The organism is Peptoniphilus harei (assembly GCF_900454685.1).
Lineage (GTDB): Bacteria > Bacillota > Clostridia > Tissierellales > Peptoniphilaceae > Peptoniphilus_A > Peptoniphilus_A harei.
Genome location: NZ_UATM01000032.1, coordinates 1,787,816 through 1,845,486, shown reverse-complemented (window position 1 = coordinate 1,845,486; position 57,671 = coordinate 1,787,816). Strand labels below are relative to the sequence as shown.

48 protein-coding genes and 5 pseudogenes (2 of these 53 running past the window's edge) are annotated in these 57,671 nt (G+C 30.9%); 50 read left to right on the top strand and 3 right to left on the bottom strand.

The features are described from left to right. From DRZ96_RS10100 to ftsH, 9 genes are all read left to right on the top strand, one after another. Positions 1-33: the 3' end of a hypothetical protein gene (locus DRZ96_RS10100; RefSeq protein WP_112889214.1), read on the top strand. 924 nt of this gene lie to the left of the window's left edge; 33 of the gene's 957 nt are visible here — the last part of the coding sequence; its start codon lies beyond the left edge, outside the window; the stop codon is at positions 31-33. A gap of 165 nt (positions 34-198) precedes the next feature. Then, positions 199-1,116, top strand: a complete 918-nt coding sequence (locus DRZ96_RS10095; RefSeq protein WP_112889215.1) for an SAM-dependent methyltransferase — start codon at positions 199-201, stop codon at positions 1,114-1,116. 139 nt (positions 1,117-1,255) lie between these two features. After that, positions 1,256-1,534 (top strand): HU family DNA-binding protein, encoded by a 279-nt coding sequence (locus DRZ96_RS10090; RefSeq protein WP_005957971.1) that lies wholly within the window; start codon positions 1,256-1,258, stop codon positions 1,532-1,534. Positions 1,535-2,290: 756 nt separating this feature from the next. Beyond that, a complete protein-coding gene (locus DRZ96_RS10085) occupies positions 2,291-2,533 on the top strand; it encodes an RNA-binding S4 domain-containing protein (RefSeq protein WP_112890548.1) in 243 nt (80 codons plus the stop codon). Between the two features lie 39 nt (positions 2,534-2,572). After that, positions 2,573-2,893, top strand: a complete 321-nt coding sequence (locus DRZ96_RS10080; protein ID WP_112890547.1) for an FtsB family cell division protein — start codon at positions 2,573-2,575, stop codon at positions 2,891-2,893. 21 nt (positions 2,894-2,914) lie between these two features. Next, positions 2,915-3,292, top strand: a complete 378-nt coding sequence (locus DRZ96_RS10075) for a S1 RNA-binding domain-containing protein (protein ID WP_070702160.1) — start codon at positions 2,915-2,917, stop codon at positions 3,290-3,292. Positions 3,293-3,339: 47 nt separating this feature from the next. After that, on the top strand, positions 3,340-4,674 hold the full coding sequence (gene tilS / locus DRZ96_RS10070; protein ID WP_112890546.1) for a tRNA lysidine(34) synthetase TilS: 1,335 nt from the start codon (positions 3,340-3,342) through the stop codon (positions 4,672-4,674). After that, positions 4,661-5,203: a hypoxanthine phosphoribosyltransferase gene (hpt, locus tag DRZ96_RS10065; RefSeq protein ID WP_112890545.1), complete on the top strand. Its 543-nt coding sequence runs from the start codon at positions 4,661-4,663 to the stop codon at positions 5,201-5,203. Before tilS ends, hpt begins: the two co-directional genes overlap by 14 nt. A 5-nt stretch (positions 5,204-5,208) precedes the next feature. Further along, on the top strand, positions 5,209-7,170 hold the full coding sequence (gene ftsH, locus DRZ96_RS10060) for an ATP-dependent zinc metalloprotease FtsH (RefSeq protein WP_112890544.1): 1,962 nt from the start codon (positions 5,209-5,211) through the stop codon (positions 7,168-7,170). Positions 7,171-7,723: 553 nt separating this feature from the next. Here the strand turns inward: ftsH and DRZ96_RS10055 are convergent. Next, complete coding sequence (locus DRZ96_RS10055) at positions 7,724-10,144, bottom strand: transglycosylase domain-containing protein (RefSeq protein WP_112890543.1); 2,421 nt, start codon at positions 10,142-10,144, stop codon at positions 7,724-7,726. A 121-nt stretch (positions 10,145-10,265) separates the two neighbouring features. Further along, a complete protein-coding gene (locus DRZ96_RS10050; protein ID WP_070702150.1) occupies positions 10,266-10,802 on the bottom strand; it encodes a biotin transporter BioY in 537 nt (178 codons plus the stop codon). A gap of 163 nt (positions 10,803-10,965) precedes the next feature. Here DRZ96_RS10050 and DRZ96_RS10045 point away from each other — a divergent pair, with 163 nt between their 5' ends. The 41 genes and pseudogenes from DRZ96_RS10045 (at position 10,966) to DRZ96_RS11775 (ending at position 56,827) form a co-directional block, all read left to right on the top strand. Then, on the top strand, positions 10,966-11,757 hold the full coding sequence (locus tag DRZ96_RS10045) for a type III pantothenate kinase (protein ID WP_112890542.1): 792 nt from the start codon (positions 10,966-10,968) through the stop codon (positions 11,755-11,757). Positions 11,758-11,767: 10 nt separating this feature from the next. Next, the gene (dusB, locus tag DRZ96_RS10040; protein ID WP_112890541.1) at positions 11,768-12,694 is read left to right on the top strand and encodes a tRNA dihydrouridine synthase DusB; all 927 of its coding nucleotides are present in this window, start codon (positions 11,768-11,770) and stop codon (positions 12,692-12,694) included. 175 nt (positions 12,695-12,869) lie between these two features. Continuing rightward, complete coding sequence (gene greA / locus DRZ96_RS10035) at positions 12,870-13,343, top strand: transcription elongation factor GreA (RefSeq protein WP_070702145.1); 474 nt, start codon at positions 12,870-12,872, stop codon at positions 13,341-13,343. Between the two features lie 43 nt (positions 13,344-13,386). Further along, positions 13,387-15,276 carry a lysine--tRNA ligase gene (lysS, locus tag DRZ96_RS10030; RefSeq protein ID WP_172605492.1) on the top strand — a complete coding sequence of 630 codons (1,890 nt, stop codon included), beginning with the start codon at positions 13,387-13,389 and terminating at the stop codon, positions 15,274-15,276. A gap of 63 nt (positions 15,277-15,339) precedes the next feature. After that, a complete protein-coding gene (locus tag DRZ96_RS10025; RefSeq protein WP_001267200.1) occupies positions 15,340-15,621 on the top strand; it encodes a CD1845 family protein in 282 nt (93 codons plus the stop codon). Positions 15,622-15,704: 83 nt separating this feature from the next. After that, positions 15,705-16,478, top strand: coding sequence for a replication initiator protein A (locus DRZ96_RS10020; protein WP_006700833.1), 774 nt, complete (start codon positions 15,705-15,707; stop codon positions 16,476-16,478). Further along, positions 16,475-17,302, top strand: a complete 828-nt coding sequence (locus DRZ96_RS10015; protein ID WP_112890539.1) for an ATP-binding protein — start codon at positions 16,475-16,477, stop codon at positions 17,300-17,302. Before DRZ96_RS10020 ends, DRZ96_RS10015 begins: the two co-directional genes overlap by 4 nt. After that, positions 17,295-17,780, top strand: coding sequence for a PcfB family protein (locus tag DRZ96_RS10010; RefSeq protein ID WP_112890538.1), 486 nt, complete (start codon positions 17,295-17,297; stop codon positions 17,778-17,780). The genes DRZ96_RS10015 and DRZ96_RS10010 overlap by 8 nt, the downstream gene beginning before the upstream one ends. Further along, positions 17,777-18,511: a BRO family protein gene (locus tag DRZ96_RS10005; protein WP_112890537.1), complete on the top strand. Its 735-nt coding sequence runs from the start codon at positions 17,777-17,779 to the stop codon at positions 18,509-18,511. Before DRZ96_RS10010 ends, DRZ96_RS10005 begins: the two co-directional genes overlap by 4 nt. Further along, entirely contained in the window at positions 18,504-20,294 is a 1,791-nt protein-coding gene (locus tag DRZ96_RS10000; RefSeq protein WP_112890536.1) for a VirD4-like conjugal transfer protein, CD1115 family, read from the top strand. The genes DRZ96_RS10005 and DRZ96_RS10000 overlap by 8 nt, the downstream gene beginning before the upstream one ends. Positions 20,295-20,355: 61 nt before the next feature. Next, positions 20,356-20,892: a ClbS/DfsB family four-helix bundle protein gene (locus DRZ96_RS09995; protein ID WP_001258251.1), complete on the top strand. Its 537-nt coding sequence runs from the start codon at positions 20,356-20,358 to the stop codon at positions 20,890-20,892. A 17-nt stretch (positions 20,893-20,909) separates the two neighbouring features. Continuing rightward, positions 20,910-22,379, top strand: coding sequence for a PIN-like domain-containing protein (locus DRZ96_RS09990; RefSeq protein ID WP_112890535.1), 1,470 nt, complete (start codon positions 20,910-20,912; stop codon positions 22,377-22,379). A gap of 195 nt (positions 22,380-22,574) precedes the next feature. Next, on the top strand, positions 22,575-22,886 hold the full coding sequence (locus DRZ96_RS09985; RefSeq protein WP_112890534.1) for a single-stranded DNA-binding protein: 312 nt from the start codon (positions 22,575-22,577) through the stop codon (positions 22,884-22,886). A 1-nt stretch (position 22,887) separates the two neighbouring features. Continuing rightward, positions 22,888-23,103 (top strand): Maff2 family mobile element protein, encoded by a 216-nt coding sequence (locus DRZ96_RS09980; protein WP_000394204.1) that lies wholly within the window; start codon positions 22,888-22,890, stop codon positions 23,101-23,103. Between the two features lie 10 nt (positions 23,104-23,113). Next, a complete protein-coding gene (locus tag DRZ96_RS09975; RefSeq protein ID WP_072469068.1) occupies positions 23,114-23,977 on the top strand; it encodes a VirB6/TrbL-like conjugal transfer protein, CD1112 family in 864 nt (287 codons plus the stop codon). Between the two features lie 9 nt (positions 23,978-23,986). Beyond that, positions 23,987-24,277 (top strand): hypothetical protein, encoded by a 291-nt coding sequence (locus DRZ96_RS09970; RefSeq protein ID WP_112890533.1) that lies wholly within the window; start codon positions 23,987-23,989, stop codon positions 24,275-24,277. Between the two features lies 1 nt (position 24,278). Beyond that, positions 24,279-24,689, top strand: coding sequence for a PrgI family protein (locus DRZ96_RS09965; protein ID WP_112890532.1), 411 nt, complete (start codon positions 24,279-24,281; stop codon positions 24,687-24,689). Further along, a complete protein-coding gene (locus DRZ96_RS09960; protein WP_112890531.1) occupies positions 24,580-27,003 on the top strand; it encodes a VirB4-like conjugal transfer ATPase, CD1110 family in 2,424 nt (807 codons plus the stop codon). Before DRZ96_RS09965 ends, DRZ96_RS09960 begins: the two co-directional genes overlap by 110 nt. Positions 27,004-27,010: 7 nt before the next feature. After that, positions 27,011-29,589: pseudogene (locus DRZ96_RS09955) on the top strand (CD1108 family mobile element protein). 14 nt (positions 29,590-29,603) lie between these two features. Further along, a complete protein-coding gene (locus DRZ96_RS09950) occupies positions 29,604-29,843 on the top strand; it encodes a hypothetical protein (protein ID WP_002839226.1) in 240 nt (79 codons plus the stop codon). Next, the gene (locus DRZ96_RS09945; protein ID WP_112890530.1) at positions 29,830-31,413 is read left to right on the top strand and encodes a stalk domain-containing protein; all 1,584 of its coding nucleotides are present in this window, start codon (positions 29,830-29,832) and stop codon (positions 31,411-31,413) included. Before DRZ96_RS09950 ends, DRZ96_RS09945 begins: the two co-directional genes overlap by 14 nt. A gap of 14 nt (positions 31,414-31,427) precedes the next feature. After that, positions 31,428-32,256: pseudogene (locus DRZ96_RS09940) on the top strand (CD1107 family mobile element protein). A gap of 118 nt (positions 32,257-32,374) precedes the next feature. Further along, a complete protein-coding gene (locus DRZ96_RS09935) occupies positions 32,375-32,986 on the top strand; it encodes a DUF6088 family protein (RefSeq protein ID WP_050152885.1) in 612 nt (203 codons plus the stop codon). After that, positions 32,979-33,962, top strand: coding sequence for a nucleotidyl transferase AbiEii/AbiGii toxin family protein (locus tag DRZ96_RS09930; protein ID WP_112890529.1), 984 nt, complete (start codon positions 32,979-32,981; stop codon positions 33,960-33,962). Before DRZ96_RS09935 ends, DRZ96_RS09930 begins: the two co-directional genes overlap by 8 nt. Before the next feature lie 89 nt (positions 33,963-34,051). Continuing rightward, complete coding sequence (locus DRZ96_RS09925) at positions 34,052-35,773, top strand: DNA topoisomerase 3 (RefSeq protein WP_112890528.1); 1,722 nt, start codon at positions 34,052-34,054, stop codon at positions 35,771-35,773. Further along, positions 35,766-36,704 (top strand): DNA cytosine methyltransferase, encoded by a 939-nt coding sequence (locus DRZ96_RS09920; RefSeq protein ID WP_112890527.1) that lies wholly within the window; start codon positions 35,766-35,768, stop codon positions 36,702-36,704. The genes DRZ96_RS09925 and DRZ96_RS09920 overlap by 8 nt, the downstream gene beginning before the upstream one ends. Before the next feature lie 56 nt (positions 36,705-36,760). After that, positions 36,761-38,263: an SIR2 family protein gene (locus DRZ96_RS09915; protein WP_019132807.1), complete on the top strand. Its 1,503-nt coding sequence runs from the start codon at positions 36,761-36,763 to the stop codon at positions 38,261-38,263. Between the two features lie 2,354 nt (positions 38,264-40,617). Continuing rightward, a pseudogene (locus DRZ96_RS12340) lies at positions 40,618-44,622 on the top strand (helicase-related protein); the annotation flags it as partial. Positions 44,623-45,198: 576 nt separating this feature from the next. After that, a complete protein-coding gene (gene ltrA, locus DRZ96_RS09905; RefSeq protein ID WP_112890525.1) occupies positions 45,199-46,869 on the top strand; it encodes a group II intron reverse transcriptase/maturase in 1,671 nt (556 codons plus the stop codon). 88 nt (positions 46,870-46,957) lie between these two features. Then, positions 46,958-48,331, top strand: a pseudogene (locus DRZ96_RS09900) (DNA helicase); the annotation flags it as partial. Positions 48,332-48,374: 43 nt separating this feature from the next. Further along, positions 48,375-49,031 carry a DNA-binding protein gene (locus DRZ96_RS09895; RefSeq protein WP_112890523.1) on the top strand — a complete coding sequence of 219 codons (657 nt, stop codon included), beginning with the start codon at positions 48,375-48,377 and terminating at the stop codon, positions 49,029-49,031. A gap of 320 nt (positions 49,032-49,351) precedes the next feature. Continuing rightward, the gene (locus DRZ96_RS09890) at positions 49,352-50,035 is read left to right on the top strand and encodes a response regulator transcription factor (RefSeq protein WP_004816327.1); all 684 of its coding nucleotides are present in this window, start codon (positions 49,352-49,354) and stop codon (positions 50,033-50,035) included. Next, positions 50,028-51,074: a sensor histidine kinase gene (locus DRZ96_RS09885; RefSeq protein ID WP_112890522.1), complete on the top strand. Its 1,047-nt coding sequence runs from the start codon at positions 50,028-50,030 to the stop codon at positions 51,072-51,074. The genes DRZ96_RS09890 and DRZ96_RS09885 overlap by 8 nt, the downstream gene beginning before the upstream one ends. Positions 51,075-51,295: 221 nt before the next feature. Next, positions 51,296-52,183 (top strand): ABC transporter ATP-binding protein, encoded by an 888-nt coding sequence (locus DRZ96_RS09880; protein WP_012797171.1) that lies wholly within the window; start codon positions 51,296-51,298, stop codon positions 52,181-52,183. Position 52,184: 1 nt separating this feature from the next. Then, positions 52,185-53,459 carry an ABC transporter permease gene (locus DRZ96_RS09875; RefSeq protein ID WP_112890521.1) on the top strand — a complete coding sequence of 425 codons (1,275 nt, stop codon included), beginning with the start codon at positions 52,185-52,187 and terminating at the stop codon, positions 53,457-53,459. Next, positions 53,425-53,685, top strand: a complete 261-nt coding sequence (locus DRZ96_RS09870; RefSeq protein ID WP_112890520.1) for a hypothetical protein — start codon at positions 53,425-53,427, stop codon at positions 53,683-53,685. Before DRZ96_RS09875 ends, DRZ96_RS09870 begins: the two co-directional genes overlap by 35 nt. Before the next feature lie 200 nt (positions 53,686-53,885). Further along, positions 53,886-55,115, top strand: coding sequence for an ABC transporter permease (locus DRZ96_RS09865; protein ID WP_035112649.1), 1,230 nt, complete (start codon positions 53,886-53,888; stop codon positions 55,113-55,115). 30 nt (positions 55,116-55,145) lie between these two features. Continuing rightward, the gene (locus DRZ96_RS11785) at positions 55,146-55,556 is read left to right on the top strand and encodes an ABC transporter transmembrane domain-containing protein (RefSeq protein ID WP_236587200.1); all 411 of its coding nucleotides are present in this window, start codon (positions 55,146-55,148) and stop codon (positions 55,554-55,556) included. After that, complete coding sequence (locus DRZ96_RS11780; RefSeq protein ID WP_306344728.1) at positions 55,547-55,951, top strand: ATP-binding cassette domain-containing protein; 405 nt, start codon at positions 55,547-55,549, stop codon at positions 55,949-55,951. Before DRZ96_RS11785 ends, DRZ96_RS11780 begins: the two co-directional genes overlap by 10 nt. Then, a pseudogene (locus DRZ96_RS12335) lies at positions 55,939-56,019 on the top strand (hypothetical protein); the annotation flags it as partial. The gene DRZ96_RS11780 and the pseudogene DRZ96_RS12335, both read left to right, overlap by 13 nt. 445 nt (positions 56,020-56,464) lie before the next feature. Beyond that, the gene (locus DRZ96_RS11775; protein WP_306344724.1) at positions 56,465-56,827 is read left to right on the top strand and encodes a VanZ family protein; all 363 of its coding nucleotides are present in this window, start codon (positions 56,465-56,467) and stop codon (positions 56,825-56,827) included. A 156-nt stretch (positions 56,828-56,983) separates the two neighbouring features. Here DRZ96_RS11775 and DRZ96_RS09850 read toward each other — a convergent pair whose 3' ends face one another. Next, positions 56,984-57,671: the 3' portion of a relaxase/mobilization nuclease domain-containing protein gene (locus DRZ96_RS09850; RefSeq protein WP_112890519.1), read on the bottom strand. Its footprint extends 644 nt past the window's final position; only the last 688 of its 1,332 coding nucleotides appear in the window; the start codon falls outside the window, past its right edge — the gene reads right to left on this strand; the stop codon is at positions 56,984-56,986.

Sequence of the window (57,671 nt, the reverse complement as noted above, 5' to 3'; positions counted from 1 at the left end):
AAAATAATGAGAGAAAAATTTGGATTTGATTAATCCACAAGAGGAGGGGAAGACCCCTCTTTTTTTATGTAAACTTTTAACAAAAAACCAAAATTATTTTGAATTTGAAAATAAAAAGAAGTTTGAAATTAAGATGAAGTTAATAAAAATTTGAAAACAATTAAAAGTTTATGTGTATAATGTAAGAAGGTGATTAGAATGATAAATGTTGTTGGACTTGGGTCCACTTCTTCAAGAGACCTTACCCTTAAAGCAGTAAAAATTATGAAAAATGGAAATAAAAATTTTTTGAGGACTGACAGGCATGAAGCCCTTTCTTTTTTTGAAGAAAATAAAATAGAATATGAGTCATTTGACTACTTGTACAATGAGATGGAAAGCTTTGATGAAGTTTACAATAAAATTGTAGAAGTTTTATTAGAAGAAGCTAAGGATAAGGAGATAAATTATTTTGTTCCAGGAACTCCCTTAGTTGCAGAAAAAACTGTTAGGCTCCTAATAGATAAAAAGGCTGATATAAATATTGTAAATGGAATTTCTTTTATTGAACCAGTTCTTGCTGGAGTGGGAAGAGACGCCGTTGATGGACTCTTATTTTTAGACTCAGATGCAAAGAAGTTTGACTTCGACACAAGACGTGATACCCTAATAACACAAGTCTATAACAAGAGAATTGCATCAGACCTTTCCCTCCTTCTTCAAGAAGTTTACAAGGAAGATGACATGGCTTATGTAATAACAAACGCTGGACTTGACGATGAGATTGTAAGGAAGGTTGAAATTTATAAACTTCCAAGGATTGATGACTACAACCACCAATCTTGCATTTACATTCCAAGGACAAGTGGCAAAAATCTTCCCCTAATTATGGATAGGCTTGAAGATATTCTGGAAAGAGAAGATATTTATCTAGATGACGATAGTTTTGAAAAGATAAAAAAACTTTTAATTGAAAAGTCTGAGGACTTATCCATGGACTATGAAAATGAGACAGACATCCTAATTTTATCTATATTATTACTTTTATTAAAAGACAAGGAAGGTCTAGTGGATTTCCGTGAAATTTATGATGAAATATACAAAAAATTGGATAAAATAGCGATTTTTTTAAAATAAATGTAGAAAATAAACTTAACTTAGGTTATAATTGTAACAGTCTTAGGAAAAGAGCCCTTTTAGATCTTGGAATATTAAAGGTTGAGAGGGTCTTAAACTAGGAAAAAGATTAAAGAAAATTCTTCAAGGAGGATATAAAATGAACAAATCAGAATTAGTAGCAAGCATTGCTGAAAAATCAGGTCTTACTAAAAAAGACGCTGAACAAGCTTTAAACGGATTTATCTCTTCAGTTCAAGAAGCTCTTGCTGACGGAGAAAAAGTTCAATTAGTTGGATTTGGAACTTTCGAAGTTAGACAAAGAAAAGCTAGAGAAGGAAGAAACCCTAGAAATCCAGAAGAAGTTATTAAGATTCCTGCATCTAAAGCACCAGTTTTCAGATCAGGTAAAGCTCTTAAAGAAGCTGTTAATAAGTAAGAAAAAGAAGGACTTATGTTTCTTTAAACTAGTTGATAAAGTAGCATAAGAACAATTTTTAGTACAGAATAGTGTAAGAAGGTTTTAATTCCTATCTTGCACTATTTTTGTATAATGAAAAATTATAAAGATGATAGCTTTTTAGGACTTAAGTATATGTAATTAAAAGTTAATTTATTTTTTATTATATATTAGGTTACCAGGCTTGAGAAAAATATTTGCTCAATGATTTAAAATTAAGGATGATCAAATCAACTCTATAATAAAGGGATATTATAAGTCTAAAATATTTGATCTTCAAGTAAAGTTTATAACTACAGTAGACTGGAGTGGAAGAGGGTAAATTTTATGTTTAGATATTTTTTAACAGATAAGTATACAATTTTATACTTTACACTACAAATCTTGTACCTTATAACTATGTATAAAAGTTTCAAAGAAGGCTATAAAAAGACAGCGATAGCATTTATGGTTATCTTAATAATATTTAATTATATTTACTTATCAATACATTACGCAGTTAAGTGGTAAAATTAAAAGGATTTAGTAAAGATTAAACACTTGTATAAAACTAGATTTTCAAAAGTAAGGTAAAAGAAAGTTTTTTTTGAGCTTTACAATAGCCAATGCTGGAAAAGAGAAATTATTAATATATGGTTTAGAGAGATATCTTAGACCATATTTTTTTATGCCCAAATTTTGCCTTAGTATTGATATTTTCTTCTGTATTTGATATATTCTTACTTGGAGAGGATTATGAGATTAGATAAATTTTTAAAAAATTCAAGACTTATAAAAAGAAGAACTGTAGCTAAAGAAGCCTGCGAAAAGGGCCTTGTTGAAATCAACGACAAGGTTGCTAAGCCATCAGACTCTGTTAACATTGACGACATTATTTCATTACAACTTGGTGAAAGAAAGATTAGGGTCAAGGTTAAGGACATTTCTGATGTAAATTCTAAGAAGGATGCAGAAACTCTTTACGACAGGATAGATTAGATCGAGATTAATCCAATTGGAAATTAAGAGGGGTTACTTATGAAGTTAAAAAGAAGAAGATTTCCCTTGGCTCTTGCCCTTATTATCCTAGGGTCTGTGATTCTTGGATCAATAAAAATTGGCAAGTCGATTTCTCTTAGGAATCAAAAACTTGAGATTATCTCTGCCAACAATCAGGAAATTTCTAATTTAAAACTTGAAATAGATAATTTAAATTCTGAACTGGAAAATTCTTCCTCAACTGATTTTATTGAAAAAGTTGCGAGAGAAGATTTAGGTATGGTTAAACCAAGAGAAGTTATCTATGTTGATAAGAACAAGGATAAAGATAAGATTAATAATTCTGAAAAGGATATTTAAAATAAAATTTAGGAGGAAGTTATGGATTTATCGCCAGGCGATATTGTTGAAGGTGTAGTAACTAAGGTTGCCAAGTTTGGAGCCTTTGTTGATTTAGAAGATGGCAAAAGTGGTCTAGTACATATTTCTGAAATTGCAGATACTTTTGTAAAGGACATCAATAATCACATTGCTGAAGGTGACGAAGTTAAGGTTAAGGTCTTAAGCATTGATGAGAAGGGAAAGATTGCCCTATCTATAAAGGATGCAGTTGAAAAAAAGGAAGAACCTAAGGATGAAAAAGTCGATCAAAAGTTTGAAGACCTTTTGAGCAAATTCCTTAAGGAAAGCAATACTAAGCTTGACGAAGCCAGAGCAAGATACAATCAAAAGACGAAGAAGAAAAATTCTAGAAATTAGTAGTGGTGACTATCTTTTGATAGTTTGCCACTTTTTTTATTTTAATTATGGATAAGATATTTTATGAAAATTTAAAAAAATTAAATATTATAAAAAAGTCTGACAAGCTAAGTCTTGGCGTATCTGGAGGGGCAGACTCCATGTATCTTCTTTATAATCTAATGGATTTAAAGGATGACTGGGACCTTGATATTATTGTCTGCCACCTAAACCATGGGATAAGGGAGACTGCCAAAAGAGATGAGGACTTTGTAAAAAAAACTTGCCAAGATTTTGGACTTAAGTGTATTACTAAGACTGTGAACATGGATGAATTTGCAAGGAAAGAAAAAATTTCATCAGAAGAGGCTGGCAGGATTTTAAGGTATGAATTCTTTAGAGAAAACTCCAGAGGAAGAAAAATTTTAACAGCCCACAATGCCAATGATAGGGCAGAGACGGTCCTTTTTAATATTATGAGGGGGACAGGTCTAAAGGGTCTTGCTGGAATTTCTGAGGTCAATGAAGATGTCTTTAGGCCTCTTATAAATATTAGGAGGGAAGAAATAGAAGATTACCTCCACAAGAATAAGCTAGCTTATTTTGATGATGAGACAAACTTTGAAGAAATTTATACGAGAAATAAAATTAGGCTGGGACTTATTCCTGAACTTAAAAAATTTAATCCAGACATAATAAATTCTTTACTTAGACTTTCTGAGAATGCAGAAGAAGCTAGTGAATTTGTAGATGAGATCGTAAAGGAAAACTACGACAAGTGCCTGGGGCATAAGTTTTTAATTTCTTCTGAAATTATAAAGCTTAAAAAATTTATAGGTCAAGAGATAATAAAAAGATACCTAGAAGAGAATTTTTATAAAGAAAATATTTTAAACAGATCTAACATTCTTGCCATTTATGACTTGTGTCTTGGCCAGTCTGGAAGGCAGGTTGATCTTGGGAAGAATATTTATGCAAGAAGGTCCTACGACAAAGTCTATATTGAAAGACTTGAAGAGAAAAAAGAAAAAGCAAGTAAGGACTTAAAGCTTGGAATAAATTCAACAGATTTTGGAGAAATTTTTATAAGAAAAGATGGAGAAGAAAGTCATGCCAATTCCTTTATAAAAGTAATGGACTATGATAAAATAAGGGGTAGTCTTCACATAAGGAAGAGGGCCCCAGGAGATAGGTTTAAAGCTCTGGGGATGAAGAATAATAAAAAGCTAAAAGACTATTTTATTGATAGAAAAGTTGACAGACTTTTAAGAGATGAGATAGGCCTTGTGTGTGATGATGAAAAAATTATCTATGTGGTTGGGATGGATATCTCAGAAGATGTTAAAATTGATAAAAATACAAAGAACAAGCTCGTTTTGGAGGTTAAAAATGTCAGAAATTAAAGAGGTTCTTTATTCTGAAGAAGAAATCAAGGAAAAAGTTAAAGAACTTGGCGAGAGAATAAGAGAGGACTACAAGGACAAAAATTTATTACTTCTTGGAATCCTAAAGGGTTGCGTTCCCTTTATGGCAGATATTATGAGAAGTATTGATCTAGACCTTGAGTACGACTTTATGGATGTTTCCAGCTATCAAGGAACAAGGTCCATGGGTGAGGTTAGGATTCTAAAGGATATTTCAACTAATATTGTTGATAAGGATATTCTAATTGTTGAAGATATAATCGACACAGGTGTAACACTTTCTTATTTGACTAAACTTTTAAGATCAAGAGGAGCAAAGTCCGTTGAAATCGTGACTATGCTTTCTAAACCATCTAGGAGAAAGGTTGAGCTACCTGTTAAATATAATGGATATGAAATTGATGACCACTTTGTAATTGGTTATGGAATGGACTATAACGAGAGATTCAGAGGTCTTCCTTACATTGGAATATTAGATGAATCTGTCTATTCTAATAGTGAGGAGTGATATTATTGAATAAGAAATTTGGAGGAGCAGGATTTTATATTGTCCTAATCCTTGTCTTAATATTATCAATTAGATTTTTTGGACCACCAGCAAATGTTGTGGAAGAAAAATCTTTTACTGAATTTGTAACAGAACTTGATAAGGACAATGTAAAGTCCGTTAGCTTGCAAAATGGAATTGACTCCATTGCCAGCGTAAAATTAAAAAATGACGACACTTTTAGGACTGTGATTCCACAAGAAGCTTCAGATACTTTTTATAAGGACTACCTAAAGGAAAAGGCTGATGCAGGAACTATTGATGTAGTTTCAAGTCCAACTAAGCAAACTTCTTTCTTAGTTGAGTGGATTCCAACCCTACTTATGTTTGCCTTTATAGTTTTCTTCTGGTACAGAATGATGCAACAAGCTGGTGGCGGAGGAAAGATGAATTCCTTTGGCAAGAGCAAGGCCAAACTAATTAACAAGGAAGATGGAAAGAATCTTGTTAACTTTAAGGATGTTGCAGGTCTTGAGGAAGAAAAAGAGGAATTGGCAGAAATTGTTGATTTCTTAAAAAATCCTAAGAAGTTTATCAATATGGGGGCCAGAATCCCTAAGGGAGTCCTACTAGTAGGGCCTCCAGGAACTGGTAAGACTTATCTTTCAAAGGCTGTTGCTGGCGAAGCAGGAGTTCCTTTCTTTATAATGAGTGGATCAGACTTTGTTGAAATGTTTGTCGGTGTTGGTGCATCAAGGGTAAGAGATCTTTTTGAATCTGCAAAGAAAAATGCACCTTGTATTATTTTCATTGACGAGATTGACGCAGTGGGAAGAAAAAGAGGAGCAGGTCTTGGCGGTGGTCACGACGAGAGAGAACAAACTCTTAACCAACTTCTAGTTGAGATGGATGGTTTTGGAACTAACGAAGGTGTAATCGTTATGGCTGCAACAAACAGGGCAGACATACTTGACCCAGCTATCCTAAGACCAGGAAGATTTGACAGGACAGTTTATGTTGGCAAGCCAGACGTTCGTGCAAGAAAGGCAATCCTTGGAATTCACTCCAGGGGCAAGAAGCTTGCTGATGATGTAAACCTTGAAGTAATTGCAAAGAGAACTCCAGGTTTTACTCCAGCAGACCTTGAAAACTTAATGAACGAGTCAGCCCTACTTGCTGCAAGACGTGGCGAAACTGCAATATCTATGGAAGATATTGACGAAGCATCAATAAAGGTTCAAGCAGGTCCGGCAAAGAAGTCTCGTGTTGTTTCAGAAAAGGAAAGAAAGCTAACAGCAGTTCACGAATCTGGACATGCAATTGTATCAAGACTTCTTCCTGAAGAAGATCCTGTTCACATGATTACAATTATTCCTAGAGGAATGGCTGGTGGATTTACTGCCTACCTTCCTGAAGATGAAATATCTTTTATGACTAAGAAGAAGATGGAAGCTTCCATTGTGTCCCTTCTTGGTGGAAGAGTTGCCGAGTCCCTAGTCCTTGATGACATATCAACTGGTGCATCAAATGATATTGAAAGAGCTACAAAGATTGCTCGTGCCATGGTAACCCACTATGGAATGAGTGAAAAGCTCGGTACAATAAATTACGACTCATCAGAAAATGAAGTCTTCATAGGAAGAGACCTAGGTCGTTCAAGAGACTATTCTGAAAGAACTGCAGCGGAGATTGATGATGAAGTAACAAGAATTATCAACGAAGCTTACGCTAAGTGTAAAAAACTTTTAAGTGAAAACTTAGACAAGTTACTTGCCCTTTCCGATGCTCTTTTAGAAAAGGAAACAATCTATTCTAAGGACTTCGAAAAAATTTTCAACGGCGAAAAGCTTGATGAAGAATCCATTGATCTTGAAGACACAATAAATGAAGATGACTTGTCTGAAGAGGCAAAAGAGCTTATTCATAAAAAGGATAAGAAGGAAGCAGAAGACAATGAAGATTCAGAAGAAGATAAAAATAATTTATAAATTCAAAAATAAAAAAGCTCCGAGAGGGGCTTTTTATTTTGTAATTTTTTAGAGCTATTAGAAGATTGAAAATAAATTTTGTTTATTTTTTATGAGGCTGTAAGCCATTTAAAACTTATAGATGATATCAAATTTGAATGACCTTATCAGAGAACTGACTGGAAAAAGTAAGTGAATTCTTAACTTATTTAAGTTGTCGAGGATTTAGATTGAAATTTTAAAAGCTTAAATTTCAGTGAGAGTGTAAGGATTGATTGAAGGAGCAAAATTTTATTTTTGAATTTAGTTTTAAAGCTGTAATTACTTATCAAGGATTAAACTTATTAAGTTAATTGCTATTAATGTGGATCGAATTATAGAAGAAATAAGAATTAAAAAATAGACTACTAGCGAACAAATAAAAAGAAAGAGATAATTACAATAACCTATAAAATTAAAATCAAATTTTAGCATTAAACACATAAGGACTTATAAAAAAATATAGAGACCTTTAAATTTGAAAAAAATAAAAAAAATAAGACAATAAAAAAACTGGAGCTTAACTCCAGTTTTTTTAATCCTCATTATTAGCAATTGATTTAGAAGATTTTTTCTTCTTGCTACTTGAATTGTTGTTATTGTCTGATGACTTCTTGCTCTTTTTGTTGTCATTGTTGTTGTCGTTATTCTTAGTTACTTTTTTCTTCTTTGTATAGGACTTGTAGAAGCCATACTTGTTAGTGTAGTGTGGTTTAGTTCCCTCAGCAAAGATTTCTCTTCTACCACCAGAATACTTAGTGTAAATTCCTTCGGGTTCTTCAAATTCTTTTCTGTCAAGATCTTGATGAACTGACTTCATAATTTGCTTCCATAGGTAGGCTGATTGAGTTGATCCAAAGGCAAGTTTTTGGTTCTTGTCATTACCAATCCAAACTGAGCAAGTGTAGTAAGGAGTGTAACCAACAAACCAAACGTCCTTCTTGTCATTAGTTGTACCAGTCTTGCCGGCAACTTCTTGACCAGGGAAGGATGCATTTCTACCAGTACCACGTCTTACAACGTCCTTTAACATGTCTGTCAAGATATAGGCATTTTGTGGACTAGTAACTTCCTTTTCCTTAGGGTCAACTTGGTAGATAACTTCACCAGTGTTTGATTCGATTTTTGTTATTACATAAGGGTTGGCATACTTTCCTCCATTGGAAATTGCAGTGAAGGCGCCAGCCATTTCAAAGGGACTAATACCATAGCTCATGCCGCCAAGAGTAAGTGGGGCATAGTCCATGTCATTCCATGTTGGGTTGTCGTCCTTTTCAACTATTGTGGATATTCCAATTGATTTTAAAGTTTCCACCATTTTTTTTATTGATTCTTCGTCGTTGTAGGCCTTTGAGTAAGTTGAGTTTCTGTTGATTTTTGCATCCTTGTCAGCAGAAATATCTCTTGCAACTTGGTAGGCACCAACGTTTGATGATTGACGAAGTAGGTTTCTTATAGTTGTCCAACCTTGGTAGTAGTTACCAGCATTTCTAGGTGAGTGGCCAAATAATCTTTCTGGCATCTTTTGGTCTAGATAAACATCGCCTGCAGTGGCGCCGTTATTTAGGGCTGTAAGATAAACTGAAATAGGCTTAATTGATGAACCAGGTTGTCTTGGTACAAGTGCCCTATTTAAAAGTCTACCACCACTAACATTTCTACCACCAACAAGGGCCTTAACTTCGTGAGTTTTTTGGTCGATAATGACAGAGGCCACTTGTGGTTGAATAATTCCATTCTTATCAGTAAAGCCACCATAGTAGTATCTTGGGTTAGAAACAACTTCTTCAAGAGTCCTTTGCATATTTATATCCATTGGAGTATAAATCTTAAGACCTCCGTTAAAGAGTTTGTTTGTGGCTTCTTCTTGTGAGTAGCCTGATTTTGTCAAGATTTTTATGGCATTCTTTTGAACTACGTCTGTGTAGAAGGAAGAGATGCCGCTTTCCTTACGAGAGCCAATGTTGATTTCAATTTTTTCATTTAGGGCCCTGTCGTAGTCTTCTTGATTAATTAGTCCTTGGTTAAGCATTCTCTTTAGAACAAGTCTTTGTCTTTCTTGAGAAGTTTCATTAAAGACAGCCTTAACAGGAACTATCATGTCATTTTGAATTTGAATTAAATCAAAGTTATCGATTTGACCAAGTTCATTTAAGTTCTTGGCAATTCTTATTATTTCATCAGAGTTTGGCTCTGAGTTTTCGTTCTTTGGTAGAAGAACAATTTCAATGTTGCCCAAGTCGTCTGATTCATTTATCTCTTGAGTGTTGTAGGGAGTGTACTTTTCTGGAAGGTTTGTTACACCTGCTATAAGAGCACACTCAGCAAGGTCAAGTTCTGATACGTCTTTGTTAAAGAAAGTCTTGGCTGCAGCTTGGACACCAACAGTACCCTTAGAGAAGCCTGCAGAGTTTAAGTAAGCTTCGAGAATTTGTTCCTTGGAAAGATTTTGCTCTATCTGATAAGAATAGTAGACGTCGGTTATCTTTCTAACTACACTCTTTGAGAAAGAAGTGTATAAGTTTTTGGCAAGTTGCATTGTTATAGTTGACGCACCTTGTTCAAAAGACCTAGTCTTTATATCGTGAACTATGGCACCAACTACTCTCTTGTAGTCGACTCCATTGTGTTCGAAAAACCTTTCATCTTCTATTGCCACAATGGCATTTACCAAATCCTTTGGTATGTCCTCGTAGGGAACGAACTCACTAAATTGATCAGATATAAGTGATTCAATTAGCTTTCCGTCGCTTGAATAGATCCTAGAAGTTTCAGAGAGTTGTGATCTGTATTCTGATGGTTCTATTACAGGAGCTTTTTTAAAAATACCCAAGATAATTGAAGTGACAAGTGAGCCTAAAATTATAATTGCAGCCACAACAATTAAGAGTAGTATTTTTATTATGCTTGAAAGTTTTATCATTCCGCGAGGTTTATTGTTTCTATTATCTTTCATAATAACCTCCTATTTTGTTATTATATCAGAATCTTTGGCATATAACTATAAGTATAAATGAAAAAAACCTCGCCCTTAAGCGAGATTCTTTCTTAAATTATTCTATTAATTATGAACTAAATTATTTTATTGCCTTTAAAATTCTTGGAGCAATAATTGCAGCTACTACTGCCTTGGCTAAGTCAGGAATAATAAAAGGTATCATTCCAATAGCAAAGACCTTTGAGATGTCCATAGGATTACCCATAACCACATTTAAAATGTAGTACATATAAGGAAGTCCAATTGCATAGAAAATAACTTCTGCAATAACTAGGACCACCATAGTCTTTCCAAAGTTCTTTTCACCGTGAGCAAACTTAGATATAAATGCAGCTCCTATTATAAAGGCAATTAAAAATCCAAAGCTTGGTTTTAATACAGTTTGAAAACCACCTGTGAAGCCAGCAAAAATTGGGACACCAATTAGGCCAAGTAGGACGTAGATAAAAACTGTGAGTCCTGCATAAAAAGGTGTAAGTAAAAGACCTGTCATAAATACAAAAAAGTTTTGTAGTGTAAAAGGAACTGGTCCAATGGGAATAGAAATAAAAGCTCCCACTGCTATAAGTGCTACTAAAAGTGCTATTTTTGTTATGTCTTTTGTTTGTATTTTCATTTTTAACCTCCATGGATATATTACACAATGTTTACCTAAGTGTCAATAAGGTTAACCTAATTACTTTTTATAATGGAATTTATCAATTCAAAAATAATAATTAGTTGAAAGTCAAGTTTATAAAATATATAATAAATACAATTTGTTAAACAGAGGTGTAAAAATGTTATTAGTAATAGATGTAGGGAATACTTCCATAACTTGGGGAGTTTTTAAGGGTGGAGAGCTTGTAAATGACTTTAGGACTTCAACTGTAAAGACAAGGACATCTGACGAGTATGGGCTTATCTTTATAAACACTCTTCTCCATGCCAATATAGATCCACAGGATATTGAAGATGTAATTATTTCTTCAGTTGTGCCAAACCTTATGCACACGCTTCCTTCTATGATTATAAAGTACTTTAATAAGAGTCCAATGGTTGTTAGCACAGACCTTGACCTTGGTATTAATATTAAGTACGAAAACCCAAAACAAGTTGGTGCAGATAGGATTGTCAATGCTGTTGGAGCCCTAGAACTTTATGGTGAACAATCAATTATAGTTGATATTGGAACTGCCATGACTTTTTGTGTTGTAGATAAAGAAAAGAATTATCTTGGTGGACTTATTATGCCTGGAATAGGGATTTCGGCTGAAGCTCTCTTTATGATGACTTCAAAACTACCAAAGATAGAGATAATTGCGCCAGAAAAAGTTATACAAGCTGACACTGTTGGAGCAATGCAAGCAGGACTTTATTATGGATACACAGAAATGATTGATGGTATAGTTACAAAACTTCTCAAGGAATTAAACTGGAAGGAAGAAGAAACAAATATTATTTCAACTGGTGGGTTCTCCACAATGTTAACTAAAGATTCAAAATACAATTTTATTATTAACAAGTTCTTAACTCTTGAAGGACTAAAAATTATTTATGAAAAAAACAACAAAATTGAAGGAATAGATTGAGAGTGATTTTTTGCTAAAGATTTTAGCCCCCATGGCAGGCTACACAGACATAGCCTTTAGGGAAGTGGCAAGTGAAAAGGGTGCAGACATTACTGTAACTGAAATGGTGTCGGCCATGGCACTTGTATATGAAAATAAAAAAACTATAGACCTCTTGGACATATCTCCCAAGGAGAAAAAAGTTGCAGTCCAAATTTTTGGCAGCGACCCAGATGTTATGGGCCAGGCTGCAAAAATTTTAAATGACTACGATTTTTCTTATGTGGATATAAACATGGGTTGTCCTGCACCGAAGATTGTAAAAAATAATTCGGGCTCTCATCTCTTAAGTGATCCGTCACTTGTTTACGATATTGTTAAGTCTGTTGTAAAAAATTCCAACAAGCCTGTTACTGCAAAGGTCCGTAAGGGAATAGGCGGAGTTTCATCTATGAAAGCCATAAAAAATATTGAAGCTGCAGGTGCGACCTTTGTAACAGTTCATGGCAGAACGAGAGAAGAATACTACACAGGCAAGGCTGACTGGGACTTCATAAAAGAAGTTAAGGAAAATGTAAAAATTCCTGTAATAGGAAATGGTGATGTTGCTAGTCCAGAAGATGCCATAGAAAAAATAAATTATTCAAAGGTCGATGGTCTTGCAATAGGACGAGGGGCCATAGGAAACTCTTACATCTTTGATCAAATTGAAGAATTAATAAAAACTGGTGACTACTACAAGCCAAGTGACAAGGAAAAGCTACTATTAATGATTGATGAACTTGAAAGAAAAATTGCCTACAAGGGAGAGAAACTTGGCATACTTGAGATGAGAAAGGTCTATGCAGAATACTTCAAGGGCATGAAGGGGTCCAAGGAAGTTAGGAATAAATTAAATAGCCTAAAGGATAAGGACGAAATCCTAAATACAATTAATGAATATATAGAAAAAATTTAAATTTAAAACTCTGCGACCTTGCAGGGTTTATTTTTTTGTAAAAGTTGGCGAAAGTCTTCTTAATACTTAATCTTCTTGACATTTAGCCACCTTTAAATTATAATAGCCTAGATTAAAAGGTTTTGTGAAAGGCGGCTCACGCCTTATTTTTTATATAATTGAGGGAGAGAGAATTTTGGAAAAAGATATATTTTTTACACCGGAAGGTCTAGAAAAAATCGAAAATGAAATTGAGTATTTAAAAACAGTTAGAAGAAAAGAAGTTTCTGAAAGAATTAAGGTAGCTCTTGGCTATGGAGACCTTTCTGAAAACTCTGAATATGACGAAGCAAAAAACGAACAAGCACAAGTTGAAGAGAGAATCGCTAAACTTGAAATGATGGTTCGTAATGCTAAAATTATAGATGAAAAAGATTTAAATACAGACGTTGTTAACATTGGATCAAGTGTAAAAGTTAGAGAACTTGACACAATGGAAGAAGACGAGTACACAATTGTTGGTTCAGCAGAAGCAGACCCACTAGAAGGAAAAATTTCTAACGAATCACCAGTAGGCTCAAAACTTATTGGCAACCGTGTTGGCGATGTTGTTGAAGTTGAAGTTCCAGATGGAATTATTAAGTACGAAATTTGTGGAATAACTATTTAGGAGGCAGTTTGTGAAGAAAACAGAAGATGCAAATCTAAATGAAATGCTTTTGTTAAAGAGACAAAAGCTTGAAGAATTAAAAAATGAAGGCAAGGACCCCTTTGTCCATGAAACTTATGATGTAACTGCACACTCAGTTGGAATCAAGGAAGAATTCAACGAAGCAGACGAAAGAGAAGTTTCTATTGCTGGACGTATTATGAGCAAGAGACGTCACGGAAAAATTTGCTTCCTAGACCTTAGAGATTCAGAAGGAAGTATCCAAGTTTTTGCAAGAAAAGATGTCCTTGAAGAAAAATACGAAGACGTTAAGGGCATTGACATTGGAGATATTGTTGGAGTTAAGGGAATTGTATTCAAGACAGAAGCTGGTGAAATTACAGTTCGTGCAACTGATATAAGCCTACTTTCTAAATCACTACAAATCCTTCCAGAAAAATTCCACGGACTTAAGGACCCAGACCTAAGATACAGACAAAGATATGTTGACTTAATTGTAAATCCTGAAGTTAAGGATGTATTTATTAAGAGAAATAAAATCATCAAGAAGATTAGAGAATTCTTAGACAATAAGGACTTCCTAGAAGTTGAAACACCAATCCTTGGTACAGTAGCAGGTGGTGCAAACGCAAGACCTTTCTACACTCATCACAACACTCTTGATATTGATATGCAACTGAGAATTGCAAACGAACTTTTCCTAAAGAGACTAATTGTTGGTGGCTTTGACAAGGTTTATGAAATGGGCAAGATGTTTAGAAATGAAGGTATGGACACTAAGCATAATCCTGAATTTACAAACATTGAACTTTACCAAGCCTATGCTGACTACGAAGAAATGATGAGAATCACTGAAGATCTATTTGAATACGTAGCACTTGAAGTTCTTGGAACAGATACAATTAACTACCAAGGCACAGAAATTTGTCTAAAGGCACCTTGGAAGAGAATCACAATGATTGATGCAGTCAAAAAATATGCTGATGTTGACTTCAATGAAATTGATACAGATGAAAAGGCAAGAGAAGTTGCAAGAGAAAAGGGACTTGATGTAAATGACAATGATACTTGGGGCAAGCTTCTTTCAGAAATGTTTGAAGAATTCTGTGAAGAACACCTTGTTGAACCAACATTTGTAATTGGTCACCCAGTAGATGTATCCCCACTTGCAAAGAGAAACCCTGAGGACCCAAGACTTACACAAAGGTTTGAAGCCTTTATTAACACTTGGGAATTTGCCAATGCCTTCTCAGAGCTTAATGACCCAATAGATCAAAGAGAAAGATTTGAAGCTCAAGTTGCAGAAAAGGCAGCAGGAGATGACGAAGCTCATCCAATGGACTCAGACTTTATTAACGCAATTGAAGTTGGTCTTCCACCAACAGGTGGACTTGGAATTGGTGTAGACAGGATGATTGTCCTTCTTACTGATCAACCAAGCATTAGGGACGTACTTCTATTCCCAACAATGAAGCCAATAGGCTTAGAAAAGGCAGAAAATGGGGGTTTGTCAAAAGAAACTTACGAAACTTACGACAAACTTACGACAGAAGAAATTGACCTTTCAAAAGTGAAAGTTGAACCATTATTTGAAGATATGGTAGACTTTGAAACTTTCTCAAAATCTGATTTTAGAGTTGTAAAGGTTAAAAACTGCGAAGAAGTTCCTAAGTCAAAAAAACTTTTGAAATTTACATTAGATGATGGTTCTGAAAAAGAAAGAGTTATTTTATCTGGTATTAAGGAATATTACAGCGCAGAGAGCTTAATTGGAAAGACACTACTTGCAATTTGTAATCTTCCTCCTCGTAAGATGATGGGAATCGACTCAGAAGGTATGATTATATCTGCAATTTGTGAGTATGACGGTGAAGAAAAACTTAACTTAATAATGCTGGATGATAATATTCCAGCAGGATCAAAATTATATTAAAGGACACGCTAATTATGAAACTGGGGTTTGTTATGAATCCCAGTTTAATTTTTAGGAGTATGTATGAGATGGATAATTAGAATAATTTTATTACCGATAAGATTAGTGTTGAGTTTGCTCATAGCTTTTTTAACCTTCATATTAAGTTTGAGTACTGCGTTGTTAAGCGTAGTTTCTACTTTGATTTTTATAATTGGAATAGCTAGCATTTTTCAAGGAGACAAGCAAATTGTAATTGAAGCACTAATATTAGCATTTTTATTTAGTCCATTTGGATTACCTAAATTAGGTATATATGTTATTGGATTATTAGAATTATTAAACTATACAATAAAATCAATTTGAAGAAAAATAAATATAAGACAACCGTAGACGATAGAAAGCAATAATTCTGTCGTCTTTTTTTATTTTAAAGAGAGGAGGTAGGAATGAATTTTGATTATTTTTATAATAGGCAATCTGAGATGTATAACTTCATTAGGTTACCTATGGTATTAATGGAAGATGAGATTTTTGAGAGCATTTCTATTGAAGCTAAAGTTTTGTATTCATATATGCTTAATCGAATGGGTCTTTCATATAAAAATGGCTGGATAGATGAAGATGGAAAAGTCTTTATTTACTACACAATGGATGCTATTAAAGAGCAATTTAACTGTGCTAATGATAAAGCCTTAAAGATTATAAATGAGCTTGATATAAAATCAGGAATTGGATTGATAGAAAAGAAAAGACAAGGACTTGGAAAACCAAATAGGATATATGTTAAAGATTTTATGAGTGTTTTCTCCGATTCAAATAATAGAAATCCAGATTTCCGAAAAGCAGAAGTCCAGACTTCCGATAATCGGAATTCAAGAACTCCTAATAACAGACTTCAAGATTTCCGAAAATCGGAAGGTAACTATAACAATATTAGTAATAATGAGTTAAGAAAGAATGATTTTAGTAAGGGACAAAAGCCTTATGGAATATATAAAAACATATTTTTGACTGATGAAGAATACAAGGACTTAACAAATGAGTTAGGAAGTAGAATTAGTGACTACATTGATAGGTTGTCGTCATATATGAAAGCAAATAACAGAGTGTATCAAGATCACAAGGCAACGATAATCAATTGGTATCTTAATGATCAGGCAAAAAACATTAATGATAATACAACAAGGAAAATGAATTACGATATAGGAGAGAGTTTATGAAGAACTTAAAAGATTTTGTATTAAGAGAAAATGATATTGAAAGAAATGGACATATTTATTGTAAGGTATGTGATAAAAGAGTCGATGGAGAATTACTTGACCTTGGCTTTACAAAGTTTATTCCAAGAATTAAATGTGAATGTGAAATAAAAAGAGATAAGGAAAATGAAGAAAGAGAAAGACTAATGAAAATATCATCGCTAAAAAGAGATTGTTTCTCATCGCCACTCCAACACCAATATAATTTTGAGAGATTCTTAAATGAAAAAGGTCAAGCTTACAAGGTTGCTTACAATTATGCTAAAAGTTTTGAACAAATGAAGGAAGACAATGTTGGACTTTTATTTTATGGAGATGTTGGCAGTGGAAAGACTTATCTTGCTTGTTCTATTGCAAATGAATTAATTGAAAGAGAACAAGTTAAAGTTAAGATTATGAATTTATCTCAGGTTATAAATCAAATACAAAAATCAGCATTTAAGCTAGATTCAAATGAAATAATAAGTAACCTCTCTAATATTCCATTGTTAATCTTAGATGACCTTGGAATTGAAAGGGATACATCTTATGCAAGAGAACAAGTATATAACATTATAAACTCAAGATACTTAAAGGGTAGGCCGACAATTTTTACTACAAACTTATCATTGGAAATTATTCAAAATCCTAATATTGAACTTGAGTATCAGAGGATATATTCAAGAATACTTGAAATGACAATACCAGTTAAAGTTACGGGAGAAGATTTTAGAAGAAAAATTCATCAAGAGAAGTTAAGAAAATACAAAGAGTTACTTTTATATGGAGGTGGAATAGATGATTAATGAAGAAGTATCAAGGTCAAGTCTTAATCTTGAAGTAAGACTTGCAAAAGCAACAAGTAAAGCAATTCTTGATGCCTTAAAGAAAGTTCACAAGCAAATAGAAGAACAAGGAGGTTTGAAAAATGTAATAAAAAATAATGGAGAAGAAGTAAAACTAAAAGATATGGTTAAAAAGGGACAGTTAGAAGAAATTAATCTAAAGGATCCTGAGTTAAAAGAACTAAAGAAAATTTTAAATAAACACGGAGTGAAGTTTTCTGTTATGAAAGATAAGGAAACTGGAAACCACTCTGTGTTTTTTCAATCTAAGGATATAAAAGTAATGGAACATGCCTTTAAAAAAGCAGTTAAGGGTTCTGAAAGAAAGGCCGATAGAAAAGATTCAATAACGAAGACAATAAATAAGTTTAAAGATATGGCTAAGGACACCATCAGCAAAGATAAAGTTAAAAATAAACATAAGGAGCAAAGCTTATGATAAGTAATTTAAAAACATTTGAAAATAAGAATTTTGGAAAACTCACTGTTATAGAAAAAGACGGTGAGTTTTTCTTTATAGCAAATGAAGTAGCAACTATGTTAGGATATGTCAATCCGAGGAAAGCTATTTATGACCATGTAGATGAGGAAGATAAGGGTGTAACGAAATGGAACACCCCTGGAGGAATACAGAATATTTCAATAATTAATGAGTCAGGATTGTATTCACTTATCCTTTCATCAAAACTACCACAAGCAAAAATATTCAAAGCTTGGGTAACGAGAGAAGTCTTACCAAGTATTAGAAAGAATGGAGGATATATAGTAGGTCAAGAAAAGAAAACCAATGAAGAGTTACTTGCAGATGCAATTTTAGTAGCCAATAGAATTATTGCTGAAAGAGAAGAAGAGATTGACGAATTAAGACCAAAGGCAGACTATTATGACAAACTAGTAGATTATAACCTACTTACAAACTTTAGAAATACTGCCAAAGAGTTAGGAATACCACAAAACCAATTTATAAGTTTTCTAATGGATAAGGGATTAATTTACAGAGATAAGAAAAAGAAACTCTTACCTTATGCAGATAAGAACAAGGGATACTTTGAAGTGAAAGAATGGGTTGATCCACTAGGTACACTTGTAGGAATACAAACATTTATAACACCAAAGGGAAGACACTACCTACTAATTCTATTAGATAGTGAAGGTTTCTACGATGAATAAGGTATTAGAAGCCATTCTTTCTGATATTAAAAACTTAATTAAAATAGACAACCCAAAGAAATTTATATTATCAAACATTCTTTATCTATCATTCTTCTACATTGGAAATATCTTTTCTAAGCACATCAATTCTTATGTTGGAGGAGATATTGTTGATAGAATAATGGTGGGAATTTCTGACATAGGAACTTTATCTTATATACCAAGCCTTAAGCCAAGGGACTTATTAGTAGGTATTTCAGTTGCTGCCCTTGTTAAGTTAATTGTTTATAGTAAAGGTAAAAACAAAAAGAAATACAGGCAAGGTAAAGAGTATGGATCTGCAAGATGGGGAGAAAGTAAGGATATTGCTCCATATATTGACCCTAAGTTTGAAAATAATGTTCTTATAACTAATACTGAAAGACTTACAATGAACTCAAGACCTAAAAACCCTAAATACGCTAGAAATAAAAATGTATTAGTAATAGGTGGTTCTGGATCAGGTAAAACAAGATTTTATGTCAAGCCAAATCTAATGCAAATGCACTCTTCCTATGTAGTAACAGACCCTAAGGGGACACTTGTGTTAGAGTGTGGGAAAATGCTTTATGAAAATGGTTACGACATAAAGATTTTAAACACAATAAACTTCAAAAAGTCTATGAAATACAATCCCTTTGCATATTTGAGAAGTGAAAAAGATATTTTAAAGCTTGTCCAAACTATAATTGCAAATACTAAGGGAGATGGAGAAAAGGCAGGAGAAGATTTCTGGGTAAAGGCTGAAAAGTTATATTACACTGCTCTTATTGGGTATATTTATTATGAAGCACCTGAAGAAGAAAAGAACTTTAAGACACTTTTGGATATGATTGACGCAAGTGAGGTTAGAGAAGATGACGAAACCTATATGAACCCAATTGATAGGCTCTTTGAAGCTCTTGAAAAGAAAGACCCAAGTCATTTCGCAGTTAAGCAATACAAGAAATATAAGCTGGCAGCAGGAAAAACTGCCAAGTCAATTTTAATATCATGTGGAGCAAGACTTGCACCCTTTGATATAAGAGAGCTTAGAGAACTAATGAGCGAAGATGAACTAGAACTCGATAAAATTGGAGATAGGAAAACTGCCTTGTTTGTAATAATATCAGATACAGATGATACATTTAATTTTGTAGTTTCAATAATGTATTCTCAATTATTTAATCTACTTTGTGATAAGGCAGATGATGTGTATGGTGGAAGACTTCCAGTTCATGTTAGGTGTCTACTTGATGAGTTTGCAAATATAGGCTTAATTCCAAAATTTGAAAAACTAATAGCGACAATTCGTTCAAGAGAAATATCAGCAAGTATAATACTGCAAGCACAATCTCAATTAAAAGCAATCTATAAGGACCATGCAGATACAATAGTTGGTAACTGCGACTCTACACTCTTTTTAGGAGGAAAAGAAAAAACAACAGTAAAAGAGTTATCAGAAACCTTAGGAAAAGAAACCATAGACCTATATAACACATCAGAAACAAGATCCAATCAAAAATCTTTTGGTCTAAATTACCAAAAAACTGGCAAGGAACTAATGAGCCAAGATGAAATAACTGTAATGGATGGCGGTAAGTGTATATACCAGCTAAGAGGAGTAAGACCTTTTCTATCTGATAAATTTGATATTACAAAGCATAAGAATTACAAGTTGTTGGAAGATTATGATAAGAAGAACTTGTTTGATGTGGAAGAGTATTTAACAAATAGAGATAAAATAAAAATAAACAGGAACAGTTTGATTACAAGATTATGAATTAAGCCTAGGATAAAAATATTTTTGGTATAATATCTATATAAACCATGGAGGTAGGCATATGAGGTCTTATGAAAGTAAGGAAGAATTAAAAAATGAGATAAAGAAAACTTTTGGAAAATATATTTCAGAGTTTGATAATATCCCAGAAGAATTAAAAGATAAAAGAGTAGATCAAGTTGATAGGACACCAGCTGAAAATCTTGCCTATCAAGTAGGTTGGACAACTTTAGTTTTGAAATGGGAAGAAGATGAAAAAAAAGGAATTGAGGTTAAAACGCCATCTGACAAATTTAAGTGGAATCAACTTGGAGAATTGTATCAATGGTTTACAGATACCTATGCTCATAAATCGTTAAAGGAATTAAAAGAACAACTATCACAGAATATAGAAGATATTTACTCTTTGATAGATAATCTTACAGAGGAAGAATTATTTAAACCACATATGAGAAAATGGGCAGATGAAGCAACAAAAACTGCAACTTGGGAAGTATATAAATTTATCCATGTAAATACAGTAGCACCATTTGGAACATTTAGGACTAAGATTAGAAAATGGAAAAAACTTAATAATTTTGTGAATGTAATTAAATAATAAGGTTGGTGCTTTAATTGAATTATGAAAAATTTAAAAAAATAATAAATAGAAAAACCTCTATAATAGTATTAGATACAAATGTAATACTTGACTTAGCTCGATATTCATTATACAGTAGCAAAAACATATTAGAAATTTTCAAGGAGTGTAAGGATTTAATATGGATTCCGAATCAAGTGTATAAAGAATTTAATAAAAATAAATATAGCGTATTCGGACAATTGAAAAAAAAGTATCAAAATTTTGAAAAAGATTTACTAAGAGTAATTGAAAGGAGTCAAAAAAATTTAGAGAGTGTCTTGATTAAATCATCTAAATATAATTATTTTGGAAGAAAAAATTTGGAGAATGATTTAAATAACAAGTTAGTTGAATTAAAACGAATAATCAAATCTTATAAAAATAGTGTTGGTATTGAATATGATGAAATAACAACAGATTCTCCTGAAATAATTAAAGATATAGATAATCTTATTTCATATTTAGAAAAAAATAATAGGATAGGTAATAGGATAAGGTTTAGTGAACAATTAAAAATTATTAGAGAGGGTGAACTTAGGTATAAATATAAAATTCCGCCTGGATATGAGGACATTAATAAAGATGGAGTTGAAAAATTTGGAGATTTATTTGTTTGGAAAGAGATATTAGATTTACCAGTTGAAAAATCAGTAAAAGATATTATTTTTATTACGAATGATATAAAAGAAGACTGGTGGAGTAAGGATAGTCAAGATAATTTAGTAGTTCACGATAAATTATTAAGTGAATTTAAAGAAAAAAATCCAAATGTAAATATTGAATTTTTAACAACAGGAATGTTTCAGAATTTCGCTTCAAAAGTATATGATAGATATGATTTTAATGTTTATGTAGATTTAAATAGAAAAGATGTGTCATATGTAGAAAGAGTAAAACAAGATATTTCTAATGATATAGTTGACAGTATTTATAATAACAACTATTATTATCTAGAATCGTATGTTATTGGAAGTGAGGGTATTGAAGAATTAGATATAAATAATTGTGAATTCAATGAGATATTAGATACTTATGAAGAGTTTACAGACGAGATTGTTAGTATAACTTATGAGCTAGAATATTTAATAAATTTAAGTTGTGTATCCTTTGATTATTGGGGACGTGATGATGATACAAAAGAAGTCATACAATCACCACCAATAGAACAAGAATTTAGTGGAAGTGTCATAGTTAATGTCACAAGATTAATTAATAAAGATGATATCGAAGAAGATTCTTTTTATATTAATAATGATAAAGAATATACAGATATTGAAATAATTGAAATTCAGATAGATCAAGATTCTATAAACAAAAATGAAGAAGACTACGATGACTCTTATTTAGAAGAGGAGAATTACAATAATGATTATGCATTTATTTGCTCTAAATGTGGAAAGGGATTTAAGGATAGGCGAGAAGATGTAGGTGGTATTTGTCGAGATTGTTCATTTAATGATTAATAATATAGGATATTTTATTAAAGCAGTAATTATAAAGTTTACTGCTTTTTTTATACTCAAAATTAGGAGGTTAAGATGTTAAGGATAAGAGCTCCTACTTAGAACAATTTAATAAGGAATAATGTATAGCGATTGGAAATAAATAGATCCAGTCGCTTTTTTAATTGAAATTTATAGATTAAGGAGAAGAAATCAATGGATAGAGAAATGATAAATATTAATGCAAATTTAGTTAAGGAAGCTGAATTTTCAGAATTTGAAAAAGATGAAGAAAGTGTTCAAGTAGCTAATTTTGCTCTTGTAAAAAAATATGGAAAAGGCAAAGAATATACAAATTGTTCAGTATATGGAGAAAAGGTAGAAATTGCAAAAGAATTTGAAAAAGGAGATCTAATCCATGTCTTTGGATATTTCAAAGAAAACAAAAAAGGAGATAAGGTCTACAAGAATTTTATAGTTAAATCACTAAACAAAATAGAAAATAAGAAAGAAAACGAGGAGGAATAATATGGAATTTTTTACAGCTGGAGTTGGAGTTTTAAAGACACTTGTAACTGCAATTGGTGCAGGTTTAGGAGCATGGGGAGTTATTAACTTAATGGAAGGTTATGGTAATGATAACCCTGGTGCTAAATCTCAAGGTATTAAGCAGCTTATGGCTGGTGGGGGAATTGTACTAATCGGTATCAAATTAATTCCACTACTTGCAAATGCTTTAAATTAGGAGAAAGTCTATGTTTGGTATCTTTGACAAGCTAACTGAATTTTTTAAGGATATGCTACTCGGAGGTATCAAAGCAAATCTTGAGTCCATGTTCTTAGATATAAATGACAAGGTAGGAGTTATTGCAACTGATGTTGGGAAGACACCAATGGGTTGGAATGGAGAAGTATATAACTTTATAAAAAACATTAATGATAATGTAATTGTTCCAATAGCAGGTCTTATCATAACAGCAGTTTTATGTATTGAACTCATAAATATGGTTATGCAAAAGAATAATATGCATGATACAGATACTTTTGAGTTTTTCAAATACATTATAAAGATGTTTATAGCAGTCTACCTTGCAAGCCATGCCTTTGAATTTTCAATGGCAGTCTTTGATGTGGCACAAAATCTTGTAAACAAAGCGGCAGGGGTAATCACTACTTCTGCCACTGTTTCAGGAGATCAGATAGTTGCAATGGTTGATACATTAAAAGAAAAAGATGTTGGTGCATTAATAATGATATTAGTTGAAACAAGCCTTGTAAGGATTGCAATTCAATGTATATCTTTAACTATTACCTTAATAGTATATGGGCGTATGTTTGAAATATATGTCTACTCATCAGTATCATCCATACCATTTGCGACTATGGGAAATAAAGAATGGGGTCAGATTGGAACAAATTATATCAAGGGACTTTTTGCCTTGGGGCTACAAGGTTTGTTTTTGATGGTATGTTTAGGTATCTACACCGTTTTAATAAGGACGGTACAGATTACAGATATTCACAAAAGCTTGTTTAGTATATTAGGATATGCTCTACTACTTGGACTTATGATGTTTAAGAGTGGAACAGTTGCAAAAAGTATTATGAATACGCACTAGGAGGAATAAATGTTAAAAAAGAAAAATTGTGCTTTATTGGGATTTGGAATTTTATTGGGAGGAACTTATGAGATCTTAAAAGAGAAAAGAAGAAATGAAGAAATTAGAAACTTGAAGAGGAGAATAAATAGACTCGGAAGATGTCACAATGAATTTGTTATGTATCAAGGAGAATACAATGACAGAAATGAAGAAAAACAAGAAGAATTAGAAGAAAGAATTAGCTACCTAGAAGAAGAAACAACATCTAATTATGACCATATACTTGAACTTTCCAAAGAAGAAGTAAAGGGAGATTAAAATGGCGTATGTACCAATACCAAAAGATTTGGATAAGATTAAAACAAAGGTTGCCTTTAACTTAACCAAAAGACAACTTATAGGTTTTTCTGTGGCAGGAATAATTGGCATACCAACTTATATATTTATGAAGAAATATCTACCTAATGATGTTTCTATTATTGTAATGCTAATGGTAACCCTGCCAATCTTTTTTATAACCTTATATGAAAAAGACACCTTAACTTTTGAAAAATATTTTAAATTTTTCTATCTTCATAAATTTTATCAACCAGCTAAGAGAATAAGAAAGGAGGCATACCTTGAAGCAAAGAAAAAAGCAAATCAGCGACTTAAATCTAAGGGAAAAACAATTAAAAAAAGACCGAAAGGAAGTAAGAAGGCTAAAAACAAAGAAAGATCCAACAAATAGTCTTCGAAGTGTACTTTTAAAGAAAGAGAAAAAGAGATTTACTGTTGAGGATACAATTCCATATATAAGAATGTTACCAGAGGGCATTTGCCAGTTAGATGAAAAAAATTATTCAAAGACAATTTCATTTCAAGATATAAATTACCAGTTGGCATTGGAAGAAGATAGAGATTTAATCTTTAACCAATTTGCCAACTTTTTAAATTCTTTTGATCCAAGTGTCCACATTGAACTTTCATATGTAAATCAATTAGGAAGAAATAGAGACCTACAAGATGCAATTAAAATTGCTGATAAGGGAGACTTCTATGACGATGTAAGAAAAGAGTTTAGGGAGATGTTAAAGCTTCAACTTGCAAAGGGAAATAACGGACTTAAAAAGATGAAGTATATAACCTTTACCACAGAAGCTGATAACCTAGAGCAAGCAAGAGCAAAGTTAAATAGACTTGAAGTGGATATTTTATCTAACTTTAAATCTATGGGAGTAAGAGCAGAGAGCCTTGATGGCGAAGAAAGACTAAGACTCGTTCATGATATGTTAAATCCAGACAAAAACTTTGATTTTTCATATAAGGATTTGAAGAAGAAAGAGTCTACAAAGTCACATATAACTCCCAATATCTTTAATTTTGCACCAGCAAATAATTTTAAATTTGGGAAATTCATTGGAGCAGTAAGTCATTTTCAAATACTTGCAAGCGAGTTATCAGACAGAATGTTATCTGAGTTTTTAGATATTGATGACAATATTTATGTAGCTTTTCATATAGATGTAGTTGAACAAGCAGAAGCTATTAAACTCATTAAGAGAAAAAATACAGATCTAGATAGAATGAAAATTGAAGAACAAAAGAAAGCAGTTCGAGCAGGATATGATATGGATATTATCCCTTCAGATATAAATACTTTTGGGGCTGATGTTAAGTCCATGTTATCTGACTTACAGAATAGAGATGAAAGGCTCTTTGTAGTTACCATAGTAATGATGAATTTTTCTAGGACTAATCAAAAGTTAGAAAACACTATTGCTCAAATCTCATCAATTGCTAACAGACATAATTGTCAGGTAAAAAGATTATCTCACCAACAAGAGCAAGGACTTGTTTCTGTCCTACCTCTAGGAGTTAACCAAGTCGAAATAAAAAGATTTTTAACTTCATCATCAACGGCAGTTTTTATGCCTTTTACAACAGAAGAGCTATTTATTGATTCGGCAAATTCTTTGTACTATGGATTAAATGCCCTTAGCCAAAACTTGATTATGGCAGATAGGAAGAAACTAAAGAACCCTAACGGACTAATATTAGGAACACCAGGTTCTGGTAAATCTTTCTCGGCAAAAAGAGAGATGGCAAATGCAATTCTTGTCACAGATGATGATGTAATTATTTGTGATCCTGAAGGCGAGTATTCAAACCTTGTAAAACAATTTAATGGAGAAGTTATTAAAGTTTCGGCAAAATCAAAGGACTATCTAAATCCATTAGATATTAATATGAACTATGGAGATGGGGACGCACCTTTAAAGGATAAGGCGAACTTCATAATGTCTATGCTTGAACTTGTAGTAGGAGGATCTGGTCTTACTGCTGCAGAAAAATCTGTTATAGATAGGTGTTTACCAAAGATATACCAAAAATATTTTGAAGACCCCAAACCAGAAAATATGCCTATATTAGGAGATTTATACGATATGCTCCTATCCCAAGAAGAGGGAGTTGGCAGAAAACTAGCAACAGAAATGGAAATTTATGTTAAGGGAAGTCTTAATGTATTTAATAATAGGTCAAATGTTGATCTAAATAGGCAATTGCTCTGTTTTGATATAAAAGAGCTAGGAACACAACTTAAAAAAATAGGTATGCTTGTAATTCAAGACCAGGTTTGGAACAAGGTTTCCCTTAATAGAGGAAGCAAGTCTACAAGATACTATATAGATGAGTTCCACCTTTTATTAAAAGACCCACAAACTGCTTCATATTCAGTAGAAATCTGGAAAAGATTTAGAAAATGGGGAGGTATTCCAACAGGTATAACTCAAAACGTAAAAGACCTTTTAACAAGTCAGGAAATTGAAAATATCTTTGACAATACAGACTTTGTTCTAATGTTAAATCAAGCATCTGGAGATAGAGATATTCTTGCTAAGAAATTAAAAATATCGCCTTATCAGTTAAACTATATTACTAATTCAAACGCAGGTGAGGGACTCTTATTCTTCGGAAATACCATTGTTCCATTTATAGACAAATTCCCTAAAGACACCATGCTATATAAGCTAATGACAACAAAACCAGAAGAAGCTAAGTAGGTGTGATATGGATAAAAAACTAAAAAAAGATTTTAAAAAGAAAATTATACGAAATAGGGACGCTCCTGAAAAAAACATGGATAGTAAACTTGTTCATTCAGATGATTATACCAATAAGATTATTAAGACTAAGGATAGGTTCGGAGATAAAATTTCAGAAAAAGAATCTAAACTTATTCACGAGAATGTATTAGCAAAAGATCAAAAACAAGATAAACTAAAAGATTTTCAGAAGGCTAAAAACAAGGAAAGAATTAGAAAAGAAGTTTTAGATAATAAGGATAAGGCTGGAGAAACAAAACAAGCTAATCTTGAAATAAGGACAGATGAAAGCTTTAAACTTGATGAAGACTTAGATGTGACTTCAAAAAAGTAAATTTTGATAGTGAAAATAGTAGAAATATTAATCCTGATAAACTAACAACAGATGATATTTCAGCGAACTCTGAAGTAATAAGCAATAAGAAGCCATCAAGTAAAAGACAAGTTCTCAAAAATTACGAGAATAAACTTATCCATAGTAAGGATAAATTCCAAGACAAAATCAACGAGAGAGAGTCTAAGAGAATCCACACAAGCGAAGATAAACCTATCGAAGCAAGGAAAAGCAAGAGAGTATATAAAAAAGATAAGCTTGTTAAAGATGAAGTAAGCAATAATGAGAGTAATGCTAATATCGATAAAAAGCAAAAGCAGAAACTTTATCAAGAAAAGAATTTTAGAGATAAGGAAAAAATTTCTAAAGAGATAGATAAAGAAAATAAGCTAAACGAAGTTGATGCAGATAAAACTTTTGATAATTCGAAGGTTAAAGAAAATAATCAAGAATTTATAAAAGATGAAAAGGAAACAAGCCTTAAACCTTCAGAACAAAAGAAAGTTAATAAAAAGAAGACCTACTACAAGAGAAAAAATTATGAAAGTGATAAATTCACCCGAAAGAAAATTGATGACTTAAAAAATGAATCTAAGAAAGTTACAACGAAAGATTCTAAGAAAGCACAAGATGTTAAAGACTTTATCTCAGATAAAAAGATTGGAGAGCTTGAAAAGTCTAAAAGTAAGCTAAAGGATAATATCTTAAAGAATAAAACTAAAGGAAGTCTATCTTCTGGGGTTTTATTATCTGGAGCTAAGTCATCAGAGTTAGTGAGAGATTATCTAAGTTCAGGGTCTGATAATACTGGTGTAGAATCTGGAGAAAAGGCCGCTAATGTAAGCTCTAAACTCCAGCATGGAATAAGGAAGTATAAGTTAGACAAAAAGAAAAAGTCCTTAAAAAAGCTATCTAAACTAGATAAGAAAATAAGAAAGAGAAAAAGCAAGTTGGAGTTTAAAAGTGGCTTGGAAGATTTAAAAAAGTCAGACGCCTATATAAAGAAAAATAGATTTAAGAAGTTTTACCAGAGAAAGCAAATGAAGAGCATGATAGCTAAAAAACACGAAACAAGACTTGTAGATAGGGTTAAAAAAGCTATTTTAAGTTTAGGTAAGGCTTCTAAAGAGCTAATCGTAAGAAAAAGTAAAATGGTTCTATTTCTAGTAATAGGACTAGGTCTTATGCTATCAATCATGATTTGTGGTGGAAGTGTTGGTATGAGCGGGTTAAGTAACTCTGTAAACTCAGTAATGACAACAACATACTTATCACAAGATACAGTTCTAAGTGAAGTTAATCAAGAATTTTCATCAATGGAATATGATCTACAATCACAAATAGAAAGTGTAAAAACAAGTCATCCTGGATATGACGAATATATCATAAATAAAGAAGGAGAAATTGGTCATAATACCCATGAACTTTTATCCTATATAACTTCAAGATGTGGAGAAGTAAAATCAGCAACTGAAGTAAAAGGAATTTTAAAAGAGCTTTTTGACAAGATGTATAAGCTTGATTTTAAGGAAGAAATTGAAATTAGAACAAGAACAGTAGCAAGAACTAGATATGATAGTCGTGGCAATCCTTATACTAGCTATGAAAAAGAAGAGTACGAATATAAAAAGTTAATTGTAACTTTAAAGAAAAAAGAAATGGATGAAGTTGTTAGGGAAATATTTAAAGATTATCCAGATAATGTAGTTCATTATGAAGCTCTTCTTGAAGCTAAGGGGAATATGGGAGATGTTTTTGGATCAGGTAATGGGGACTTAGGAGAAATAGTAGATAATCCAAACTTTGGAAATCCTGGTCTTGCTTTTGATTCAGCCACTGCAAAGGCTCTTTTTAATGAAGCAGAAAAACATATAGGCAAAAGATATGTGTTTGGAGCAAGTGGACCATCTAACTTTGACTGTTCAGGTTTTGTATGTTGGTCATTTACAAAGTCTGGTGTAAAGAGTATGCCAAGAACAACTGCATGGAGAATATACAAAGACTATTGTAATCCAGTAAGTCCAAGTGAAGCTCAACCTGGAGATATTATATTTTTCCATTCAACATATAACAGTGGAACACCAATATCTCACGTAGGAATATACGCAGGTAACGGAATGATGATTCACGCAGGAGATCCAATTCAATACACATCAATAAATTCAAAATATTGGAAATCACACTTTTATGGTTTTGGAAGACCAAGATAGAAGGGAGATATTATGTGAACAGAAAACTTATAAGTATCAGGAACAAAAAGAAAAAAATAGAAGATAAATTGAAAGATTTAAATGCAAAATACAAGGAAATTTGCGATGAAGAAATACAAGTTGAAAATGAAGAAATAATTGTAACTCTTAGGAGGAACAATATTAGTTTGGAAGAATTAATGGAGAAAATTAATGATAGAAAAAGAGAAGAAAAATTAAAAGAAAAGGAGAACATTCATAATGAAGAAATTTAATACGAACAGACTAAGAGCCTTTTTTATGGCTCTTTTATTAGTTTTAACATCAACCTCAACTACTAATGTACTAGCTAAAGCTGATGATACAGATGGTAGTAAAAAAGTGATAGAAAGTTCTATAAGTAAAATTAGTGATTTAGAAAATCAGATCAAAGACTTAAATGATAAGAAACAAGAAGACCAATCAAAGATAGATGAATTAAAGGAAAAGTTAGAATCTTGCAAAGATAATGGAGAGAATCTGAAACAAGAAAAGGCTAAATTAGAAGAAAAGATTAGAGATAAAGATAATAAGATTGTTCAATTGAATAAAGAAATTGAGAATCTTAGAAACTCCAATAATGATGAACTAATAGCAGAAATTACTCAACTTAAAGATGAATTAAAAAGATTACAAGATGAAAATGCAAAACTAAAAGAAGATTATTCATCTACAAAATGGGAGTTAGAAGCTGAGAAAGAAAAGACCGATAAAAACGAAAATAAAGTCAAAGAAATGCAAGAAAAGCTCGAGTCTTTAGAAGAGGAACTTTCAAAGAAGACTAAAGAAATTGAGGATAAAAATAATAGAATTAAGGACTTAGAAAAAGTTCTTGAAGAAAAAGATACTAAGATAAAAGAATTAGAGAATAAAAAGAAAGAGACAGAAAATTCTAAGTCAGAATGCTTTAAGAAAATTGAAGAGCTTCAAAAGGCTATTGATAGTTTAAAAGAATCTTCTGAAAATACTAAAAAAGAATTAGAAGAAAAAATTAAAGAACTAGAAGAAAAACAAAAAGCTTCTGAAGAAGAAATTAAAAAGCTAAAAGAAGAATTAGATAAGAAAATTGAAGAAGCAAAGAAGTTAATCGAGGAAGCAAATAAAAAAGCGAAAGAAGAACTTGAAAAACAAGTTAAAGATGAAAAAGACAAAAATCTAAACCAAGACTTATCTAAGAAATTAGATGAACTTCTAAAACTCCAAAAAGAAAACAAAGATAAGAAAGAAGATAATAAATCTCAAGATAAAAAGTGGGACGAAATTTTGAAAGCTGATGATAAGAATATCCTAAATCAATTTGATCTTAACAAGATGAAAAAGCAAGAAGAAAAACAGGACAAAAAACAAGTTAAAGATGAAAAAGAATTTGCAGTTTTCCAAGTAGACAAAAACTTTTATAACATTATCAACAAAGATGGTAAGACAACAGTATATATGGATGTAAAAACTTATGTAGACCAAGGAAGAACTATGATTCCAGTAAGATATATTGCTTATACTCTAGGTTTTAATGTTGAGTATGACAACTCTACTCGTGAAGCTATTTTCTCAAATAAAGAGAATAATATCCTAGCAAAAAAGACATTAAGACTAAATATTGATACTGGTGTTATGAAAGATTCAGATGGAAAGGTCTACAATTCAGATGTTAAGCCAGTGATTATAAATGGAAGAATTCATGCTTCAATTTCAAATATTGCTAAAGCTTTTGGAGCAAGTCATGGAGATATTAAAGATGGCAAAAACCAAACAATAGAATGGGACAATGCTAGAAAAGCAGTCTATGTATTTAAAAATGTAAAATAAGAAAGGATAGAAAAATGAATAAGAGTATTAAACGAGGAGTAGCCATAGCGTTACTCCTTTTTACATTTACAGTACCAGCAACTACATTTGCGATGACAAATGAAGGACAAATTGAAAGTCAAAACGAATCAATCTATGAACCACAAAAAGAAGAATTTGAGAAAATGTTGAAAGATGATGTTTTTACACCATCAAAAGAAGAAATACCTTATCAAGATGTTCCAAAAATACCAGGAAATACAAGAGAAGCAAACAAGTCTTCAAATAATCCTTCAAATAATCCTCCTAAGAAAACACCACTTGTAAAAGGTGGTAATACAAAGGCAGTAAATAGTCTAGCAACACAGGAAAATAAGGCAAGAGGTTCAGTAATTGAAAATGTAGATAAGAATGGAAAAGATATTACACCAAGTGGAGATACAGAAAAAGATAAAGAAAATCCAGTTGATGTAAGACAATTTTTAACATTTCAAACCAAAAGTGGAAAAACTATGCACCTAATAGTAGATCACTCATCAAATCAAGATAATGTAAGGCTATTGACAGAAGTAGGAGAGCAAGACCTACTTAATATGATTGAATCAGAAGATAAAAACACTATAAAGGTTAATGAGCCTAAGAAAGAAGAAGTAAAAAAAAGAAGAACCTAAGACTGTTCCAGTAAAAGAAGAAAAGAAAAGCGGGATAGGATCATTTCTAATTGTTGCACTTGTAATTGGAGGAGTTATAGGAGCAGGATATTACTTTAAGGTAGTCAAAGCTAAGGAAGATAAAATGTTGGAAGACTTTGAAGAAGATGATGAGGATTATATTAGTGAGTCAGAAGATGAATCTGACAATTAAGAAAGTCATGAAGAATCTTTAGATGAAGATGATGAACTATTATAAGGATATTAAACTTAAGTACAATTGAACTTTTGTCACGAATATGATACAATATCCGTGACAAAGGAGAATTGTAATGAGTTCATATATGGAAATAATATCAGATAAAATAAATAGTTTTGATTCACATAAAGTATTTTTTGCAAATGACTTTTTAGATATTGCATCTAATGCTACAGTTAGACAAATATTAAAAAGATTAGCAGATGAAGATAAAATCAAGCGTGTCATCGATGGCTTTTATTACAATCCAAGATATAGCGAATTAATTGGAGAGTACGAAGCAGTATCAATTCACGAGTTAGCACTTGCCATAGCAAGAAAATACAATTGGAATATTGCACCATATAATAGCACAGCCTTAAATTTGTTGGGACTATCCACACAAGTTCCGACTCACTATAAATATATATCTAGTGGAAGATATAAGGAATATAAAATTGGGGATACGGTTTTAGAATTTAAAAAAGTAAATCCAGGAGAGATTGCTAATATGTCCCTAAAGACCGCAACAGTTATTCAAGCAATTAAGTCTTTAGGTAAAGAAAATATAACTAGTGAAGTTATACAAAAGATAAGAGAAAACTTAAGTGAAAAAGAAAGAACAGACTTAATGAATGAGTCAAAATCAGTTCCATCATGGATATATGAAGTAATAAGAGAAATTTGTGAGGGCAAAAATGAATAAGTTTTATATAGAAAACAAAGAAGACTTAAGAGTTTTAATAGTAAATACAGCCAGAAAGAAAAATATATCTGAAGCAGTCATTGAAAAAGACTATTGGGTTACTTTTATCTTAGACTATCTATTTAATGAAAATAAATGGAAAGAATATTTTACCTTTAAAGGTGGAACATCACTTTCAAAATGCTTTAGACTCATTGAAAGATTTTCTGAAGATATAGATCTAATTTTAGATTGGCGAGTATTAGGATATGAAGAAAAAGAACCATGGATAGAAAGATCAAATACCAAGCAAGATAAATTCAACAAAAAAGTTAATGAAAAGACAGAAATATTTTTAAAAGATGAATTTTTAAAAGTTTTAGAAGAAGATTTAAAGGATTTTGATTTTGAATTTTCCATAGATACAATAGACCCACAAACAATTCTATGTAAATATCCTAAAATCTTTGAATCTAATTATTTGACACAAAATATAAGACTCGAAATAGGAAGCCTTGCAGCATGGACACCTGCAATTGATGTTGAAATATTACCAATAATTAGTGAAACATATGCAAATGTATTTAAAGAAAAAACTAATATAAGAACAGTATCAGCAGAGAGGACTTTTTGGGAAAAAGCAACTATACTTCATCATGAAGCGAATAGACCAGAATCTTCTCCTATGCCACATAGGTATGCAAGACACTTTTATGACCTATATAAAATTGCAAATTCAGATTTTAAAAACAAAGCCTTAGAGGATAAAGAATTACTAAAGAAAGTGACTGAATTTAAAATGAAATTTTATCCTAGGAAGTGGGCAAAGTATGAAGAAGCACTAAATGGTAGATTAAAGTTAGTTCCAAGAGAGTTTCGATTCCCTGAAATAGAAAAAGATTATAAGGCTATGTCAGAAATGATTTATGGAGACTATCCAAACTTTGAAGAGATTATAAAAGTTCTTAAAGAACTAGAAAAAGAAATTAATAAGTAGAATTTTCCCGAAAATAATATAATCTTCGGGAGAAATACTTTGAGCGAGAGAGAAATCTTTCGCTCTTTTTTTTATTTATGGAGGTATTAATGAAATTAGTAATAGCAGAAAAGCCAAGTGTAGCAGTTACAATTGCAAAAGTAATTGGAGCAAGAACAAGAAAAAACGGATATTATGAGGGGAATGGATACATTGTTTCTTGGTGTGTAGGTCATTTAATTCAAATGGCAAGTCCAGATAAGATAGACGAAAAATGGAAGAAGTGGACAATAGAAACTCTTCCTATAATTCCAGAAGAATATATTTATGAAGTATCTAAAAACACTAAGAAACAATATGGGGTTTTAAAGAAACTTTTAAACAATAAGAACATCGATACAGTTATAAATGCTTGTGATGCTGGTAGAGAGGGAGAGCTTATTTTTAGGCTTGTATATAATCAAGCTAAATGTAAGAAGAAGATTCAAAGGCTTTGGATATCTTCAATGGAAAACAAGGCTATTGAAGATGGCTTTAGAAATCTTAAAGACGGAGAAAACTTTGAAGACCTATATAGATCAGCAAGTGCAAGAGCTATTGCAGATTGGCTTGTAGGAATGAATTTAAGTAGGCTTTATTCTTGCATTTACAAGGAAACATATTCAGTTGGTAGAGTACAAACACCAACTCTATATTTAATAGCTAAGAGGGATAGTGAAATAAACCTATTTAAGAAGCAAAAATATTATACAGTTGACCTATCTTATAAAGGATTGAAGCTAGTATCAGATAGAATTGATAAAATTGAAGTTGCAGAACAACTATTAAATCTGCTAGAAGATGAAATAGTTATTACAGAGGTAGAAGACAAAGAAGTAAGCACAAAACCAGATAAACCTTATGATCTCACTACCTTACAAAGAGAAGCAAATAAATATTTTGGGTATTCAGCAAATGATACTTTAAATCTAGCACAAGCTTTGTATGAAAAAAAGCTAATCACATATCCAAGAACAGATAGTAGGTACTTAACCGATGATATGGTTAATACTATGAAAGAATTATTAGAAGGACTTGAAGAAGATTTTAAGGTTAATGAATCAAATTTTAAGTCTATTTTTGATTCATCTAAGGTTACAGACCACTATGCAATTATTCCTACTATATCTGGAATTGGAAAATCTAAAGATTTATCTGATAAAGAAAGCAAAATCTATAATTTAGTTAAGAATAAATTACTTGCTTCATGTTCGGATAACTTAAAGGAATCTAGTAGAAAAATCAGATATGAATATGATAAATTTAACTTCAATGCAAGTGGAAAGACTATAATCGATGAAGGTTATACCAAGTATCTAAAGCCTTATGGAAAGGAAAGACAAGAAAATGAATTACCAGATGTAAAGACTGGAGATAAAATTAAGCTAACTTCTAAAAATATATCGGAGAAATTTACCAAAGCTCCAAGTCATTATAATGAAAATACACTTTTAAAGGCTATGGAGAGTGCAGGAGTAGAATCCCTGGATAAAGAAATAGAAGTGGAAAGAAAAGGCTTAGGAACACCAGCTACAAGAGCAGGAATTATCGAAAATCTTATCCATAAGGATCTCATAAGAAGAGATAAGAAAAATCTACTTGTAACAGAAAAAGGCAATAGACTTGTATCAATTGTAGAAGATAAGTTTAAGTCTGCAGAAACGACATCTGAATGGGAAATGAAACTTGCAAAGATTAGCTCTGGAAAAGTAGATAAAGAAGACTTTTTAAGAGAAATAGAAGATAGTATAAGGGAGCTTGTAGATAGGTACAAGAATAATCTAAATGAATAAGGTAAAAATATTAGAGCTTTTCGGTGGCATAGGTGCTATTAGAAAGGCTTTTATTAATTTGAAAATACCTTATGAAGTTGTTGATTATGTAGAAATAGATAAGGCTTGTGTTAAATCATACAATGCACTTTATGGAGAAGACTATAAGCCAAAATCAGTAGTAGGATATAAAGCTCCTAATGAAAAGATAGACTTAATTATGCATGGAAGTCCTTGCCAAGACTTTTCAAGAATAGGGAAAAAGCAAGGAGGAGCAAAGAATTCTGGAACTAGATCAAGCTTACTATTTGAAACAATTAGAATAATAAAAGAAATGAAAGAAAAACCTAAATGGATAATTTGGGAAAATGTAAAGGGAGTCCTTGATAGAAATATGAGGGACTCCTTTTTTATTTATCTAAAGGAGCTAGAGAACCTTGGATATGAGAGTAAGTATGAAATTTTAAATGCAATGGACTTTGGGATACCTCAAAAAAGAGAAAGGATATTTGTTGTTTCATGTCTTGGAGCAAATAGCTTTTCTTTTAATAAATTGGAGAGGAAAGAAACAAGACCACTAAGTGAATTTTTAGAAAAAGATGTAAGTGAACTTTATACTATGACCCAACCTTATATGCTGAAATTTTTAAATAAAGGCATAGATAACAGTTTTAGAGGGCGACTCAAAGTGATTAAAGATTTTTCTTATACTATTTCTACAAAACAGATGAGAGTACCCAATTCTGGAATAATAGATATTGGAAATGGTAAATATAGGTATTTAACAGAAAGAGAATGTCTAAGACTCATGGGTTTTGATAATAGAGATATAGACAAACTAGAAGAAGTACATCCAAGAAGAAAAAATTGCACCTCAAGCAAACTATATAAGCAGGCCGGCAATTCTATTGTGGTTGATGTTTTAATGGCAATTACTAAAGTGTTAATGTAGGTTAGTGTAATTAATATACTAAAGATGATATAATAAATAATAGAAAGGACATAACGATGGATATTAGAAAATTTATTTCAAAATTTAAAAATCATCCAGTTCTTTTTATTGGTACTGGCATGAGTTTAAGGTATTTAGAAAATTCATTTAGCTGGGATGCCTTATTAAAAAGAATTTCTTTTGATTTAACTAACAGCGATGAATTTTTTTATGATATAAAATCAAAGTATCATGATGAATATGGATATAAATATGACTTAATAGCATCGGATTTACAAAAAAGATTCGATGAGGATGTGATGAATGATAGAAATGGGAAATTTAAATATATAAATGATGAATTTTATGAATTGATGGATAAAGGTAGAAACATAAGTAGATTTAAAATTTATATATCTAAGATCCTTAATGAACTTGATTATAAAAACATTGATGAATTAAATGAATTTAAAAAATCAAGAAAGAATATCAGCTCTATTATAACTACAAATTATGACGTTATGCTCGAAGATATATTTGGATTTAAACCATTAATAGGTAATGATATTTTATTAAGTGACCCATATGGATCTATATATAAAATTCATGGATGTGTTACTCAACCTGATAAAATAATAATTACCAATCAAGACTATAATAAATTTAACGAAAAATATGAATTAATAAGAGCTCAACTTCTATCTTTATTTATGCATAATCCAATAATATTTATGGGTTATAGTATAAGTGACAATAATATCAAGAGTATATTAAAAACCATTTTTACTTATGTTGATCCAAATTCAGATGAAGCGGAAAAAGTCAGAAGGAATTTTTTATTAGTAGAACATGAGAAAGATTCTGATAATACTCAAGTAGTAGATCATGATATAGATATCCAAGGAATTCCAACAATAAAGATAAATAAAATAAAGACTGATAATTTTACTTTAATATATAAAACCTTAGCAAACTTACAATTGCCAGTATCTGCAATGGATATAAGGAAAGTTCAAAATGTTTTTAGAGATATAAAATCAGGTGGAGATATAAAAGTTAGTATAACTGATGATTTAGACTCTTTAAAAAATTCAGAAAAAGTTATAGCTGTGGGATCTGTTAATACAATAAAATATTCATTTCAAAATACAAGCGAGATTATGAAAAATTATTTTAAAATAATTGAAGAAGAAAACTTTCAGTTGCTTGAAGTTATAGATAAACTAACAATTCAATCTCAACAATTTTTTCCTATTTTTGGTTTTTCAAAAATAAATAAAAACATTAAACGCACAGAAGATCTTAAAGAAAAACAAAGAGAAAAGATGAGAGTTTTAGAAAAAACAATGATGGAAAAGAAAAATTTAAAGGAAACTCCGAATACAATTAGAGAAATTTTAAAGAGTGAGACGATAGGAATCAGTTTAAAACCTAATTTAATAGCTTATCAAATTTTAAAAGGTAATGTAACTTTGGAAGATGCAGAAAATTATTTTAAGTCGTTGAGTGAAGAAGATAAGACAAAAACAGAATATAGAAGGCAATTGTGTGCGTATGATCTAAAAAAATATGATAAATAACACAAGTAATAATATACAATAAAAAGTCGGTAGATAAACAAAAATCTATCGTCTTTTTTATTACTCTAAAAAGGAGGTAGAAAATGCAAGTAAATGATTTTAAGAATATACAAGAAGCAATTAAGTATGAAGTTTTGCAAGATGAAAAAGAATATTTAAAACTCTTAAAAGTTATAGGCAATAATCAGAAATATGATTTTTCTAGTCAATTGAGTATATATAACAAAGAACCTGAAGCTAGAGCTTGTGCGACTTTTGATATGTGGAAGAAATATTTTGGAAGAGTTGTTATGAGAGGTCAAAAGGGTATTCCGATTTTAGTTGGAAATGATGTAAATCAAAGAGTTTCATACATCTTTGATATTAGTCAGACCACATCAATGGATAGGAATATTAATGAGGTTAGCTTATGGCAGTTTGACCACGAAAACCATAATGAGGCTTTAAAAGAAATAATAAATGCTTCTTCATTTGAAGCGAGTGATTCACTTAATGAAAATATATTTTCTTTAAGCCGAATTTATGGAGATGAATATATTAACTTGGTTCTTGCTGATTTAAGGATAGATACAGAGGATAGACTTAGCTTTGAAAAGTTTATGAGAGATTCAATATCCTATGCAGTAGCTAATAGGTTTAATACAGTCTACCCTATGGATATGGAAAATTTAAAAAATAACTTTTCGAGGATTAATACAATTTCTTTAGAGCAGATAGGTCTTGTAATATCAAGGGTTAGCAAAGATATTATAGATAGCACAATAGAAAAATCTAAGGAAGTAGATCGTGCTAGGCTGCTGACAGAAAGGGTAGCTGCCGACTATAATAGAGATATAGAAAATACAAATGAAGATAGAGGAGGTCAAAATGATTTATATAGACGAGATGATAGGTCAAGAAGTAGAGATGGACGAGTTTTCACAGATGGAAGCGACAGAGGAAATAGCGATGAAGATCGAAGAGAAAACCTTGGACATGATGGAGAAGGATCTGGAATTTATGGAGAGATATCCGAATCCGACATACGCAGTTCTAAGACTGTCTTACCTAGTAGGGAGCGAGGACATGGAGAACTGGAAGAAACTTCAGGAAATGTACGAGGAGAAAACACTTTTGAACCATCTGAAAGAAATTCAGAATCAGGCAGTGGACTTTATCAAGAGAGAGAAAGTCAAAATGATGAAAGAACAAGGATTGACAGAGAAGATTATGAGGGAGAATCCAGAAGAATACCAAGGACAGATGAACAACTTGATAACAACAGTGAAGAGAATAGCAATCAAGGAATACGTGGAAGTGTAGAAAAGGAAATAAGCCAAGAAAAGGAAGCTGATGAAGCTTCTTTTTTTGATGGCAAAAACATTGAAAATAGAAAAGACTACTGGATTGTAGAATTTAATGAAAACCACGAATTAGTTCCAGATTATAGTGGGCAGATAGTAACCAAAGAATTAATAAATGTCCTAAGACAAAAGGATATTGATGTTAAAGACCATAATCAAACTCATGGAGAAAATGAATTTGGAGAAATGACTGATGATTATATCGGATATTTCAAATTCTATTTTGACCACTATGTAGACGGCGAAGTTATCGAACACTATAGGATTGACCTTGGTGATGGTAAAGAAGTAAATGAGCGTGAATTTTCATATTTAGAAGAACAAGTTGCACTAAGTGAGGAAAAATTTCTACAAGAAGAAATTAAGGAAAAGATAGAGCCTAAATTTAAGATAGGCGATCAGGTTAGATATAAAGATAAGGACTTTACCATTACAGATTTTGATGAACTAAGTGGAGGACTTAAAACTGTCACTATCAGAGACAATATGGAATATATGGGAGGTATGATTAGGGGTTCGGAAGTAATTCCATATAGAAACGATTCATACCTTGAAGAAATCTTTGAAAATCTAAGTCAAACATCAGAAAAACTAGCAGTAAAAGTTGGAAAAGAATTTATTTTAGAAGATGAGAATGCTTTTCGTGGAATTAACTTAATTGAAACTGGAACTAAAGTAGAAATTAATGGGGAAGAATATCCTTTATATAAAGGTGAAACATTTGAAGAAAGTAGAAAGATTGATGACCTTTTAGGTAGTGGAAATTACGAGATATACAAATTATCCGAGCATGAAAAACAAATTGAAAGACAAGTAGAGCAAGAAAGCTTTATTGATAACCACAATCCTGAAATTGACCAAATGATGGATAGGTATGATATCCCAAGAGAAGCAGCCGAAAATTTATTGAGGGGTAAAGAAGATTTAAAGAATCTAGGCTATGAACCTAATAAGGAAAGACTAAGTTTTGCTAGAAATTATGACTTAAAAAATCATATCTACTCAGAATACCTAACACCATCAGAAAGACTAGATAAAAATATCAAAGCTATTAAAATGCTAAAAAGACTTGAAAATGAAAATAGGAGTCCAAGAGAGTATGAACAAGCCTATCTCGCTGATTATCTAGGTTGGGGTGGTCTTGCCGATGTCTTTGATGAAGAAAAGGGAGGTCAATGGCTTGAAGCAAGGAATATTTTAAAGGAAAATCTAACAAATGAAGAGTATTTAAATGCTAAAGAGTCTACTCTAACATCGTTTTATACACCTAGAGAGGTAATGGATGGAATATATAAGACTCTAACAGATATGGGATTTAAGACTGGGAATATCCTCGAACCGTCTGCAGGAGTCGGTAATTTCATTGGTAATATGCCAAGTGAAATACAATCGTCTAAAGTCTATGGAGTAGAAAAAGATAGTCTAAGCGGAAGAATAGCAAGAGAACTTTATCCTGAAGCTAATATTCAAATTAAAGGATTTGAAGAAACAAACTTCTCAAATAACTTTTTCGATTTAGTTATAGGAAATGTTCCCTTTGGAGATTTTAAAGTTAACGATCGTGAATATAACAGAAATAACTTTCTGATTCACGATTATTTTTTTGCAAAGTCAATAGATAAGGTTAGGAATGGAGGAATTATTGCCTTCATAACATCATCTGGAACTATGGATAAAAAAGATGAATCTGTTAGAAAATATATTAATGCAAGATGTGAGTTTTTAGGAGCTATGAGGCTACCTAATACAACATTTAAAGGACTTGCTGGTACAGAAGTTACTTCAGATATTATTTTCTTAAAAAAGAGAGATTCAGTTATAGAAAGAGATGATGATTGGATACACCTATCAACTGATAAAAAAGGTTTGACCTATAATAAATATTTTGTAGATAATCCTCAAATGGTATTAGGGGATATGAAAGAAGTATCTGGAAGATTTGGAAATACTATCACTTGTGATGAAAGAGAAGACGAAAATCTAAAAGATTTAATGGATCTTGCAAGTAAGGAAATATCTTCAAATTCAAAATATGAAGAGGTCGAACTATTGGAAGATGAAGAATTAAGTCTTCCAGCGACCGACGATGTTAAGAACTTTTCCTACACCATTATTGATGAAGAGGTCTACCTAAGAGAAAACTCAGTCTTAATTAAGCAGAATATATCAGATAAAAACAAAGAAAAGATAAAAGATTATCTTGATGTTATGAATGCCTTAAAAGATGTAATAGAAAAACAAAAGGACGATTTTTCTGACGAGGAAATAAAAGAATCACAAGCAAAGTTAAATGAAGTCTATGATAACTTTTCAAAGAAACATGGCTTTATTAACTCCTTATCAAACACTAGAGCCTTAAAGGAAGACTCAAACTTTCCTTTGGTATCATCAATAGAAATACTTGATGATGAGGATAATTTCAAAGCTAAGAGTGATATATTCTCAAAAAGAACAATCACAAAGGCAAAAGTAGTAGACCATGTAGACACTTCCCTTGAAGCTTTAGTCTTATCAGTTTCACAAAAAGGATATGTAGATTTTGAATATATGGAATCTATCACAAGTAAAGATAGGAACACCTTAATTGGTGAGCTTGAGGGCGAGATATTTTTAGATATTAAGGATACAGACCTAATAAATAACAGAATGCCCTTTGAGAACTTTGACAATGACGATCCATTTCATTTTTCATATGTATCGGCTGATGAATATTTAAGTGGTAATATCAGAGAAAAGATTGGATACCTCAATTCATGTATCGGAGAAATTGAAAATGTAATAGATTTAGCACCTTCTGAAAAGAAAGATACACTATTAAACGAGTTAGGCAAACTCAAATATCAAAGAGAAAAATTACAAGAAGTTATGCCTGATGAACTTACTGCTTCTGATATAAATGTAAGGTTAGGAGCAACTTGGATACCTCAGAAAGATATAGAAGACTTTACTTTTAATCTTTTAAAAACACCAGGTTATGATAGGTGGAATATAAATGTTAGGTTCTCACCACATACGAGTGAATGGAATATTGAAGGTAAAAGTGTTGACTCGACTAATGACCTTGCTAACATGACTTATGGTACAAGTAGGGTAAATGCCTATAAGCTAATTGAAAATGCCCTTAATCTAAAAGATACGAAGGTATTTGACCAAGTAATAAATGATGATGGTTCTAAGACTTCTGTATTAAATAAAAAAGAAACTATGCTTGCAAGTCAAAAGCAAGAACTGATTAAAGAAGAATTTAAGAATTGGATATTTGAAGATCCTGATAGAAGATATAGGCTAGAAAAGATTTATAATGAAAAATTCAATTCAATTAGAAATAGAGAATTTGATGGTTCTAACTTAACTTTTGATGGAATGAATACTGAAATCAGACTACGAGAACATCAGAAAAACGCCATAGCAAGGACTCTTTATGGCGGAAATACACTACTTGCCCATGTAGTAGGAGCAGGAAAAACTTTTGAAATGGTAGCTTCTGCAATGGAATCTAAAAAGTTAGGACTTGCAAGTAAGTCATTATTTGTAGTTCCTAACCATCTAACAACTCAAATTGGTAGAGAGTTTATGCAGTTATATCCGTCAGCAAATATTATGGTAGCCGATAAAAAAGATTTTCAACCAAAAAACAGGAAAAGATTTATTGGTAGGATTGCAACGGGAGAATATGATGCAGTCATCATAGGACACTCTCAATTTGAAAAAATACCAATGTCTAAGGAGTACCAGGTAAGGCATATACAAGACCAAATAGATGATATAGTTTCCTTTATTGATGAGAATAAAAGAAATAGAGGAGAAAATTTTACAGTAAAACAACTAGAAAAGACAAAGAAGAAACTCTTGGTAAGACTTGAAAAACTAAATGATGACTTTAAAAAAGATGATGTAATAACCTTTGAAGAACTAGGAGTAGATAAGTTATTTATAGACGAAGCTCATAATTACAAAAACCTATTCTTGCATACTAAGATGAGAAATGTTGCTGGTATTGGTCAAAGTGAAGCCTTTAAGTCTTCAGATATGTATATGAAATGCAGGTATATGGATGAAATGACAGATGGTAAGGGAGTTGTATTTGCTACTGGTACACCAATATCAAATTCAATGACAGAGCTTTATACTATGCAAAGATACCTTCAGTATGACGATTTAAAGGCAAGAGGATTAGAACATTTTGACGCTTGGGCTTCTACTTTTGGGGAGACAGAAAACACCTTTGAATTATCTCCAGAAGGCACAGGATATAGGCAAAAGACAAGATTTTCAAAGTTTTATAACTTGCCAGAATTGATGTCTATGTTTAAAGAAGTAGCAGATATAAAGACCTCAGATATGTTGAATTTGCCAGTTCCTGAAGCAAATTTTGAAGTTATTAAAACAAAACCTACTGAGGAACAAAAAGAAATATTAGAAGCTATTTCAGAAAGAGCTGACGCAGTTAGAAATAATCAAGTAGAGCCAACAGAAGATAATATGTTAAAGATTACAAATGATGGTAAAAAACTTGCCCTTGACCAAAGATTAATAAACCCACTACTTCCAGATGATCCTAATTCAAAGGTGAATGTATGTGTAAAAAATATCTTTTCGATCTGGGATAAGACAAAAGAAAATTCATCGACCCAATTAGTGTTTTCAGATATGTCGACACCAAAAGGAGATGGAGAATTTAATATCTATGATGATATTAGAAATAAGCTAGTGAATATGGGAATACCTAAAGAAGAAATAGCCTTTATTCACGAGGCAGATACAGACAAACAAAAAGATGAATTGTTCTCAAAGGTAAGAAGAGGAGAAGTAAGAGTATTATTAGGATCTACTCAAAAAATGGGAGCAGGTACTAATGTACAAAACAAACTAATAGCCTTACACGATTTAGACGTCCCATGGAGACCGTCTGACCTAGAGCAAAGAAGTGGTAGAATTGTTCGTCAAGGTAATGAAAATGATAAGGTAAATATTTTTAGATATGTAACAGAAAATACTTTTGATTCTTATTTATGGGTGCGACATGAAGTCGCTTAATTTAACTGTTTGGCAAAATGACCAAACCAACTATTCCGTTAGTTGAGCCGAGTATCGACTGCACTTAGGTGTGGTAAGCCGATATTAAAGTAGCCCTACTTGAGGTAAAACCGTGAGGTAATACCGAAACTACTAGCAACAAAGTGGTTAGGGAGCGAGGCTTGATAATATGGCTAACATATGTGAACTACTGATAAATGTCGTTAAGGCGAACAGGCTAAAGTTGCTGATAAGCCTGAACCAAAATGGTGTGTAGTCGGATAATCCTTTCCATAGTGAGATTACACGGACAAAAAGACTACCGGCAGAGAGGTAGAGCCTAAGTTATCAATGTTAATTAAGTGAAACATGGTAAGCCTGTACTATTGCCATAAGGCAAGGCAAATCGTAAGAAATGCTGATAATGGTGCAGGTAAAGGAGAATGGAAAAAGCGAATGCCATCTTGTAATGAGATGGATAGGGGTTCAAAATTTGCCCTAACTTGAAAGAGTGCAGACTTCCATTTGGTTTTTAATCACAAGAGAACTTGTAGAATTTTTGAAAGGAGAAAGCAAATGAACAGTAAAATGTGTGCTACTACTAACAGAGCTAAAAACTGGGAAAGTATAGACTTTTATCTAGCAGAAAGCTATGTTAAAAAACTACAAATGCGTATTGTGAAAGCGTGGAAAATGAGTAAATATGGAAAGGTAAAATCTTTACAACATTTACTCACAACTTCATTTTATGCAAAAGCCTTGGCTATTAAGAGGGTAACTGAAAATCAAGGCAAGAAAACAAGTGGTGTTGATGGTGAATTATGGCTAACATCACAGGCAAAGTATAAGGCGATAGAAAAGTTAAATTTAAGAGGATATAAACCTAAGCCTCTTAAAAGAGTGTATATACCAAAGAAAAATGGGAAGAAAAGACCTCTCAGCATTCCTACAATGACAGATAGAGCAATGCAAACCCTATATAAATTTGCACTTGAACCCATAGCAGAAACTACTGCTGACCCTAATTCTTATGGATTTAGGGCAAAAAGATGTACACAAGATGCTATCGAGCAGTGTTTTACATCACTTAATAAAAAGAAATCTGCAAAATGGGTACTTGAGGGAGATATAAAAGGTTGTTTTGATAATATAAGTCATGAATGGATATTAAATAATATCCCAATGAACAAGAAATTATTAAAACTCTGGCTTGAGTGTGGATATATAGAAAAACAAAAACTATTTCCAACAGAAAAAGGAAGTCCCCAAGGCTCGCCAATATCACCTATTATTTCCAATATGGTATTAGATGGTTTAGAAAAAGCAATCAAAGAGAAACATCATAGAAGAACAGTAAATAAGAAAACATATTTCCCAAAGGTTAACTTTGTTAGATATGCAGATGATTTCATCGTTACAGGAGAAAGTGCAGAATTGCTTGAAAATGGTGTAAAGCCAATCATTGTAAAATTCTTGGCTGAAAGAGGTTTAGAATTATCAGAGGAAAAGACACTCATAACACACATAAATGACGGTTTTGATTTTCTTGGAGTTAATATTAGGATGTATAAAGATAAGTTGCTTACAAAACCATCTGATAAGAACTTCAAGGCTATTGTCGATAAAATCAGACGAATCATAAAAGATAATCCGTCAATGAAACAAGAAATTTTGATTAGAAAATTAAATCCAATCATTATAGGTTGGGTAAACTATCAAAAATATAATGTTTCATCTAAAGCCTTTGAAAAACTTGATTATGAAATATATAAAAGCTTGTGGACCTGGTGCGTTCGTAGACACCCAAAGAAAGGTAGAAAATGGATAGCTAAGAAATACTTCCATACCATTGGAAATAGAATCTGGACTTTCAGTGTAGCAACTGGCGACAGAATGGAAAATGGCGAGAAATACTATCTTCGTCTTAAATATGCTACAGATACTGATATTAAAAGATTTACCAAGATACAAGCTGAAGCAAATCCGTTTGATGAAAATTGGCAAATATACTTTGAAGAAAGAGAAGAGTTAAAAATACGAAACGAACTTAAAGGACGTACAGTTATAAATAGACTGTATAAAACGCAAAATGGAATATGCCCTGTTTGTGGAGAGAAAATAACTATTGATACAGACTTTAGAGTACATCAAACAATTCAAAATAACATTACCCTTAAAACTTTAGTACACCCTTGGTGTCATAGAAAATTGCATATAAATGATGAAGAAAACACGCTGGCTCTTTAATTAGGGCTTATAAAAACTTGAGCCGTGTGAGGGGAAACTCTCATGCACGGTTCTTAGAGGGGAAAGGGATAGTAATATCCCCGACCTACTCGACCAGACAATAGAGAATAAGCAAAAATTCATTTCTCAAATTATGACTTCAAAAACTCCAGTAAGAGTTGCAGAAGATGTTGATGAAGCAAGTCTATCTTATTCAGAAATTAAGGCTTTAGCTACTGGCAATCCTCTAATTAAAGAAAAAATGGATTTAGATAACGAAGTTACAAAACTAAAAATGCTGGAAGCAAACTACAAGTCTAATAAATATAAGCTTGAAGATAAGGTAAATAAAATTTATCCTCAAAGTATTTTAAAAACTGAAATGGAAATAAAAGCAGTTAAAGAAGATATTTCAAGTATTGAAAAATTAGGAGAAGGAGATAGCAAATTTACTTCAATCAGTCTTGGAGAAAATAAAATTTTAGATAAGAAAGAGGCTGGAGAGAAGCTATTAGAAGAAATAAAAAAGGTAAAGATAAATGATAGCAAGGTTATTGGTAAATATAGAAATTTAGACTTACAAGTTTCATATAACTTTATGACTAATACTCACACCTTTAAACTCCTAGGAAAAGCAGAATACTTTGGAGAGTTTTCAAACTCCACTGATGGCAATATAACAAGGCTTGATAATGCAATTGAAAAAATGTCTTCAAGACTTGAAAGATTAAATCAAAACCTTGAAAACTATAAAGAATCTTTAGAAAATGCCAAGTTAGAATTAACTAAACCATTTGAAAAAGCTGATGAGTTAAGGGATAAGACACTAAGACTAGCTGAGATTAATAAACTTTTAGATATGGGAGAAGTAGAAGAATTAGAAAACCAATCACCACTATTAGAAAATTTAAAGAGGGCGATAGTTGATTATTCTAACTATGAGTTTTCAGAATCTAATAGCTATGAAGACTTTGACAAACTATATCCTGATTTAAGCCATATAGGACTTGCCTATACAGAAACACCTGATGGTAAGCACACGATTCAATATGAGGTAAATTTGGAAGAAAAAACATGGACTCAGTATGTAGATAATGTAGCCATTAGAACAGAATCTTTTGTAGAGGAAGATATATCTAACTCACAAGCTATTAAAGATATGACTGAAGCCATAAAGATGTCTAGTTTTGATGATCTTGTATCAGTAGATGAAGAAGATTTAAAACAAGCTTTAGGCTTAGAAATAGATGATGATGGAAACTTCTATGATCCACTAGCAAAAGATCTTGACAATGATGGAATACCAGATAGGTATGACAATGATTTTAAAGATAGTGATTACTTTGAATCAACTTATGATGTAGAGGATAATCTTCACGCAAGGGAAGAGAAGCCATCAATATTAGGACAAATATCAAAATTCAAATCAGAAGAAGAAAAAGATAAAAATCAAGAAAAAAGGGAAAAAGGACAAGAAAGATAGAGGGGAGCGAAAGGCTCTCCTTATTTAGTACAAGGAGGAAAATATGGAATACAAAGATATTAGAGAAAACTTAGAAGAAATGATGAATGATAATTACAAGGATTTTATAAAAGCACTTGTGAGCATAGAAAAAGGCGTTACTGACGAAAAGGCACTTGAAGAAGTCTATGTTTTATATATGAACAATGACACAACAGGTCTACTAAGTGATGACTTTGACTATATGATTGATGATATGAAAGAACAAGGTAAGATTGTTGAAAATACCAATGAACTTGAAGAAAAAGATGATCTTATAAATCTTGTGGGTAATATAGCTGGAAAAGTAGAAAATCTTGAAAGAGAAAATGCTAATGGAGAAAAGTTTAAAGTAAGTAACTTTTCAATTGTTTCAAAAGATGATGATGGGAATAAAGTATATACCAATTGTTCAGCCTATGGAGATAAGACAAAAGATTTGGAAAACTTAAAACAAGGAGATTTTGTTAAAATATTTGGTCAAGTAAAAACAAGTATTGATAACAACGGGAAGGAACATAAAAATGTTCGTATTTTTTCTTCTAAGCTCTTAAAAGCAAAAGAACAAGTAAAGAGTCAATACAAGGATAAAAAGTCAATATTAGGGCAAATAAAAAGCTTTAAGACAGATGACAAAGCTAAGTCAAATAAGAAAGACCATAGCAAAGGTACAGAGAGATAAATATCGGCAGTCTTCGGACTGCCTTTATTTTTTTTATGTATATAGGTTGTATAATGGTGCTATATTATCAATATAGTAGATATAGATATTGAAATGAGATAAAGAATAATGGTACAATATCTATAAGTAGACATTTATAAACAACGAAAGAAATGTATATTAAATCAAAAATTATAGATTTAAGAAATTTAGAAAGATATATTTAATTCATTAAAAGGATGTTGTATTGTTCTTCTTGATTCTTTTAATTAAAAAATTTCTTTATTTTTTTAAAGTTGTTTTGACAAAAGTGATAGATTTAAAATGGTGGAAATTTAGTTATGAATTACTCAGTATTAGTAGTAGAAGATGATGAAAGTATTTTAGATTTAATAGAGATATATCTAGAAAATGAAAATTATATTATAAAAAAGGCAACATGTTCAGAGGAAGCAATTAGATATATTAAGGAAGAAGAATTTGATTTAGCGATTTTAGATATTATGTTACCTGATAAAGATGGATATTATTTATGCAAAAAGATTAGAGAGTCTTTTAATTATCCAATTATTATGCTTACATCAAAAGATGATGAGTCAAGTAAAATTAAGGGCTTAACCTTTGGAGCGGATGATTATGTAACTAAACCATTTTTACCTGGAGAGTTAGTTGCTAGAGTAAAGGCTCAATTAAGAAGATACAATAATTATAATTTAAAAACTAAAGAAGGTACAGGAAATATTTTAACTTATCAAAATGTGGATTTAAATATCAAATCAAGAGAAGTTTTAGTTGATGGACAGGAAATTGATTTAACTCCTATTGAATTTATTATTTTAAAATCATTACTAGAGAAAAAATCTGAAGTACTAGGATCCGAAGATTTATTCTATAAAATATATCCGGATGAATATTATATAAAAAACAATACGGTTTCAGTTCATATTAGGCATATTAGAGAAAAATTAGGAGAAAAAAATAATATAATAACAACTGTTTGGGGGGTAGGTTATAAGATTGGATAAAGATAAATACTTTGAAAGTATTCTGAAAAAGCTGATAAAAGAAATTGCTATATTTTTACTTATAGTTTTAAGTTGTATGCTTGCAATAGATAGCAATATTTTTAGATTTAATAATGAAATACACGAATTTTTTGTTAATAGATTGGATCTGATTTTTTTTGTTATTTTATTATTGGGGATATTAATTATTATAATAAAAGAATTTTCAAAATTAGAGAAAGATTATATTGACTTATGCAAAAAAATAGACGATTTGGATGAGAATGTTGTTAGTTTCCCGACTCCTTATAAAACTTTAGAAGATTCCATAAATAGATTAAAATTTAAACAAAAAGAGATAGAATATACGCTTAAAAAAAGAGAAAATGAAGATAATGATTTAATCACCTACTTAGCACATGACTTAAGAACTCCTTTGACATCTATCATTGGATATTTATCAATGCTCGATGAAATGAAAGACTTGCCTAATAAGCAAAGAGAGAAATATATTAGACAATTATTAGAAACAGCATTAGGATTAGAAGATCTTATAAACCAATTTTTTGAAATTGCTAGATTAAATAATGGTGAATTTAGTATTCATAAAGAAAAAATTGATTTAGAATATTTTTTAATACAATTAAGAGATGAGCTTTATCCTATGATGAAAGAGAATAATCATAAGATAAATATCTCAAGTGAAGGCTCAATATTTGTAAATGTCGATCCAAATAAAATGAAAAGAGCCTTAGAGAATATTTTAAAAAATGCAATCTTATATTCTTATGCAAATACAGAGATAAAAGTTAAAATATATCAAACGTATAAGTGTGTAATATTAAAAATTATTAACAAGGCCGATACACTAGAAGAAGCGCAGATAAGAAATATGTTTAACAAATTTACTAGATTAAATCTAGCAAGAAATTCAAAAAAAGTGGGATCTGGCTTAGGTTTACCTATCGCAAAAGAAATTATTGAATTACATGAGGGTAAGATAGAGGTAGAAAGTTCTAATAATGAAGTTATTGTCATTGTAAGATTAAAGAATAAATGAGGATTACACCTTAATTATGTATAAAACTACATAATTAAGGTGTTTTTTTTATTTTTTAAAAATTAATGAAATCTTAAGAATTAATCAATAGAATATTAAAACACTTTTTTATTGTATCAATTAAAATAAAATCATAGAGGAGTAAAATTTTTATCACTAACATGAAGATGTATTTTTTTACTTTTTAATAAGGAAGCATAAAAGATAAGGGAGGTAGTTTAGTGGAATTAGAGATTAAAAACGTAAGTAAGAAATTTAAAGATAAATTAGCGGTTGATAATGCATCAGCTACGTTATGTCCAGGTGTTTGGGGACTCTTAGGTGCAAATGGTGCTGGGAAAACAACTTTAATAAAAATGATCACTGGAATTAGTACACCGAGTCAAGGCGAAATTTTATATAATGGGGAAAGAATCAACAAATTAGGAGAAGAATATAGGAATTTGTTAGGGTTTTTACCTCAAGAATTTATTTGTGCTCCAGAGTTTACTGTAAATTCATTTTTACAATATGTAGCTGCTTTAAAAGGTATAGACAAGAGCAAAACAGAAGAAATGATTGATAAACTCCTAGAAGTATTAAACTTATCTGATGTCAAGTACAAAAAAGTAGTAAAGCTTTCAGGAGGAATGAGAAGGAGAGTAGGAATATGTCAAGCTATTTTAAATGATCCTAAAATATTAATTTTAGATGAACCAACAGCAGGACTTGATCCTGGTGAGAGAATAAAATTAAGAAATTTTATCACGGAAATATCAAAAAATAAAATAGTTTTGCTTTCGACTCATATAGTCTCTGATATTGAATATATATCAACATCAAATTTAATTATGAAAGATGGTAAATTTGTATATTCTGGAACAACTGATGAACTGATATCTAAAATTAAGAATAAGGTATACGAAGCATCTATATCAAATAGAGAATATGCAGAAAAAGAAACACAATTGAATGTTGTTAATGTAAAACAACAAGATGATGGAAACGTACTCATTAGATACATATCAGATAAAGATGATGTTTTAAATAATTCTAAATTAACAAAAGCTCATCTAGAAGACTTCTATTTATGGGTCTTTCCAGAAGATAGAAGTTTTAAGGTGAATTAAAATGAAAATTTACTTAAATGAGATAAAGAGGATTTTATCAATAAGATCAAATCAAATTATAATATTGTTTTCATTACTACTTGCTATATTGCTTTCCATAGCTCCAATTAATTTTACAAAAATTACCTATGGAGAAGGAGATCAAGTAAAAAATTTAAAAGGAAAAGAAGCAATAGAATATATTAAAAAAGCTAAAGAGCCTTATTCAGGAAAGATAACAGAAGATTTAATTTATAATGGCACAAAAAAATATAGAGAAATACTAAGAAAATATAATGTTACTGATAGGTCTGAATTAAAACCTGAAATTAATACAAAGAAGCTTATGCCTATAGAACATATAAGTAAGAAAGTAAATGAAGTATTCACTGATTCTCAAAGTAATAACCTTCCTCCAGTTTTAAGCATAGATATCAATGATACCAAATATTTTTACAATAAAGTATTTGATTATCTAAATAAAGTAATTGAAAATGAATATCCTAATAAAGCTCAGAATCAAATTATAGAAAAATCTGAAAAAGCACTGAGTAAAATAAAGACTCCATATGAATATTATGGATATTATAGTACAGATGCAAATGATTATAGAGGATTTTATAATACGATAATAATAATTTTAATGGTTGTAGTAGCAGCTCCAATATTCTCGTCAGATAGTGAGAATGATTTAGATTATATATTTAAAACAACTAAATATGGCAGAAGAAAGTTTGCCATCTATAAAATCCTAGCAATACTTACGATTTCGGTATTAACTTTGCTCTTAGGAAACTTCATACAAGGCTCTATATTAGACTATGCTTTTGGAACAGAGTATAAAAAGACTTCTGTTCAGATGATGTTTAGTGCTTTAAGTTTGCATAATTGGAACTTTGGACAGTTTAATAAATATATGCTTATTTGTAATAGTATCATATTGATTTCAACCATTCTTGCTACACTAATTATTTCTGTATTAAGTAAAAGAAAAGTTGAATCCATAATGAAATCAATTTTATTAGCAGTATTTCCAACAATAATTTCTCCTATTGGTATGATTAGTGCTATAAACTATATTTTTCCATCTTCAGGAGTAGGACTACTCAATTCATTACAAAATCAAATAGCTGATTTTAATTTTGTAAATGTTTTTGGAAATTGGATGAGTTCATCAAGTCTTATAATGATATCAGCTGTAATATATATTATTATTTTACCAAGTTTAGTAGTAATGATGTATTCAAAAATTGGAGGTAATTATGGACTTAATAACCCTAGAAGCAGAAAAATATAATAATAAAGAAAACATTACCTTAAACATGGTAATCGAAGGACCTGATTATGAGGATAAGTATGATAAGATACAAGTTTATTTAAATGAATGCGATTGGTTGCCTAAGAATATAAACATATTAACATCTTCCATAGATTATGGACCACATGAAAGCATATATACAAGACCACAATCTTATGAAGAAAGAATGATTTTAAAAGATTATTATGATCCAATCTTATCGTAGGATGAAAAAAATAAAATAAGGAGAATATAGAACTGGTAACAGAGTTCGCGCTTTAAAAACTCCAAGAGCATCATAATTAATGATGAATCATAGAAGTTCACACTATATAGAAATTTTAGTCTATATTTTGTGGGCTTCTATATTAATTATAAATAATAAGACTAGTTTGCTTTGTCAAAGCTGTAGGGGAGGTATAGATTATGAACATATATTTACAGGAACTAAAAAGATTTTTATCTAAAAAATCAGTAAGAGTTTTTTTGGTCGTGGGTTTATTTTTTACTTTTTTGATATCATTTATTACTTATAGAAGTGTACAATATGATGATATAAGTTCTGGTGATACAATTACCTATTTTGGAAAAGAGGCTATAGATCATTTTAATGAGGATAATAAAGCCTCTGAAGGTTATTTGACAGAAGAAAAAATAACTAAAGTAGTAAAATCTTATAAAGAAATATTAAATAATGAAAATGTAAACAGTAGAGAAAACTTATCAGAGGATGCTAAAAAAAATATATCGAAATTTGATCCTATATTAAGAGTAATAACATACCCATATACAATTACAACATCTGGAAGTTTACTTGATGTAAACGAACTTGATACAGAAAAAGATTTAAATTTTTATCAAAGTTGTTATGATGCATTGGAAAGGGACATAAAACAGAAATATGACAATGACAAGATAACAGAATTTGCTCTAGAAAAATATAAAGAGGTAAATAAACCATTTTATTATGGAGGATATTTTAGTGAAGATATACTATTTTTCGTAAATATTTTTATAACGGTATTATCACTAATTTGTATATTGATTTCATCACAATGCATTGTTGAAGATAAAGAAAATTACCTAGATTCAATTTTTAGAACAACTAGAAATGGAAGAAATAAATATATTTGCAGCAAGATACTTGCCTTAGCAAGTATTATATCGCTTTATTTGATATTAAATATATCTATTTATTATGGAACTATTAAATATCTTTATACTAATGGTTTAGATTCATCTTTTCAAATGTTACTATTTAATCAACTGTCAATATCTAATTTAACTATAGGTAAAGTTATATTAAGTGTATTTTTGTTAAGTATATTATTTACTATTGCAAGTTCAATGATGTCAATATTTGTCGCTATAAATTCAAAAGTTTCTATGGTTTCATCAGCCATATCGAGTGTTTTATTTTTTATTCCATCATTATTGTATGGAAAAAAATTGTTTAAATCAATATTTTATTTTTTGCCGTCTTTGGGATTAGGTACTGCAGAAAATAGCTTAATTGAACAGTATCAAAAATTTGAATTTGTTAAGTTGCCAGGTAAAATTTTATGGATTCCAAAGTTTCTAGTAATAATGGCTTTAATTAATATTGCTCTGTATTTATTGCTAAGTATAAAATCATATAACAAAATAGAGCAATAAATATTTTAATGGGAAGTAGAGGATAAATATATGGGTAAGGATAAAATAAATCATCTTGAATGTATAAAAATAGCATTCAAGATGATTTATGAAGTAGATAAAAATTCTTTTGCGATTACTATAATATTGTCAATTGTAAGTGGTGTTTTTCCGTTTTTAGTTCTTAAATTAGGACAAACAATAATTAATATAATTCAAATTCATTCCACTAGATTTGATAATATTATAATACTTATACTTATATATTTGTCTTTACAATTTATATCTGTAATAGTAGATAATATTAAAAACTACTATTTACAAAGGTTAAGTAATGAAGTTACTTATTCTTCCATGAGGAAAGTAATGGGAAAATGTGCTGATTTGCCTTTAAAAAAACTTGAAGATAATAAAACTTACGATATTTTGAATAGAATAGAGCAAGATGCTACATTAATGTAATATCGTTATCTAATATAAACTTTTCTTATGATGATAATAGTTTAGCTCTGCAAGACATTTCTTTAAAGATAAAAAAAGGAGAATCCATTGCAATAATTGGGGAAAATGGTTCAGGAAAAAGTACACTTCTAAAAATTTTAGCTGGATTATATAGTCCAGATTCAGGTGTGTTTTTAATTAATGGGATGAAATTTGATGATATTGAAATAGAATCTTATAGAATACAGATTAGTTCATTATTTCAAGATTATTTGAAATATGAGGGGACAATAAAAGAGAATATTATATTAGGGCAAATTGATAGAAATGAAGACGACTTTTCGATTCTAACAGCATTAAATAGTGCTGATGCAAAATTTTTAAAAAATGATGGTAATATAATATTAATAAAGTAGTAGGTAATTGGTTTGAAAATGGGCAGGAACTTTCAGGCGGACAATGGCAAAAAATTGCAATAGCACGAACTATGTATAGAAAATCAAGTCTATTGTTATTTGATGAGCCAAGCTCGTCATTAGACATAATTTCTGAAAAAATCATATTTGATAATATTTTAAATAATTTGAATGATAAGATTATTATATATATCACCCATAGGATAAGATGTGCGATGAATTCTGATAGAATTATTGTGATGGATAATGGAAAAATAGTAGGTGATGGGAGTCACGATGATTTAATTGAAAACTGTAATAGATATAAGTTAATGTATAATAAGGAATTTAAGTGACTTTGATAGATTGAAGGGGAATTAATTATGAAATTGAAAAATCAATATATTTCAGTTGGGATGAAAGTGCTAACTGTATACTATATAATTTGGTTAATCTTTATTGTAGTATTTAAAATGACATTTTCAATCAATAATTTATTGATTGAGCGACAAATAAATTTACTACCATTTTATTATGACAATACAGTTAATATTAAAGTTATTTTTGATGAGATGGTATCAAATATACTCATTTTTTTTACCTTTGGGAATTATGATTAGATCTATTTTATTTCGTAAAAACAATTTAAAAAGTATTCTTTTTGTATTTTTCTTTAGTTTAGCTATAGAGTTTTTACAGTACGAATTGTCAATTGGAGTATTTGATATAACTGATATAATTAATAATACATTAGGTGGTGTATTGGGCGTGGGAATATATAATTTAGCTTTAAAAAAATTTAAATCTAAGTTTAAAGTAGATAAATTTATTTTTTGGATAGCTTTTATTAGTGCTATTTTTATAAGTTTAGTATTAATTGTTTTTTTTAAAATATAATGGTATTTAAAAAATTTAGTCAAGTCCATAATATTGTACTAGTTTAATTTACACAATATTATGGACTTGACTCTTAAATTCTTATACTTAACAATAAATATTATAATATCCTTTAATGCAATTACACAGAGTTATCGTTTACTCTTTTATATCTTTTTACCTCTCCACTTCCTTCCCATAATAATTTTCATAGTTTTTCCTATACTGAACAAGGTCAGAAAATTGTTCTTTATTCAAAGAATACTCTTGCATAAGGGTGTTCTTTTTTTCTTGCAATTTATCGAGGTTTGATAGTATTTCTTTTGTTTTTGGTAGCTTTTTATAGTTTTCTAAAATTTCTTTAGCGGCTATTTTATAGACGGAAAGTTCGCTATAATACTCATCTGCAAATTGCTTATCTTCAGGATTTTTCTTATGGTATTTATAGATTTCACGATACTTATTTATAGTATTTATATTTTCCATATCTTGAGATAAACTCTTCATTTCAATTTCAATCTTCTTTATTTTATCTAATAAGTCTTGTCTATCATCAGCAGATTTTTTAATTAGATCATCGAGTTGAGTGATTGAATTAATCCCTTGTTCTCTAAGTTTAATTATTGAATCAGCCATTGTTTTGATATTATGTTTTCTTGCCCAGACTTCGTAGACTTTAGAGGATTGAGCTTTTTTATTAGTAGATATATCAATAACACTTCCTACTCTTTTTTTATTAGGATTAGCTTTATTTTTAATTGCTAAATCTATTCTTTCTTTGATTTTTTCTTCAGTATAATCTTCTCCGATAGTCTTCGATCTTGTAAATCTTTGCTTATCTTTATGACGAAAAGCAATGTGTTTA

Coding starts and splice junctions, on each gene's coding strand:
- DRZ96_RS10095 (WP_112889215.1), top strand. CDS start 199: ATGATAAATGTTGTTGGACTTGGGTCCACTTCTTCAAGAGACCTTACC.
- DRZ96_RS10090 (WP_005957971.1), top strand. CDS start 1,256: ATGAACAAATCAGAATTAGTAGCAAGCATTGCTGAAAAATCAGGTCTT.
- DRZ96_RS10085 (WP_112890548.1), top strand. CDS start 2,291: ATGAGATTAGATAAATTTTTAAAAAATTCAAGACTTATAAAAAGAAGA.
- DRZ96_RS10080 (WP_112890547.1), top strand. CDS start 2,573: ATGAAGTTAAAAAGAAGAAGATTTCCCTTGGCTCTTGCCCTTATTATC.
- DRZ96_RS10075 (WP_070702160.1), top strand. CDS start 2,915: ATGGATTTATCGCCAGGCGATATTGTTGAAGGTGTAGTAACTAAGGTT.
- tilS (WP_112890546.1), top strand. CDS start 3,340: ATGGATAAGATATTTTATGAAAATTTAAAAAAATTAAATATTATAAAA.
- hpt (WP_112890545.1), top strand. CDS start 4,661: ATGTCAGAAATTAAAGAGGTTCTTTATTCTGAAGAAGAAATCAAGGAA.
- DRZ96_RS10055 (WP_112890543.1), bottom strand. CDS start 10,144: ATGAAAGATAATAGAAACAATAAACCTCGCGGAATGATAAAACTTTCA.
- DRZ96_RS10050 (WP_070702150.1), bottom strand. CDS start 10,802: ATGAAAATACAAACAAAAGACATAACAAAAATAGCACTTTTAGTAGCA.
- DRZ96_RS10045 (WP_112890542.1), top strand. CDS start 10,966: ATGTTATTAGTAATAGATGTAGGGAATACTTCCATAACTTGGGGAGTT.
- lysS (WP_172605492.1), top strand. CDS start 13,387: ATGCTTTTGTTAAAGAGACAAAAGCTTGAAGAATTAAAAAATGAAGGC.
- DRZ96_RS10025 (WP_001267200.1), top strand. CDS start 15,340: ATGAGATGGATAATTAGAATAATTTTATTACCGATAAGATTAGTGTTG.
- DRZ96_RS10020 (WP_006700833.1), top strand. CDS start 15,705: ATGAATTTTGATTATTTTTATAATAGGCAATCTGAGATGTATAACTTC.
- DRZ96_RS10015 (WP_112890539.1), top strand. CDS start 16,475: ATGAAGAACTTAAAAGATTTTGTATTAAGAGAAAATGATATTGAAAGA.
- DRZ96_RS10010 (WP_112890538.1), top strand. CDS start 17,295: ATGATTAATGAAGAAGTATCAAGGTCAAGTCTTAATCTTGAAGTAAGA.
- DRZ96_RS10005 (WP_112890537.1), top strand. CDS start 17,777: ATGATAAGTAATTTAAAAACATTTGAAAATAAGAATTTTGGAAAACTC.
- DRZ96_RS10000 (WP_112890536.1), top strand. CDS start 18,504: ATGAATAAGGTATTAGAAGCCATTCTTTCTGATATTAAAAACTTAATT.
- DRZ96_RS09995 (WP_001258251.1), top strand. CDS start 20,356: ATGAGGTCTTATGAAAGTAAGGAAGAATTAAAAAATGAGATAAAGAAA.
- DRZ96_RS09985 (WP_112890534.1), top strand. CDS start 22,575: ATGGATAGAGAAATGATAAATATTAATGCAAATTTAGTTAAGGAAGCT.
- DRZ96_RS09980 (WP_000394204.1), top strand. CDS start 22,888: ATGGAATTTTTTACAGCTGGAGTTGGAGTTTTAAAGACACTTGTAACT.
- DRZ96_RS09975 (WP_072469068.1), top strand. CDS start 23,114: ATGTTTGGTATCTTTGACAAGCTAACTGAATTTTTTAAGGATATGCTA.
- DRZ96_RS09970 (WP_112890533.1), top strand. CDS start 23,987: ATGTTAAAAAAGAAAAATTGTGCTTTATTGGGATTTGGAATTTTATTG.
- DRZ96_RS09965 (WP_112890532.1), top strand. CDS start 24,279: ATGGCGTATGTACCAATACCAAAAGATTTGGATAAGATTAAAACAAAG.
- DRZ96_RS09945 (WP_112890530.1), top strand. CDS start 29,830: ATGAAGAAATTTAATACGAACAGACTAAGAGCCTTTTTTATGGCTCTT.
- DRZ96_RS09935 (WP_050152885.1), top strand. CDS start 32,375: ATGAGTTCATATATGGAAATAATATCAGATAAAATAAATAGTTTTGAT.
- DRZ96_RS09930 (WP_112890529.1), top strand. CDS start 32,979: ATGAATAAGTTTTATATAGAAAACAAAGAAGACTTAAGAGTTTTAATA.
- DRZ96_RS09925 (WP_112890528.1), top strand. CDS start 34,052: ATGAAATTAGTAATAGCAGAAAAGCCAAGTGTAGCAGTTACAATTGCA.
- DRZ96_RS09920 (WP_112890527.1), top strand. CDS start 35,766: ATGAATAAGGTAAAAATATTAGAGCTTTTCGGTGGCATAGGTGCTATT.
- DRZ96_RS09915 (WP_019132807.1), top strand. CDS start 36,761: ATGGATATTAGAAAATTTATTTCAAAATTTAAAAATCATCCAGTTCTT.
- ltrA (WP_112890525.1), top strand. CDS start 45,199: ATGAACAGTAAAATGTGTGCTACTACTAACAGAGCTAAAAACTGGGAA.
- DRZ96_RS09895 (WP_112890523.1), top strand. CDS start 48,375: ATGGAATACAAAGATATTAGAGAAAACTTAGAAGAAATGATGAATGAT.
- DRZ96_RS09890 (WP_004816327.1), top strand. CDS start 49,352: ATGAATTACTCAGTATTAGTAGTAGAAGATGATGAAAGTATTTTAGAT.
- DRZ96_RS09875 (WP_112890521.1), top strand. CDS start 52,185: ATGAAAATTTACTTAAATGAGATAAAGAGGATTTTATCAATAAGATCA.
- DRZ96_RS09870 (WP_112890520.1), top strand. CDS start 53,425: ATGGACTTAATAACCCTAGAAGCAGAAAAATATAATAATAAAGAAAAC.
- DRZ96_RS09865 (WP_035112649.1), top strand. CDS start 53,886: ATGAACATATATTTACAGGAACTAAAAAGATTTTTATCTAAAAAATCA.
- DRZ96_RS11785 (WP_236587200.1), top strand. CDS start 55,146: ATGGGTAAGGATAAAATAAATCATCTTGAATGTATAAAAATAGCATTC.
- DRZ96_RS11775 (WP_306344724.1), top strand. CDS start 56,465: ATGACAATACAGTTAATATTAAAGTTATTTTTGATGAGATGGTATCAA.